Here is a 56432-nt window from a genome sequence, read left to right as displayed (position 1 = left end):
AGCGAGTTAAGCAGGATCACCATGAACATTGCCCCCGGCGTGGTCACCTGGGCTGCCATAAACAGCGTCCCCGCGCCCACCAGATGGCAAAGCATGTACAGCCATTTGGCGCTTAGCCATTTATCCGCCACGATGCCCAGCAGCGTTGGCATGAAGACAGCCGCAATACCGAGCGAGCTGTAGACGGCACCGATTGACGCACCATCAAACTTGAGCGTCACAAACATATAGGAGCCGAGTGTAGTCAGCCAGCTACCCCACAGGCAGAACTGCAGAAACGACAAAATTTTAAGCTGCAGCTTAAGGTTCATGTTACTTTCCTCACAAGTGAGCGGGAGATATGTTGTTTTGGGAACATTCAGGGTTGTTATTTGATGCAATTCTATCAGTTGGCAACGATATGTTTTGTTACCTCCCGCAAAAAAATGCAATCCACATTAATTTGCAGTTTGGATTGTGATGCAAATAACATTTTCGTATGGGTGGTGTTGGACAGGTGCGGCCTGATGCCTCACCCTGACCCTCTCCCACAGGGAGAGGGGAAAAAGAACACCTTCTCCCAGAGGGGAGAAGGTGTGCCGATCACCGGCGACGGTAGTTCTTCTGCGCCGTATTCACCTTATACAAATAGCGACGGGATTCCGCAGACGGGTGGCGGGTGGTGAGGGTAGAGTAGACATCCCCCGGCGCCATGCTGTTGATGATGTTCGCGGCCTGCACTTTGTCATTTGAGAAGACGCGCAGCACGCTGCCCGCGCCGCCGTTATAGGCGGTGATCACCGCATAGCGGCGCGACGTTGGGTTATCAATTCCGCCCAGGTAGACATTGTTCAGCATCGCCAGATAGGCCGTGCCGGTATCAATGTTGCTCTGCGGGTCGAACAGATAGCTGCGGCTCGGCGTGCCGGATTTACCCTGCGCGCGGAAGACGTCTTTACCGGCGCTGTGCTGCACAACCTGCATCAGCCCCAGGGCATCGGAACGGCTTACCGCATACGGGTTAAACGAGGATTCGGTCTGCATAATCGCCAGGATCAGCGACTCATCCACGCCGTATTTACGCGAGGCCTGACGCACCATGCCCAGATACTTATGCGCACGCTTGTCGAGGTGGTTCGGGACGAGGTTGATGGTGACGCTGTAGATAATCTTCAGACCGTTAGAGCGGCTTTTCAGGCGCGTTTGCAGCAGGTAGTCGGCAAATTTCGTGGCGCGACCTTCCCAGCGGATCGGCTGACCGGTCTGATCGACAACCTGGCCGTACAGGAACGGCTCTTTCGAGATCGTGATATCGTCGGCATCGGAGTAGAGATCGATAGATCCCGGATCGTCACCCATCAGCAGGGTTTTGACGATCGCCTGACGCAGTCTTGCCGCAGGGTCGGTGCCTGCGATGGTTTCAACCGTGATCGTACCCTCATCAAAGTTGATGTGGCTTCGGGTCTGATAGGCGTCGGTGTACTTAACGTAGTCCTTAGGTCCGGCAATAAGAACTTCGTTAAATCCCCATATGTTCTCGATGTTGTGGGCAAACTGCCCCATCAAAATGTCAAAACCGTTGGTGTCCTTGATCCAGGCTTCGTTGTAATCTTCGCCTTTTTTTGACGAACACGAGACAAGCAACGGCGCAACAAGGGCTAGCGCTAAAAGTTTTTTCATCATTCCGGGAGTGCGTGTTGTGTTTGCTTTAACGGCGGGGTTTCCCCCGCACGCTGTTATTTTTCCGGTGGCGTATAGCCTTCGATGTGCACGTCTTTACCTTCGAACAGGAAGCTCACCATCTCCTGCTCCAGCAGCTTGCGGTGTTCCGGGTTCATCATGCTGAGTTTTTTCTCGTTGATCAGCATGGTCTGCTTTTTCTGCCACTGTCCCCAGGCTTCTTTGGAAATTTCATTGTAGATGCGTTTACCCAGGTCGCCCGGATAAAGCTGGAAATCCTGGCCTTCAGCGTCACGCTGCAGGAAAGTACAAAAAATCGTTCTGGCCATACTCATTCCTCTTTTTCTTGTCGATGCTAAACCATTGCACCGGCACGTAATTGCTGTAACAGGCGCTCCACGGGAGCCGCCAGTCCGACTGATGGCGGTTGCGCTAAGTTATACCAGAGAGCGGTGCCTTCATCCATGCACGAGGCAAATGACGACACGGGAAGCCACATGGGTACAATATCCAGGTGGAAATGGCTGAACGTATGGCGAAACGCGGTCAACTGCGTCAGGTTATCGGCAGCAATCCCGCGCTGTTTAAGCCATTCACGCAGCAAATCTTCATCTTCAAACTGTGGGAAGCAGTATAGACCACCCCACAGACCGCTCGGTGGACGCTGGGCGAGGAAGACCTCGTCGCCGTGCTGCATCAGCAGCATATAGCCGGTGCGCTCCGGCAGCGTCTGTTTGGGTTTCTTACCCGGATATTGCGCCCATGAATGGTTGGCATACGCCACGCAGAGATTATTCACCGGGCAGAGTTCGCATTTTGGTTTTGAGCGCGTACAGACCATCGCGCCGAGATCCATCATCGCTTGGTTGAAACGCTCGACGCCGTTGGCCGGGGTGACCGCTTCACTTATTTCCCAAAGGCGTTTCTCAACATCCTTCTTCCCCGGCCAGCCGTCGACGGCGTAGCAGCGTGCCAGCACGCGCTTCACGTTGCCGTCGAGGATCGGGAAATGCTTGCCTAAAGACAGGGAGAGAATGGCGCCTGCGGTTGAACGTCCGACGCCGGGGAGATCGGCCACCTCATCGAAGGTTTCCGGAAATTTCCCGTTGTGGTGCATGGCAACCTGCTGTGCGGCCTTGTGAAGGTTACGCGCGCGGGCGTAATAGCCAAGACCGGTCCACAGGTGCAGGACCTCGTCCAGCGGCGCGTTGGCCAGATCGGTCACCGTCGGGAAGCGCGCCATAAAACGCTCGAAGTAAGGTATAACCGTGGCGACCTGCGTTTGTTGCAACATCACCTCGGAGAGCCATACTTTGTAAGGCGTTTTTTCAATTTGCCAGGGCAGGGTTTTACGCCCGTATTTGTCGTACCAGTCCAGCACCTGGGCTGAAAATTGAGAGGCTTGCATGGTCATCGATTCGCATAATCAGGGACGCAGATTGCAGCACAGCGTCAATCTGCTGTAAACCGGATCTTTCCCATGCTTGCATAGAAGCCTTAACTTTGGATAATGCCCGTTTCCCGAACATTCTCACAAGCAGACAACTCTTTTATGAAAAACGACGTCATTTCACCGGAATTTGATGAAAACGGTCGCCCGCTGCGCCGTATTCGCAGCTTTGTCCGCCGTCAGGGTCGCCTGACAAAAGGGCAGCAACATGCGCTGGACAACTACTGGCCGGTGATGGGCGTTGAGTTCAGCGAGCAGCCTCTGGACTTTACTGAACTGTTTGGCCGCGAAGCACCCGTCACGCTGGAGATCGGGTTTGGTATGGGCACCTCGCTGGTGGCCATGGCGAAAGCTCGTCCGGAGCAGAACTTCCTCGGTATCGAAGTCCACTCCCCGGGCGTGGGCGCATGCCTGGCAACGGCCCATGAAGAGGGCGTTGAGAACCTGCGCGTAATGTGTCACGACGCGGTGGAAGTGCTGCATAAAATGATTCCTGACAATTCTTTAACCATGGTTCAGCTCTTTTTCCCTGACCCGTGGCACAAAGCACGTCATAATAAACGCCGTATCGTTCAGGCGCCGTTTGCCGAGCTGGTGAAAAGTAAGCTGAAGCTGGGCGGTGTCTTCCATATGGCGACCGACTGGGAACCGTATGCGGAACATATGCTGGAAGTGATGTCGTCGCTGGACGGGTATAAAAACCAGTCTGAGAGCAACGACTATGTACCGCGTCCGGAATCGCGTCCGGTAACGAAATTTGAACAGCGTGGCCATCGTCTTGGTCACGGTGTATGGGACTTAATGTTCGAGAGGGTGAAATAATGGCAAAGAATCGTAGCCGTCGTCTGCGTAAAAAGATGCACATCGAAGAATTCCAGGAAGTGGGCTTCTCCGTTGCGTGGCGTTTCCCGGAAGGCACCAGTGTAGAGCAGATCGATCGGGACGTTGACGCGTTCATCAATGACGTGATTGAGCCAAACAAGCTGGCCTTCGACGGTAGCGGCTACCTGGCCTGGGAAGGTCTGATCTGCACCCAGGAAGTGGGTAAATGCACTGAAGAACATCAGGCCCTGGTACGTAAATGGCTTGAAGACCATAAGCTCGAAGATGTCCGCGTCAGCGAACTTTTCGACGTTTGGTGGGACTAATAAAGCAGTAAGGGGCCAGCATTAGCTGGCCCATTTTGTCTGAGGGAGTGTTTAAGATGCGCAAAACGTTGCTGGCTGTTGCTTTGATGGCAACCGGATTCACCGCCCATGCGGATTATCAATGTAGTGTCACCCCGCGTGATGACGTGGTGTTAAGCCCGCAAACCGTGCAGGTCAAAGGCGAGAACGGCAATCTGGTGATTACGCCGGATGGTAACGTGACGTTTAACGGCAAGCCGCAAAGCCTGACTGCCGCGCAGCGCGAGCAGGCGAAGGATTACCAGGCTGAGCTGCGTACCGCACTGCCGTGGATCAACGACGGCGCGCTGACCCGCGTTGAGAAAAGCCGCGTCGCGCTGGATAAGATCATTACTAAAGAAGTGGGTGAGAGCAGCAACATGCGCACCCGCCTGACGAAGCTCGATAAGCAGCTTAAAGAGCAGATGAACCGCATTATCGAGACGCGCACCGACGGCCTGACGTTCCACTACAAGGCGATCGATCAGGTCCGCGCTGACGGGCAGCAGCTGGTGAATCAGGCGATGGGCGGCATCCTGCAGGACAGCATCAACGAAATGGGGGCGAAAGCCGTGCTGAAAGGCGGCGGTAACCCGCTGCAGGGCGTGCTGGGCAGCCTGGGCGGCTTGCAGACCTCCATTCAGAACGAGTGGAAGAACCAGGAAGATGATTTCCAGCAGTTCGGCAAAGACGTGTGTAAACGCGTGGTGTCGCTGGAAGATAGCCGGAAGGCGCTGGTGGGGACGCTTAAGTAAGATCTCTGCGCGCTGGGCCCCTCATCCCGGCCCTCTCCCCATGGGAGAGGGTGTAATCGTTCCCTCTCCCTGTGGGAGAGGGTTAGGGTGAGGGCATCAGGCATTGCAGTCGTTGCAGAATAGCTATCAACACCTCCTCCTCATTAGCCCTGAATTCGTTATTCCAGAACCGTAAGACTTCCCATCCGTTCGCATTCAAAAACTCGGTACGTCGTGAATCATACTTCTCTTTGTTCTGATGCTGACCCCCGTCCAGCTCAACGATCAGCTTCGCCTTAAAGCAGGCGAAATCCACGATGTACGGACCAATAGGCATCTGCCGACGAAACTTATACCCAAAGAAGCGACTACCCCTGAGCAAATACCAGAGGCGTAATTCTTCGGGCGTCATTTGTTTGCGGAGTTGTTTTGATTTTTCCATCCCCACACTCTGCCAGCCTTTTCCTCAGCCGGCAGAGCGGGATGCAAAATCCTGAATCAGCCTTCAGGATTCTTCGGCGAGGAACAGCTCAAGAAGGGAGTTTAAGAACAGCTTGCCGTGCTCGGTGATCTGCCAGTATTCCTCACTCTCGGTGAGATACCCCTGGGCCAGCGCTTCGTCGATCTGCGGGCGAATCACCGACTCCGGCAGCCCGGTGTAACGCGCAAATTCCGCGCGCGGCGCGGCTTCCAGCAGACGGAAGCGGTTCATAAAGAACTCAAACGGCTTATCCGCCGCCTCAACGTCGTGCTGACGCTCCAGGTAGCGGCCTTCCATGTATCCGCGCGGGTGGCGGGTTTTGGCGGTGCGCAGAATGCGCCCGTCCGGGAAGGTCACTTTGCCGTGCGCGCCGCAGCCAATTCCCAGATAGTCGCCAAAGCGCCAGTAGTTCAGGTTGTGCTGGCACTGATAGCCCGGCTTCGCATACGCGGACGTTTCATACTGCTGATAGCCCGCAGCGGTTAGAAGCCTGTGTCCCTGCTCGAAGATATCCCACAGCGCGTCGTCGTCCGGCAGCACCGGCGGGCGGGAACCGAACAGCGTGTTTGGCTCGATGGTGAGCTGATACCACGACAGGTGCGGCGGGTTCAGTTCGATCGCCTGGCGCAGGTCGTCCAGCGCCTCTTCCAGCGACTGATCCGGCAGGCCGTGCATCAAATCCAGGTTAAAGCTGCGAAGGCCCAGCCCGCTCGCCAGGTTGGCCGCGCGCTTCGCCTCTTCCGGGCCGTGAATGCGCCCCAGACGTTTTAGCTTCGGTTCGCTAAAGCTCTGCACGCCGATGGAGATGCGGTTCACGCCCGCGCGCTGATACTCGACGAAACGGTCGGCCTCAACGGTGCCGGGGTTGGCTTCCATCGTAATTTCCGCATCCGCCGCCAGGTTCAGGCGCGCACGCACCCCGTCCAGCAGCGTCTGCATTGCCGGGCCGGACAGCAGGCTCGGCGTACCGCCACCAATGAAAATGGTCTTAACTTCACGTCCCTGTGCGTAAGCGACATCGGCGTCCAGGTCGGCCAGCAGATGCGCAACGTAGTCATCGTGCGGCACTTCGCCCTTCAGCGCGTGCGAGTTGAAATCGCAGTACGGGCATTTCTGCACGCACCACGGGATGTGAATATACAGACTCAGAGGCGGCAAATTAGCCATTACGCAGTGCTTCCAGTAACAGTTTCAGCGCGCGTCCACGGTGGGAAATCGCGCTTTTCTCTTCGCGGGTCAGTTCCGCAGCGGTTTTGCCCTCGGTCGGGACAAAGAAAATCGGGTCGTAGCCAAAGCCGCCGTTGCCAGCCGCTTCACGGGTAATCACGCCCGGCCAGCTGCCGTGGCAGACGATCGGCGTCGGGTCTTCCGCGTGGCGTATATAGACCAGCACGCAGTGGAACTGCGCGGTGCGCTGTTCGTCCGGTACGTCTTTCAGGGCGACAAGCAGCTTTTCCAGATTCTGCTGGTCGGTGGCGTCAACGCCGGAATAGCGCGCAGAGTAAATCCCCGGTGCACCGCCGAGAAAATCCACGGCCAGGCCGGAGTCGTCGGCAATCGCGGGCAGGCCGGTAATCTGCGCTGCGTGACGCGCTTTCAGGATCGCGTTTTCGATAAACGTCAGCCCCGTCTCTTCGGCGGACTCCACGCCAAGATCGGTCTGGGCGACCACGTCCAGCCCAAAATCATTTAATAGCGAGGCCAGCTCGCGCACTTTACCGGCGTTGCCGGTCGCGAGAACAACTTTCTGCATGGTTTAGTCCTGTTCTTTCAGAACCGCGACTTCCGTCGGGATAGATTGCGGATTAAGGATTTTTACCTGTTTATGTCGCCCAAGTTCACCTTTTTCAATGATGACCTGGCTTTTGGCGACGCGAAACTGTTTTGCCAGATATTTGGTCAGATGCGCGTTCGCCTGGCCGTCAACCGGCGGGGCGGTGATGGCGATTTTTAACTCGTCGCCATGCAGCCCGACAATACCGTCACGGCTGGCTTTTGGCTGAATGTACAGCCGCAAAACCAGCCCGTCAGCGCAGGTGCTTACGGCACTCATAGCGCCATCCACAGCCCCGGCAGCAGCATATCGCCCGTGGACTGTAACAACTCAGCGATCCCCATATTAACCACGTACAGCAGCAGAACCAGGATCATCGGCGAGAAATCAATACCGCCCATCGAAGGCAGCAGGTTGCGAATCGGACGCAGCAGCGGCTCGGCCAGTTGGATCAGCGCATATTCTACCGGACTACGGCCCTGGCTTACCCAGCTCATGATGGCCATGACCAGCAGCACCCAGAAAATCAGCAGGCCGATGGTTTTGATTAAAATCAGGACCGCAGCAATCCAGATAATCGGCTGGAAGGTGATGACCATAAACAGCACAATCGCTTTGATAACGCTCAGAATAAACGCCACCAGCAGAGACGAACTGTCGATGGGACCCATCGCCGGGATAATACGACGCAGCGGTCCGACAACAGGCTGCGTGATTTTCACGACAAACTGCGAGAACGGATTGTAAAAATCACAGCGGGCCCACTGCATCCAGACGCGCAGCAAAAGCGCCATCGTATACAGCTCAAGCACAGTTGAGAGCAGGAAAGTCAACGTCTTCATGGCGTTCCTCAGGTTTCCTTATTATTTTGAGTAGTCGCGCGCACCGAAAATTGCCGTGCCGATGCGCACCATAGTGCTGCCTGCCGCGATGGCGGCTTCCATATCATCCGACATGCCCAGAGAAAGCGTGTCTACCGTGTTATAGCGCGCTTTAAGCGCCTCAAATGCTACAGCCATTTGCTGTGCCACGGCAAACTGCCTTTCATAACTTGACTCAGGCGCAGGAATTGCCATCAGCCCGCGCAGGGTTAAGCGTGGCAGTTCGGCCACCTCGGCGGCCAGCGCATCCAGCTCGCTCAGCGCAATGCCGGACTTGCTGTTTTCGTCGCTGATGTTGACCTGAATAAGCACATTAAGCGCTGGCATTTCTGCCGGACGCTGGTCATTCAGGCGGGTAGCAATACGCAGGCGATCGATGGTGTGGCACCAGTCGAAGTGTTCTGCCACCAGACGGCTTTTGTTCGACTGCAGGGGGCCAATAAAGTGCCACTGCAGATCCGTATTCCCCTGTTCCTGGAAGTAGCGAATTTTATCCACGCCTTCCTGAACGTAGTTTTCACCAAACGCCCGCTGGCCTGCGTCAATAGCTTCTGCGATGGCGCTCGCAGGCTTGGTTTTGCTGACTGCAAGCAGCGTAATTTCTTCTGAAGCCCGGCCGCAGCGCGCTGCGGCGGCTGAGATTTTGTCCCGGACCTGTGCCAGGTTATGCGCAATGTCGTTCATTTTCCGAGGAGTAGTCTATGGATGTGGAAGAAATTGTGGCCCTTAGTGTAAAGCATAACGTCTCCGATCTACACCTGTGCAGTGATTCGCCACCGCGCTGGCGCAGATTAGGTCGGCTTGAGCCTGCGCCCTTTCCGCCTCCCGATGTCGGGGCGTTATTGAAAGCGTGGCTCAACGATGAGCAGCAGGGGATATGGTGGGCAAAGGGGCAGGTGGATTTTGCCGCGACGGTAACGGGAGGCCAGAGGCTGCGCGGCAGTGCCTTTAAGCAGATGAGAGGTGTCTCTGTGACGCTGCGGCTGCTGCCGCGTAGCTGCCCACAGCTCTCTTCGCTGGGCGCGCCGCGGGCAATCCCGGAACTGTTGTCCAATGACGCCGGGCTGATTCTGGTCACGGGGGCGACCGGCAGCGGCAAATCCACTACGCTGGCGGCGATGGTCGATTTTCTCAACCACCATGCTGACGGCCATATCCTCACGCTTGAAGATCCGGTGGAGTTTATTTACCAGAGCGAACGTTGCCTGATCCAGCAGCGGGAGATAGGCCAGCACAGCCCGTCATTTGCTGAAGCGCTGCGCAGCGCCTTACGCCAGGATCCGGACGTTATTCTGCTGGGGGAGCTGCGCGACAGCGAAACGATCCGCCTGGCGCTGACGGCGGCGGAAACCGGACACCTGGTGCTGGCGACGCTGCATACGCGCGGGGCATCGCAGGCGATTGAACGGCTGGTCGATACGTTCCCGGCGCAGGAGAAAGATCCGGTGCGTAACCAGCTGGCCGGCAGCCTGCGGGCGGTGCTGGCGCAGAGGCTGCTTCCCGATCTACAGGGCGGGCGCGTCGCGTTGTATGAACTGCTGGTGAACACTGCGGCGGCGGCGAATTTGATTCGTGAAGGGAAAACGTGGCAACTGCCCGGGATCATTCAAACCGGTCAGCAGGCAGGCATGCAGAACTTTGACCAGAGCCTGGCGGAGAGACGGGCGCAGGGGCGGCTGTAGACCCCTGTGGTTAAAAGCCCTGTTCGAAATAACTTTCGAGGATGATTACTGCTGAAGCGGAGTCCACGCTGCCTTTGTTGAGCGCACGGAAGCCGCCGTGCTCAAACAGGCCGGCACGCGCTTCGACGGTGCTGAGACGCTCGTCGTGCAGCTTCACGGAGACGCCAAAGCGGCCATGGATTTTATTGGCGAACTTACGCGCCCGGGCGGTAAGCGGCTGTTCTGTGCCGTCCATGTTCAGCGGGAGCCCAACAATCACGTCATCCGGCTGCCACTCTTTGAGCAGACGCTCGATAAGATTCCAGTCTGGCGTGCCGTCATTGGCCTTCAGGGCCGTAAGCGGACGCGCGGTACCGGTGATGCGCTGACCCACGGCGACGCCGATGCTTTTGGTACCAAAATCGAAGGCCAGAAGCGTTCCGCTCATCAGGCGTGCCCCGCTACGCCAGGCATGGTCAGAATATCAATACCAATCAGCTTCGCCGCGTCGCGCCAGCGATCGGCTATCGGCGTTTTAAACAGGATATTCATGTCCGCAGGCGCGGTGAGCCAGGCGTTATCGAGGATCTCCTGCTCAAGCTGGCCTTTCTCCCACGACGAATAGCCCAGCGCCACCAGCACTTCAGAAGGCTGCTCTGCGGTGCCCAGCGTTTCGAGCACGTCACGCGAGGTCGTGATAACGGTGTTGTCGGAGATGCGAATGCTGGAAGAGAATACCGGCGGCGTATGCAGGATAAAACCGCGATCTTCTGCGAGAGGTCCACCCAGCATCACCGGTTTATCAAGCCGGATTTCCGGCAGTCGCGCTTCAGCCGGTATTTTCAGCTTGTCCAGAATTCCTTCAACCTGAAGATTTTCCAGTGGTTTATTGATGATAATACCCATCGCGCCGTCTTCATTGTATTCACAAATATAAACCACGGCGCGGCGAAAAATCGGGTCCTGGAGAGCAGGCATGGCAATAAGAAAGTGATGCTGTAAATTCATTGTCAGAGGTACTGTTTCCTGGTTTAAAAAGCGACAACGCCCAGTATGGGGACAAACACAGGCGCTGTCACTAATAGTATTGTTAGGTTATTTCTGTAAACGTTTTTCGATAGCGTCCATCAGCATTCCGGTGATCGAAATCGGGAATTCCGCTTCAATTTCACGAATGCAGGTCGGGCTGGTGACGTTCACTTCGGTCAGACGATCGCCGATGATATCCAGGCCAACGAAGATCAGGCCTTTGGCTTTCAGCGTCGGGCCAACGCGGCGGGCAATTTCCCAGTCGCTTTCGGTCAGCGGTCGCGGCTCACCGCGGCCACCGGCTGCCAGGTTCCCACGAGTTTCGCCACCCTGCGGGATACGCGCCAGGCAGTAAGGAACCGGTTCGCCATCTACCACCAGAACGCGCTTATCGCCGTCTTTAATCGCCGGAATATAGTTCTGCGCCATGCAGTAACGCGTGCCCAGTTCGGTCAGCGTTTCGGCAATCACGCCAATGTTCGGGTCGCTCTCCTTAACGCGGAAAATCGACGCGCCGCCCATGCCGTCCAGCGGCTTCATGATGATATCGCCGTGCTTCTGCCAGAATTCCTTCAGCTGCGCTTTGCTGCGGGTCACCAGGGTTTCCGGCGTCAGGTCAGAGAACCAGGCGGTGTAGAGCTTCTCGTTGCAGTCGCGCAGGCTCTGCGGCTTGTTGACGATCAGCGTGCCTTTCTCTTCTGCACGCTCAAGGATGTAGGTGCTGTAAATGTATTCGGTGTCGAACGGCGGATCTTTACGCATCAGGATGACGTTGAGATCGGCCAGGGCAATATCCTGCTCGGTGCCGAACTCGTACCATTTGTCGTAGTTCTGCTCGACGTTAACGATGCGGGTGCGGGCGCGAGCTTCACCGTTGATCAGGTAAAGATCGTTCATCTCCATATAGTGGAGTTCATAGCCGCGACGCTGGGCTTCCAGCAGCATGGCGAAGCTGGAATCTTTCTTGATGTTAATGTTTGCGATGGGGTCCATCACGATGCCGAGCTTGATCATGTTCTTCTCCGTTAATGCTTCAACCCAGATCGCCAAACCGTACCTGTAGCGCGGTAATGGCCGTGAGTGCCGTTGTCTCAGTGCGCAGAACGCGAGGTCCCAACAGAATATCAGTAAACTGGTAACGTGCCGTCATCGCAATTTCATCCGCCGACAGGCCGCCTTCGGGGCCAATCAGCAGGCGTACGCGCTCAACGGGCAGGGGCAGCGTATTGATGCTGGCGCTGGCGCGCGGATGAAGATTGAGCTTCAGCCCGCTCTCCTCTTCTGCACACCAGTCCTCCAGATCCATCGCCGGACGGATCTCCGGAATACGGTTGCGGCCACTCTGTTCGCAAGCCGCAATGGCAATTTTCTGCCACTGCTGGATCTTTTTGTTCAGACGTTCCGCATCCAGTTTAACGCCGCAGCGCTCAGAAAAAAGTGGCGTAATGAGGCTTACACCCAGTTCAATGGATTTCTGAATCGTGAATTCCATTTTCTCGCCGCGCGACATCACCTGGCCCAGATGGATGTGCAGCGGTGATTCCCGGTCATCCACTTCGCCACGCAGGATGTTAACGTGTACGCTTTTTTTATCAGACCGCGTGATTTCCGCGTCGAAAACCTGGTTCGAGCCGTCGAACAGCTGTATTGCCTGGCCTGCGCCCATGCGCAGCACGCGGCCAACGTGGTTGGCGGCGTCATCAGACAGGGCGATTTCGCAGCCTGCGGTAATCAGTTCAGGATGGTAAATGCGGGGAATGCGCATAGTCAGAAATTCCATGTGTCATGCGATATAAGCGAATTGCCGTAGTGTAGGTTAGCTCTTTTGCGCCTGGCAAGCCCGCTGGACGTAAGGGTTGTGATTCCCCTGGACTCTGGCGATACGTTCGTCGCGCTGGCATTCCCACTCCGTCACCGGGTACTGCTTGTCCCAGGCGTTGAACAGCTGCGTCTGCTGGCGGGAGAGGTTGAGGTTGTAACGGTCACGCATATAGAAGTAGGTGCGGGCAATGCTGCCGCGCGCTCGGGCAGGGGGCTCGGCGACTTTCTCTTTAAAATCAACCTTCATACCGCACTGGCCGTACTGGCCTTCGCCACCGTTCCACTGGCTGTACATGAAATTACCCCGGTCTCCGTTCACTTCACCTACGGCAGGCTGCAGGTTATGCATATCGCTTTCCATCTGGCGATAAACCGGATCTTTGGCGCAGTTTTTACGTCCGCCATCCTGCCAGCACTGGCGCTGGTGGCCAAACTGCCAGGCCGGAACGACATGTTCCCATTCAATGCGGCTGGCGCGGTTTTCGTTTTTACGCACCTTATAGCCGCAGGACTCAAGGTCAACGACCCCTTTTTTACCCTGCCAGTTAATTTTACAGCCGCAGTAGAAATCCCCCGGCACATCGGCGTTTACCTTCACGCCTGCTGCCTTGGCCTGGGAAAAACTGTTGATACCGTCGGCCAGAGCATGGCCTGAGAGCGCCGTCGTCAGAAAGGCGACCGCGAGAGAAAAATTACGGGACATCTTACACTCCGTGTCAAAACGAGCCCGCAACGTAACGAATGTTGTTCCCGTATGCAATCAGTCAGATCAGGAAAGTTCCTGAAAGTTCAGATGATTATTCCGCAATCAGCGGCTCGCCGCATTTGACGCAGCGGTAGGTCGCCTCGCCGCGCACCACGCGATTGTGGCGGCGGACGGTAAGCTGGTGCAGCTGACACTGGCAGCGGTAGGGGAAGGTATTGCGGCGCACCGATTCCAGCTCGAACTGATGGGTGCGGCGTGCCGGAACGCCGAGCACCGCTTCCATCATCCACTTCCACTCCTTGCCGTGGGGCGCGACGCGTCCGAAGTGTTTCCACACCAGCAGATGCGCCAGCTCGTGCGGTACCACTTCCTCGATAAACGCCTGCTGGTTTTCCATCATAAGCACCGGGTTAAGGCGGATCTCATACGGCTCGAGCCAGGCGGTACCCGCCGCGGTTCCGCGCTGCTGATAAACGATCTTAGGTTCAGGGTAATTGCGACCGAGCTTCAGGTTCGCCTGGGCGAGTTTTTCCCGCAGGCAGCGCATAACGGCTTGCTGAAGGGCGATGGGGAGACGGGGTGCTTTCATAGGGGCAGAGCATAAAGCGCGAAGCGGGGAGGCGCAAGAGGCGCCTCCCGCATGAGGATTAGTCGTGGGCGCCGATTTCGCGCAGCGGACGACCTTTCATCAGGTTACGTTCAATATGTTCCAGAGAAACGTGTTTGGTTTCAGGAACCAGCCAGATTGTCAGCACAATAAAGAAGATGTTCAGACCGGCGTAGACCCAGAAGGTGTTCGCGTTGCCCAGGGTATTGAGCATGGTCAGGAACGTTGCGCCGACGATCATGTTGGCAATCCAGTTGGTTGCGGTAGAGCAGGTGATACCAAAATCACGCCCTTTCAGCGGCTGGATCTCAGAGCACAGCACCCAAATCAGCGGGCCGGCGCTCATCGCAAACCCGACGATAAACATCAGCAGCATGCCGACCGCAAAGTACTGGGCGGTTGGTGAGTGAATGCCTACATGCATCATGGTACCGAGGACACCCATACCGGCAGCCATCACCAGGAAGCCCAGCGTCAGGGTTGGCTTACGTCCCCAGCGGTCCACCAGACCGATGGCGATAAAGGTCGCCAGCACGTTGGTCAGACCCACGATGACGGTCCCCCACATTTGTTCGGTGGTGTTGGTATAGCCCGCCAGCTCAAAAATTTTTGGCGCATAATACATGATGACGTTCATCCCGGTGAACTGCTGCATCACCTGAAGCAGCACGCCGAGGAACACCGCGCGGCGGAAGTTGCTGTTCTCTTTAAACAGCGCCCAACCGGACTGTTTGACCTTCAGGCTTTCGCGGATCTCTTCCAGCTCGTTTTTGGCCTCTGCGCTGGTATCGCGCAGGCGCATTAGTACGCGTTCGGCATCGTGGAATCGACGTTTGGCGGCGAACCAGCGCGGACTGTCCGGCAGGAAGAAGACGCCAATCAGCAGCAGAATGGCCGGGATGATGATCACGCCGAGCATCCAGCGCCATGCGCCGCTGTAGCTAAACGCGGTATCGGAAAGGTACGCGCCCAAAATACCGATGGTGATCATGAGCTGGTACATCGAAATCATACTGCCGCGGATTTTCTCCGGTGCGATTTCAGACAGGTAAAGCGGGGCGGTATAGGACGCCACGCCCACGGCCAGGCCGAGCAGCACGCGGGAAACCAGCAGGACCTCAACGTTAGGCGCAGCGGCAGAGAAGAGTGAACCGGCAACGAACAGGATCGCGCCGATCATCAGGCTCTTTTTACGCCCGAGTTTGAAAGAGAGCCAGCCGCTGCCGACGGCCCCGACGGCCGCGCCAAACATCATAGAGCTGACCACCCACTCCTGGGTGTGAGCGCTGATCTGGAACTCGTCAGTGATGAAAGGTAATGCACCGGCAATGACGCCGATATCCAGGCCAAAAAGTAATCCTGCCAGGGCGGCGAGGAAACAGACGAAGAATGTCATCGCCTTGTTGGACGTACGCCCCTGTTTTTTATTGTCAGGCATTATGCCCTCCAGTTGGGTTATCAGTTTTATTGATGTAAAGGGTAGGTGAGTGACCCGTAAAAATATGTGAGATTAATCACATAGGTGTAATCGGTTACACTAACGTACAACCGTAAAAATAATTAAAGCTTTGAAAATATAGAGGTAAACGAGGTGATATGCATCGCGAAAGTACACATTTCAGACTTAACTGAAAGGAGATGTAACAGCAGAAGAAAGGCGATCATGCAAAGAGAATATTCTGAAAGCGAGACGCATCCGGTGCGGTGTAATCGGTACCATATGTGCACCTTTTCGGCGCCACCCGACAAAAAAAGGCCAGCCCGAAGGCTGGCCTTTTATTACGCAGATGTCAGTCGATTACTTCAGACCGGCAGCTTCACGCAGCAGGGCGGCTTTGTCGGTTTTTTCCCATGGGAAATGTTCACGACCAAAGTGACCGTATGCAGCGGTTTCTTTGTAGATTGGGTGCAGCAGATCCAGCATCTGAATCAGGCCGTATGGACGCAGGTCGAAGAACTCGCGCACCAGCAGCGTCAGCTGTTCTGAAGGCACTTTCTCGGTACCAAAGGTTTCAACCATGATGGAGGTTGGCTCAGCTACGCCGATCGCGTAGGAAACCTGGATCTCACAGCGGTCAGCCAGGCCGGCGGCAACGATGTTTTTCGCCACATAACGCGCCGCGTACGCCGCAGAACGGTCAACTTTAGACGGATCTTTACCTGAGAACGCACCGCCACCGTGGCGCGCCATGCCGCCGTAGGTATCAACGATGATTTTACGACCGGTCAGACCGCAGTCACCCATTGGGCCACCGATAACGAAGCGTCCGGTTGGGTTGATGAAGAATTTGGTCGCAGAGCTCAGCCATTCGGTCGGCAGAACCGGCTTGATGATCTCTTCCATCACTGCTTCCTGCAGGGATTTCTGATCGATATCTTCTGAGTGCTGTGTAGACAGAACCACCGCGTCAATCCCAACGATTTTGCCGTCGTCATACTGGAAGGTGACCTGGCTTTTCGCATCCGGGCGCAGCCATGGCAGGGTGCCATTTTTACGCACTTCAGCCTGACGCTGCACCAGACGGTGTGCGTAGGTGACAGGTGCTGGCATCAGCACGTCGGTTTCGTTGGTTGCATAGCCGAACATCAGGCCCTGGTCGCCCGCGCCCTGTTCCAGCGGATCGGCACGGTCAACGCCCTGGTTGATGTCTGGAGACTGTTTGCCAATCGCGCTCAGAACCGCGCAGGAGTTGGCATCAAAGCCCATATCAGAATGCACATAGCCGATCTCACGCACCGTGTTACGGGTGATCTCTTCGATATCAACCCATGCGCTGGTGGTGATCTCACCGCCAACCAGAACCATGCCGGTTTTGACATAGGTTTCGCACGCTACGCGCGCTTTAGGATCCTGCGCCAGGATCGCATCCAGCACCGCATCGGAGATTTGGTCAGCAATTTTATCAGGATGTCCTTCTGATACGGACTCGGACGTAAACAGGTGTTTTGCCATGTTTTATTTCACCTAAGAGGAATTTGGTTAGCTCAAGCTGCTGTGTGGAATAGCCAAAGGAGATAATTCTACCAAGGCCTGCAGGTTTTTGACACTGGCAGTATGAGTGTTAATCAGTATAGATGGATTAACATCTGGATGGCTATTTTAGGTCACTTCTTCGCCCGATTTCCAGTTTTTTTTGACTAACCTCTCACTCAGTTGAAATTACGGCTGGCAATAATTCCTGACGGCCCCGGCAACACGCACATTTATCTTTTGCTTTTTACCCCTGTTCTCGGTATAAAACGCGGCGCGCGGCTCATATAAAATAAGCGCTCGATGAAATCATCGTGTCGCCACTTCCAGCCGGGTTAAGCAGTGAACTTTTAGCTTTGGCTTGTGGTCCGTTTCAGCAGAGGCGGCCGTGGAGGTGATACGAGATAATGAACCATCGTTTTCCGCACATTCAGCGCAGCCGTTCTGGCGCGTATTTGATTCCCGCAACCCGCATTTCTAGTCTGCAAACCTGCCGATGTTATACCCATCTCGGCGCTTCTCAGGATTCCAGGGCCGGTCACGCTTTGTGAAAACTGAACAAGGGCGCTCTTGTTAATACAAGAGTTTTCTCGTGGTTTCGCCGAACCTTGTCATACAGAGTTCGGATACGTGTTTTACAATGATATGAATAAGAAACCGGTCGCACGGTCTGGTTTTCAGCATACTCTGCTGGGAAACAGAGCCGTTTATGGGTTGTTATCGCCGTATAACGCTGCGATAGTAGTCAACTGTTTTACACTTATTACAAAGAGTTGAGGTTCGCTATGTCTGACGACATGTCTTCTTTTTCGCCTTCGTCAGCGGGCGAACAGGGTGTACTACGTTCTATGCAGGAGGTTGCGATGAGCTCCGAGGAAGCCAGCAAGATGCTGCGCACTTACAATATTGCCTGGTGGGGCAATAACTACTACGACGTTAACGAACTGGGCCACATCAGCGTCTGCCCGGATCCGGACGTCCCTGAAGCGCGCGTGGATCTCGCGAAACTGGTGAAATCCCGTGAGGCTCAGGGCCAGCGTTTGCCTGCACTGTTCTGCTTCCCGCAGATCCTGCAACATCGCCTGCGTTCTATTAACGCCGCCTTCAAGCGCGCGCGTGAGTCCTACGGCTATAAAGGCGACTACTTCCTGGTTTACCCAATCAAGGTAAACCAGCACCGCCGCGTGATTGAATCCCTGATCCACTCCGGCGAGCCGCTGGGCCTGGAAGCAGGCTCCAAAGCGGAGCTGATGGCGGTTCTGGCGCATGCGGGCATGACCCGTTCAGTGATCGTCTGTAACGGCTATAAAGACCGTGAATACATTCGTCTGGCGCTGATTGGCGAAAAGATGGGCCACAAGGTCTATCTGGTCATCGAAAAGATGACCGAAATCGCCATCGTGCTGGAAGAGGCCGAACGTCTGAACGTGGTGCCGCGCCTTGGCGTGCGTGCGCGTCTGGCGTCACAAGGTTCCGGTAAATGGCAGTCCTCCGGCGGCGAGAAATCCAAGTTCGGCCTGGCGGCAAACCAGGTGCTGCAGCTGGTGGAAATCCTGCGCGAGCGCGGTCGTCTGGACAGCATTCAGCTGCTGCACTTCCACCTCGGCTCGCAGATGGCCAATATTCGCGACATCGCCACCGGCGTGCGTGAATCCGCGCGTTTCTACGTTGAGCTGCACAAGCTCGGCGTGAATATTCAGTGCTTCGACGTGGGCGGCGGCCTCGGCGTGGACTATGAAGGGACCCGCTCGCAGTCTGACTGCTCGGTGAACTACGGCCTGAACGAATACGCGAACAACATCATCTGGGCGATCGGCGATGCCTGTGAAGAGAATGGCCTGCCGCACCCAACTGTGATCACCGAATCCGGTCGCGCGGTGACCGCGCACCATACGGTGCTGGTTTCTAACATCATCGGCGTTGAGCGTAGCGAAATCTCAGAGGCAACGCCTCCGGCAGACGATGCCCCGCGTTCCCTGCAAAGCATGTGGGAAACCTGGCAGGAGATGCACGAGCCGGGCACGCGTCGTTCCCTGCGCGAATGGCTGCACGACAGCCAGATGGACCTGCACGATATTCACGTGGGTTATTCTTCAGGCACCTTCAGCCTGCAGGAGCGCGCGTGGGCGGAGCAGCTCTACCTGAACATGTGCCATGAAGTGCAGAAACAGCTCGACCCGAGCAACCGTGCGCACCGTCCGATTATCGACGAGCTGCAGGAGCGTATGGCGGATAAGATTTACGTCAACTTCTCGCTGTTCCAGTCGATGCCGGATGCCTGGGGTATCGACCAGCTGTTCCCGGTTCTGCCGCTGGAAGGGCTGAATCACGCGCCGGAACGCCGTGCGGTGCTGCTGGACATCACCTGTGACTCCGACGGTGCCATCGACCACTACGTCGACGGTGACGGTATCGCAACGACGATGCCAATGCCTGAGTACGACCCGGAGAACCCGCCGATGCTGGGCTTCTTCATGGTCGGCGCGTATCAGGAGATCCTTGGCAACATGCACAACCTGTTCGGTGATACCGAAGCGGTGGACGTATTCGTGTTCCCTGACGGCAATGTAGAAATCGAGCTGTCCGATGAAGGGGACACCGTGGCGGACATGCTGGAATACGTTCAGCTGGATCCGAAAAAACTGCTCACTCAGTTCCGCGACCAGGTCAAAAATACCGGGCTGGACGATGCGCTCCAGCAGCAGTTCCTGGAAGAGTTTGAAGCGGGTCTGTACGGGTATACCTACCTGGAAGACGAGTAGGAAAACCTCCCTCTCCCTGTGGGAGAGGGGCGGGGTGAGGGCATCAGACCGCACAATGCCCTATACTCACTTGAACCCGTATGCATTACCGGCGATAATTCGCCCCAATAAGCGATTTACGAATCAATCCCTTCCTCGTCGGGTTTAACGACGCGGAGGGGATTTTTTTTCATCTGTTTTTAATGTATCGACTTTAAAAGAGGTCAGGACATGAGCACTTTAGGTCATCAGTACGATAACTCTCTGGTATCTAACGCGTTTGGTTTTTTACGCCTTCCGATGAACTTCCAGCCGTACGACAGCGACGCTGACTGGGTGATCACCGGCGTGCCGTTCGATATGGCAACATCTGGCCGCGCGGGTGGTCGTCACGGCCCGGCAGCTATCCGTCAGGTTTCCACTAACCTGGCCTGGGAGCATAACCGCTTCCCGTGGAACTTCGACATGCGCGAGCGCCTGAACGTGGTGGACTGCGGTGACCTGGTGTACGCCTTCGGCGACGCGCGTGAGATGAGCGAGAAGCTGCAGGCGCACGCCGAGAAGCTGCTGGCTGCCGGTAAGCGCATGCTCTCCTTCGGCGGCGACCACTTCGTGACCCTGCCGCTGCTGCGCGCCCATGCGAAGCACTTTGGTAAAATGGCGCTGGTGCACTTCGATGCACATACCGACACCTACGCGAACGGATGCGAGTTTGACCACGGCACCATGTTCTTCACCGCGCCGAACGAAGGTCTGATCGACCCGAACCACTCCGTGCAGATCGGTATTCGCACCGAGTTCGACAAAGACAACGGTTTCACCGTGCTGGATGCGGGCCAGGTCAACGATCGCGGCGTCGACGACATCATCGCTCAGGTGAAGCAGATCGTGGGTGATATGCCCGTGTATCTGACCTTCGACATCGACTGTCTGGATCCGGCATTTGCTCCGGGCACCGGTACGCCGGTCATCGGCGGTTTGACCTCAGATCGTGCCATCAAGCTGGTGCGCGGCCTGAAGGATCTGAACATTGTCGGGATGGACGTGGTGGAAGTGGCGCCTGCATACGACCAGTCCGAGATCACCGCGCTGGCCGCAGCGACTCTGGCGCTGGAAATGCTCTACATTCAGGCAGCCAAAAAAGGCGAATAAGCCTCGCCTTGCGTGAAAAAAAACCTCTCTACTGAGAGGTTTTTTATTGCCTTTAGAAAACGTTAAACGGGTATTCCACGTAAGCGCGGATCTCGTCCCCGCCCACGTTGTACTCGCTGGCGTTGCTGGAGACGCGCAGGACGGAGTAGCGCAGTTTCAGCTTCAGATCCTTCGCCGGACCATCCTGCACCTGGTACTGGATCTGGTTAAACCACTCGTGCTCTTTGCCGTTGCTGGTTTCAGAGGTTTTAATATTATTCCCACGCACGTAGGCAGTGGTCCAGCTCAGGCCCGGTAAGCCAAGGCCGGCAAAGTCCAGACCGTAGGATGCCTGCCAGGAACGCTCATCTTCGCCGTTAAAATCAGACCAGTAGGAGTTCGCCAGCCAGATGGTGTTACCGCCGTCACCCACGCCGCCCTTGTCGCGATAGCCGCCGTAGTTGTAGCCGGTGCTGCCGCTGCTCTGCTGGTAAGCCACTTTGAACGTGTGAATATCCCAGATGTAGCTTGCCGCCAGGCTCCAGATGGTGTTGCTGCGGCCGGTGTTGAGGCTGTCCGCGTAGCCCTGGTCCAGACGGGAGTTATAACCGTTGAAGTCGAGTACCAGCTGCTGCCCGGTGCTGAACGGTTGTTTGAAGTTCATGCCCAGGTACTGCTTGTTCATTACCTCTTCATTATGAGAGGCGTACAGCGCGCCGCTGAACTGGTCGTTAAACTGATAGCTCGCGCCGCCGAAGGAGAGGCTCTTCAGCCCGCTGTCGTGGCGGTCATCGCTTTTACGCTGCTCGTCGGTGAAGTAACCAGCGTTGACTTCCAGACCGTCGATCTCTTTTGAGGTCAACATGGTGCCGGTATAGCTTTCAAACAGCAGGCGAGAGCTGTCGGCATTAATGATAGGCAGCTCTGGACGCTGATTTCCGTAGCTCAGCACGGTGTTTGATATACGCATTTTGGCGGTGGCGCCAAACTTTGCCAGATCGGATTTTGCCCGGCCATCCTCTTCCTGTTTAAAGAAGTCGATGCCGCCTGCGCCGCTTTTGCCACGGCCGCCGTCCAGGCGCACACCGTATTGAGCAATACCGTCCACACCAAAGCCCACCAGCCCTTCGGTATAGCCGGATGCAAACGTGGCGATGATCCCCTGACCCCATTCGGCTTTGTCCTGCTGGCCCTGATGGTAGTCGCGGCTGATATACGCATTGCGTAAAAACAGGTCCAGATGGCTGTCGTCAATAAAACCCTGGCTGTCGGATTGCTGGCTAGCAGCGGCAGGTAATGCGGCAAATAAGCTTAACGCAATTAATGATAATTCTTTTTTCACGGAGGGAACGTCTCTGTCTGGATATATTAATTTAAATAACTGCGGGGGTGATAATTACCGGAAAAAGTGACCTTTGCAATAATTATGTGACCAGACATTTCAATGCGATAGGGCAGATTTGGCGGGGCTTTTAGAGGTGTTATCGATACGTGCTGTTAAGTTAACAATTCATGCGAAATAAAAAGGAGGCAAAATTGCCTCCTTCTGAAATTATTTAATTCCGTCTGCGGCCATACGGTCGCGAATATGCTGTGCGCGCTCTTCTGAGGCCGGGTGATCGTCAAACATGGAGCTTTGGCGTCCCGCTTCAAGCTTGGCCAGCTTTTCGAAGCTGGTGGCTAAACCTGATGGGTTAATGCCGCGTTTGCGCAACAGATCGTAGGAGTAGTCATCCGCCTCGGACTCCTGACGCTGTGAGAACTGAGAGTTAACCAGCTTTTCACCCACGTCCCCAAGCTGTGACTGCGACAGGCTGCCAACGATACCGCCCGCAGAGGCCGCCGCTGCGCGGATGGCATTGGTGCCCAGGGCAACCTGCATCCCTTTCTTCACATGGCCCAGGGCAACGTGGCCCATTTCGTGGCCGATCACCGCTTCCACTTCGTTGTCGGTCATCATGTCCATCAGCCCGCTATAGACGCGGATACAGCCGTTCGCCATCGCGAAGGCGTTCACGTCTTTCGCCATGTACACCTTGTAGTTCACCGGCTGGCCGTTGATGTTGTCGCCCAGCGCGGAAGCAATCTTATTCAGACGCTGCGTGTAGGTACTGTTAGCCGGCGCAAGCGTGGCTTTTCCGTCCATATCTTTACAGGCCTGGTCGCTCAGCGCTTTCACCTGCGCATCGCTCAGGGAATAGGCCTGAAAGGCCTCTGCGCCTGACGTCATCAGACCGTTAGAATCCATATTCTGACAGCCGCTCAGCAGGAGCGTTGTACCCAGGGCCAGCACTATTGCACGCATTTTCATGAGGTTGCTTCCGTACTCGTTAAACTGAATAAAATCCGAAAAGGGCACCGTCAGCGAAGCCGGTGTCGGGCTAAGTATAAGGAATATCTGCAGGGCCGGGCGAGCAGATTGCGCAACATGCGAGCATGATCCAGAGATTTCTTAACAAGCAAAAGAATGCTCCATGTACATGACTTGCGGCTTGGGTTACATTGTTGGCACTTTTTTCCGGCGTAGCCCAAAACGCGCTGTCGTCAAGGGCATGGCCTTTAACAGTCCGATCTGGAGTTAAAATGTCCTCACGTAAAGAGCTTGCTAATGCTATTCGTGCGCTGAGCATGGACGCAGTACAGAAAGCCAAATCCGGCCACCCAGGGGCTCCTATGGGTATGGCTGATATCGCCGAAGTCCTGTGGCGTGATTTCCTGAACCACAACCCGCAGAACCCGTCATGGGCTGACCGCGACCGCTTTGTGCTGTCCAACGGCCACGGCTCAATGCTGATCTATAGCCTGCTGCACCTCACCGGCTACGATCTGCCTATCGAAGAGCTGAAAAACTTCCGTCAGCTGCACTCTAAAACTCCAGGTCACCCGGAAGTGGGTTACACCGCTGGCGTAGAAACCACCACCGGCCCGCTGGGTCAGGGTATTGCTAACGCTGTGGGTATGGCGATTGCTGAGAAGACGCTGGCGGCGCAGTTCAACCGTCCTGGTCACGACATTGTTGACCACTTCACCTACGCGTTCATGGGCGACGGCTGCATGATGGAAGGCATTTCTCACGAAGTGTGCTCCCTGGCAGGTACCCTGAAGCTGGGCAAACTGGTTGCGTTCTATGACGACAACGGTATCTCCATCGACGGTCACGTTGAAGGCTGGTTCACCGACGACACGGCAGCACGTTTCGAAGCCTACGGCTGGCACGTAGTGCGTGGCGTTGATGGTCACGATGCTGACTCGATTAAACGTGCAGTGGAAGAAGCGCGCGCGGTGACGGACAAACCGTCCCTGCTGATGTGCAAAACCATCATCGGCTTCGGCTCCCCGAACAAAGCGGGTACTCACGACTCCCACGGCGCGCCATTGGGTGATGCGGAAATCGCACTGACCCGCGAAGCGCTGGGCTGGAAACACCCTGCATTCGAAATCCCATCTGAGATCTACGCTCAGTGGGATGCAAAAGAAGTAGGCCAGGCGAAAGAAGCGGCCTGGAACGAGAAATTCGCTGCCTATGCGAAAGCGTTCCCGCAGGAAGCGGCTGAATTCACCCGTCGTATGAAAGGTGAAATGCCGTCTGACTTCGACGCGAAAGCGAACGAATTCATCGCTAAGCTGCAGGCGAACCCGTCTAAAATCGCGAGCCGTAAAGCGTCTCAGAATGCGATTGAAGCGTTCGGCCCATGGCTTCCAGAATTCCTGGGCGGCTCCGCTGACCTGGCGCCATCTAACCTGACCCTGTGGTCTGGTTCTAAGCCAATCAACGAAGATACTGCCGGTAACTACATCCATTACGGTGTACGTGAATTCGGTATGACCGCGATTGCCAACGGTATCTCCCTGCACGGCGGTTTCCTGCCGTACACCTCTACCTTCCTGATGTTCGTTGAATACGCACGTAACGCCGTGCGTATGGCCGCGCTGATGAAACAGCGTCAGGTGATGGTCTACACCCACGACTCCATCGGTCTGGGCGAAGATGGTCCAACTCACCAGCCGGTAGAGCAGGTGGCTTCCCTGCGCGTGACCCCGAACATGAGCACATGGCGTCCATGTGACCAGGTGGAATCCGCGGTGGCGTGGAAATACGGCGTTGAGCGTCAGGACGGTCCAACCGCGCTGATCCTCTCCCGTCAGAACCTGGCACAGCAGGAGCGTACGCCAGAGCAGCTGGCGAACATCGCTCGCGGTGGTTACGTGCTGAAAGATTGCGCGGGCCAGCCGGAGCTGATCTTCATCGCCACTGGTTCTGAAGTTGAACTGGCGGTTGCAGCGTGGGAAAAACTGACTGCCGAAGGCGTGAAAGCGCGCGTGGTCTCCATGCCGTCTACCGACGCGTTCGACAAGCAGGATGCCGCTTACCGTGAATCCGTGCTGCCTAAAGCGGTTTCCGCGCGTGTGGCAGTGGAAGCGGGTATCGCTGACTACTGGTTCAAATACGTGGGCCTGAACGGCGCTATCGTCGGTATGACCACCTTCGGTGAGTCTGCCCCTGCAGAACAGCTGTTCGAAGAGTTCGGCTTCACCGTTGAGAACGTTGTCGCGAAAGCGAAAGAACTGCTGTAATTGTTTGTACGGTGCGGGCTGATGCCCTCACCCGAGCCCTCTCCCACGGGAGAGGGTGCAAACACTAAAAAACGGTAACCTCTCGGTTACCGTTTTGCTTTTACCTTGCCGGCATTATTCCACCTAAAATGTGACGCAAGTCATATAGCTCGCTTATTCATCTGGACAGACATTCCTTTTATTCCCCGATTCGCTTATTCTTGCTGAAGCGTTTCAGTCGATTAAATGTTCGACAATTGACCAATCAATCGCAGTTTGTGACAGCAAGGATTCCCCTTCGGGCGTAGCTGGATTACTCTTTCAGCCACCTCAAACTCAGGGATTGCTTTGCAGGAGATCTATGACCGTACGCGTAGCGATTAATGGCTTCGGTCGCATCGGACGTAATGTGGTTCGTGCTTTATATGAATCCGGACGTCGGGCGGAAATAACCGTGGTGGCAATCAATGAACTGGCGGATGCTACGGGCATGGCGCATTTGTTGAAATATGACACCAGCCACGGGCGCTTTGCCTGGGACGTACGCCAGGAAAGAGATCGACTTTTTGTTGGTGACGACGCTATTCGCGTGCTGCATGAGAACAGCATCTCAGGGCTACCCTGGCGTGAATTGGGTGTGGATGTGGTGCTTGACTGTACCGGCGTGTACGGTAACCGCGAACATGGCGAAGCGCATCTTGCTGCAGGCGCGAAAAAAGTCCTCTTTTCTCATCCCGGAAGTAACGACCTCGACGCGACCGTCGTGTTTGGCGTCAACCAGCATGAGCTGCAGGCCGAACACCGCATTGTTTCCAACGCCTCCTGTACCACTAACTGCATTATTCCGGTCATCAAACTGTTAGACGATGCGTATGGCATTGAATCCGGCACCGTGACCACGATTCACTCCGCCATGCACGATCAGCAGGTTATCGACGCCTACCATCCGGATTTACGACGCACTCGCGCAGCGAGCCAGTCAATCATTCCGGTGGACACGAAACTGGCGGCAGGGATCACCCGAATTTTTCCGCAGTTTAATGACCGATTTGAAGCGATTGCCGTGCGTGTTCCGACGATTAACGTCACCGCAATCGATCTTAGCGTGACGGTGAAAAAACCGGTAAAAGCCTATGAAGTCAACCTGTTGCTGCAAAAAGCGGCACAGGGGGCATTTCATGGTATAGTTGACTATACGGAATTACCGTTGGTCTCAGTAGATTTTAACCACGACCCGCACAGCGCCATCGTCGATGGCACGCAAACGAGAGTCAGTGGCGCACACCTTATCAAGACGCTGGTCTGGTGTGATAACGAATGGGGCTTTGCTAACCGAATGCTCGACACCACGTTAGCAATGGCCGCTCAAGGTTTCAGGTAAGACGCATTGTGCGTCTGCAAAACTTTAAGAATCAACGAGAGGATTCACCATGTCTGTAATTAAGATGACCGATCTGGATCTGGCTGGTAAACGCGTTTTCATCCGTGCCGATCTGAACGTGCCGGTTAAAGATGGCAAAGTGACCAGCGACGCGCGTATCCGTGCATCACTGCCAACCATCGAACTGGCTCTGAAGCAGGGCGCGAAAGTGATGGTCACCTCCCACCTGGGTCGTCCAACTGAAGGCGAGTACAACGAAGAGTTCTCTCTGCTGCCAGTGGTTAATTACCTGAAAGACAAACTGTCCAACCCGGTTCGCCTGGTTAAAGATTACCTGGACGGCGTTGAAGTGGCAGCCGGTGAACTGGTTGTTCTGGAAAACGTTCGCTTCAACAAAGGCGAAAAGAAAGACGACGAAACTCTGTCCAAAAAATACGCTGCACTGTGCGACGTATTCGTGATGGATGCATTCGGTACGGCTCACCGTGCTCAGGCGTCAACTCACGGTATCGGTAAATTCGCAGACGTAGCGTGTGCCGGTCCTCTGCTGGCTGACGAACTGGAAGCGCTGGGTAAAGCACTGAAAGAACCTGCTCGTCCAATGGTGGCTATCGTTGGTGGTTCTAAAGTTTCTACCAAACTGACCGTTCTGGATTCCCTGTCTAAAATCGCTGACCAGCTGATCGTTGGCGGTGGTATCGCGAACACCTTCGTTGCCGCTCAGGGCCACAACGTGGGTAAATCCCTGTACGAAGCAGACCTGGTTGACGAAGCCAAACGCCTGCTGAGCACCTGCGATATCCCGGTTCCAACTGACGTTCGCGTAGCGACCGAGTTCTCCGAAACCGCAACCGCGACCCTGAAATCTGTTAACGACATCAAAGATGAAGAGCAGATTCTGGACCTGGGCGACGTTTCTGCACAGAAACTGGCTGAAATCCTCAAAAACGCAAAAACTATCCTGTGGAACGGTCCTGTTGGCGTGTTCGAATTCCCGAACTTCCGCAAAGGTACTGAAATCGTTGCTAACGCTATCGCAGACAGCGAAGCGTTCTCTATCGCAGGCGGTGGTGACACCCTGGCAGCAATCGACCTGTTCGGTATCGCTGACAAGATCTCCTACATCTCCACTGGTGGCGGCGCATTCCTCGAATTCGTGGAAGGCAAAGTACTGCCAGCAGTAGCAATGCTCGAAGAGCGCGCTAAGAAGTAAGCCATTCAAGGGCAGGGAAACCTGCCCAATTTTCAGCGCGCTTTTAAGAGCTCGCACCTTTTCTAACGGCCGAAGATACAGGACTAAGCAACATGTCTAAAATTTTTGATTTCGTAAAACCTGGCGTTATCACTGGTGATGACGTACAGAAAGTGTTCCAGGTAGCTAAAGAAAACAACTTCGCTCTGCCAGCAGTTAACTGCGTGGGTACCGACTCCATCAACGCCGTACTGGAAACTGCCGCTAAAGTTAAAGCGCCAGTTATCGTTCAGTTCTCTAACGGCGGCGCTGCGTTCATCGCAGGTAAAGGCGTGAAGACTGACATTCCTCAGGGTGCTGCAATCCTGGGCGCTATCTCTGGTGCGCACCACGTACACCAGATGGCTGAACACTACGGTGTTCCAGTTATCCTGCACACTGACCACTGCGCGAAGAAACTGCTGCCGTGGATCGACGGTCTGCTGGACGCGGGTGAAAAACACTTCGCGGCTACCGGTAAGCCACTGTTCTCTTCTCACATGATCGACCTGTCTGAAGAGTCACTGCACGAAAACATCGAAATCTGCTCTAAATACCTGGCGCGCATGGCCAAAATGGGCATGACCCTGGAAATCGAACTGGGTTGCACCGGTGGCGAAGAAGACGGCGTGGACAACAGCCACATGGACGCTTCTGCACTGTACACCCAGCCAGAAGACGTTGATTACGCTTACACCGAGCTGAGCAAAATCAGCCCACGCTTCACCATCGCAGCGTCCTTCGGTAACGTACACGGCGTTTACAAACCAGGTAACGTGGTTCTGACCCCGACTATCCTGCGTGATTCTCAGGAATACGTTTCTAAGAAACACAACCTGCCGCACAACAGCCTGAACTTCGTCTTCCACGGCGGTTCCGGTTCTTCTGCTCAGGAAATCAAAGACTCCGTAAGCTACGGCGTAGTGAAAATGAACATCGATACCGACACCCAGTGGGCAACATGGGACGGTATTCTGCAGTACTACAAAACCAACGAAGCTTACCTGCAGGGTCAGCTGGGCAACCCGAAAGGCGAAGACCAGCCGAACAAGAAATACTACGATCCACGCGTATGGCTGCGCGCTGCCCAGACTTCTATGATTACTCGTCTGGAGCAGGCATTCAAAGAACTGAACGCGGTAGACGTTCTGTAATTTGAGCTGCTAACAGCATCAGAAGGCCCGCAAATGCGGGCCTTTTTTTATGCTTTTTCAATACCCTGTCAGGCCGGTTTTTGTGATCTGTTTGGCAATACTTGCGCTTTTTGTTTACCCTTTACGGACCTGCCTGTCTCCATGGGGGATGGATTTTGTGTTTTGGTTTAACAAAAGGAAGAATAAATGGAACAACTCGATGTTGTAGACAGCATCAACAACGCCGGTAACTGGCTGGTGCGCAACCAGGCGCTGCTGCTGAGCTATGCCGTGAACATCGTCGCGGCGATTGCCATCATCATCGTCGGGATGATCGTGGCGCGTATCGTATCGAACGCGGTTAACCGCGTAATGCTGGCCCGTCACATTGACGCCACGGTGGCTGACTTCCTCTCCGCACTGGTGCGCTACGGCATTATCGCCTTTACGCTGATTGCGGCGCTGGGCCGTGTGGGCGTGCAGACTGCCTCCGTCATTGCCGTTCTCGGTGCCGCCGGTCTGGCTATTGGTCTGGCGCTGCAGGGCTCGCTGTCAAACCTGGCGGCAGGCGTTCTGCTGGTCACCTTCCGTCCGTTCCGCTCCGGCGAATACGTTGACCTTGGCGGCATTGCCGGGACCGTGCTGCAGGTGCAGATTTTCTCAACGACCATGCGTACTGTCGATGGCCGCATCGTGGTCGTGCCGAACGGGAAAATCATCGCGGGCAACATCATTAACTTCTCCCGTGAACCGGTGCGTCGTAACGAACTGATTATCAGCGTGGCGTACGACTCCGACATCGATCAGGTGAAGTCGCTGATTAGCAACATCATCGCCTCAGACGATCGCATTCTGAAAGATAAAGAGCAGACGGTTCGCCTGAACGAGCTGGGCGCGTCCTCCATTAACTTCGTGGTGCGTATCTGGAGCAAAAGCAGCGATCTGCAAAACGTGTACTGGGACGTGCTGGAACGCATTAAGCGCGACTTCGATGCCAACGGCATCAGCTTCCCGTACCCTCAGATGGATGTAAACGTCAAAAAAGTCAAAGAAGCCGAATAACTTCTCCCGCGGGCCCGGTAAGCGCTAGCGCCACCGGGCTTTATTTTTATAAGCGCTGCTAATCCCCAATTAATATTATCAATTTCCTCTAATGTAATTCGCGCAGTATAGTCTCCTTCCAGAACAACACTGTGAGAATTTCGTCATGTTATCTTATTATTTTCAAGGGCTTGCCTTGGGCGCGGCCATGATCCTTCCCCTTGGCCCGCAAAATGCATTCGTGATGAACCAGGGCATCCGCCGCCAGTATCATCTGATGATTGCCCTGCTGTGCGCGGTAAGCGATTTACTGCTGATCTGTGCCGGAATTTTTGGCGGCAGCGCATTGCTCATGCAGTCACCGTGGCTGCTGGCGCTGGTCACCTGGGGCGGCGTGGCGTTTCTGCTCTGGTACGGTTTTGGTGCCCTGAAAACCGCGATGAGCAGCAACCTCGAACTGGCGAGCGCGGAAGTCATGAAGCAGGGCCGCTGGAAGATTATCGTCACCATGCTGGCGGTCACCTGGCTTAATCCGCATGTTTATCTGGACACCTTCGTGGTGCTGGGCAGCCTGGGCGGGCAGTTGGACGTTGAGCCGAAACGCTGGTTTGCGCTGGGTACGGTTAGCGCCTCTTTCCTCTGGTTCTTCGGTCTCGCCATTCTGGCTGCATGGCTGGCTCCTCGTCTGCGTACGGCCAAAGCCCAGCGCATCATTAATACGCTGGTGGGGCTGGTGATGTGGTTTATTGCCTTTCAGCTGGCAAAAGAGGGAATTCACCACGTTCAGGAATTGTTCAACTAATCCTTGTCTTATGGACAACTGAACAAGACCCGCTAAGCTTGCTGGCATGCGCCCTGTTAATGGGCACTCTTCGCAACATGGAGGAATAACAGTGAAGTTTAAGGTGATGGCCCTGGCGGCATTAGTAAGTTTTGGTGCGGTGTCGGTGCAGGCAAGTGAACTGCCGGATGGCCCGCACATCGTCACTTCAGGCACCGCAAGCGTGGACGCGGTACCCGATGTCGCAACGCTGGCAATTGAAGTCAATGTGTCTGCGAAAGATGCGGCATCTGCCAAGAAGCAGGCTGACGATCGTGTTGCGCAATACCTCTCTTTCCTTGAGCAGAACGGTGTCGGTAAAAAAGATATCAACTCCGCGAACCTGCGTACTCAGCCCGATTATGACTACCAGAATGGTAAAAGTATCCTGAAAGGCTACCGAGCCGTGCGTACCGTCGAAGTGACTGTGCGTCAGCTGGATAAGCTTAACTCGCTGCTGGATGGCGCGCTGAAGGCGGGACTGAATGAAATTCGGTCCGTGTCGCTGGGCGTTGCGCAACCGGAAAAACACAAAGACGAAGCGCGTAAAGCGGCAATTGATGATGCCATTCACCAGGCGGAACAGCTGGCTTCTGGCTTTAAGAGCAAGCTCGGCCCGGTTTACAGCGTGCGTTACCACGTCTCTAACTACCAGCCAAGCCCGATGGTACGGATGATGAAGGCTGATGCAGCCCCGGTGTCTGCTCAGGAAACATATGAGCAGCCAACCATTCAGTTTGACGATCAGGTGGATGTGGTATTCCAACTGGAGCCAACTCAAACTCAGCAAACTGAGGCGGCTAAGGCGCAGTAATTTGCCCTCACCCTAACCCTCTCCCGCAGGGAGAGGGAATTCAAGCGATTAATCCTGTCTCAACACCTTGTGCCCGTACGCCAGCAGCGCGTCGGTGACGTTGCGCATCATGCGGCTTTCCGGCGCAAAACGGTGCCAGTAGAGCATCCGGCGCTGATACAGCCCCGGCGTCAGGTCAATCAGCTCACCGCTTTTCAACTCTTTCTCAATCTGCAGATGCGGGATCATGCAGCAGGTGGTGCCCTGACGCGCAAGCTGCACAAAGGCTTCAGACGAGTTGACGATATGGCACGGTACGCTGCCCGGCGGCAGATCGAAGTTTTGCTGCAGGAACGCCTGATGCATATCGTCCAGATGGTCGAACGCCACGGCAGGGGCTTTCAGCAGCGCGGCGCGGGTGACGCCGTTCGGGAAGTAGCGCTCGGCAAAGGCTTTTGACCCCACAAACAGGTAGTCCAGCGCGCCCAGCTGATCGACAAGACAGCTTGGCAAGGCCTGAGGCTGGATACTGACCGCCCCAACCACTTCACCGCGACGCAGGCGTTCCTGGGTACGGGTTTCATCCTCAACCTGTAAATTCAGGCGGATAGGGGAGTCCGCTAATACCGGCGCAAGGGCCGGCAGCAGCCAGGTTGCCAGGCTGTCGGCGTTGACCGCCAGAGAGAGCAGCAGCGGCGTAGAGCCCGTTTGTTCGTCACCCAGCCACTCATCTTCCAGCAGTTCAACCTGGCGCAGCAGGGCGAGAAGCTTTTGCCCTTGCTCGGTTGGACGTGGCGGCACGGTACGCACCAGCAGCGGCTGGCCGAACATGTTTTCAAGCTGTTTGATACGCTGTGATACGGCGGACTGGGTGATGCAAAGCTTTTGCGCCGCGCGCTCAAAACCGCGTTCACGAATAACTGCATCAAGTGCCTGTAGTGTTCTGTAGTCCGGACGTTTCATTGCTCTGGCTGGCTCCTTAATTTTGCTTATTCTGCACTATGACACAATTTTCCCTTCGTGGCAGACGAATTCCATTCGACGTGTTCTATAATGCGCCCTGAGTTTTCACACCACAGGCAAAACGATCATGACGCAGGATGAACTGAAAAAAGCAGTAGGATGGGCCGCTCTCCAGTACGTGCAGCCGGGTACCATTGTCGGTGTCGGTACGGGATCAACCGCGGCACACTTTATCGATGCGCTGGGCACGATGAAGGGGCAAATCGAGGGCGCGGTTTCCAGCTCTGATGCTTCCACGGAAAAGCTGAAAAGCCTCGGCATTACCGTTTTCGATCTCAACGAAGTGGATCGTCTGGGGATTTACGTTGATGGTGCGGATGAGATCAACGGCCACATGCAGATGATCAAAGGCGGCGGCGCGGCGCTGACGCGTGAGAAGATCATCGCCTCCGTTGCGGACAAGTTTATCTGCATCGCGGACGCCTCCAAGCAGGTCGACATTCTGGGTAATTTCCCGCTGCCGGTCGAAGTGATCCCAATGGCCCGTAGCGCGGTTGCTCGTCAGCTGGTGAAGCTGGGCGGTCGTCCGGAATATCGTCAGGGCGTAGTCACCGATAACGGTAACGTGATCCTCGACGTGCACGGTCTGGAAATTCTCGACGCGATTGCGCTGGAAAATGCCATCAACGGCATTCCAGGCGTAGTGACCGTAGGGCTATTCGCCAACCGTGGCGCGGACGTGGCGCTGATCGGCACCGCTGAAGGCGTGAAAACCATAGTAAAATGATCTGACGGGGGGAGTCCTCCCCCCGCTAAAATTTTTTTGAAAAGCTAAATTCGGTGACTTGTGTCACGTTTTTCCGCCTCTTTTGCCGATCCTGCCGCGTTTGTAAATTTCCATAGCATTTTCCTCTGACATTTTGCTCTGTATGACTTTTCTTCAGAGTGCTGACGCAAACGTTCATATTGCTGCAATAGTTTTTTTTGATATGTTGGCTACAGCGGATTCATATCCAGCACAACATCAGTTCAGACAAAAACAGGGTCGGGTAAATGGCAAAGGTATCACTGGAGAAAGACAAGATTAAATTCCTGCTGGTCGAGGGCGTGCATCAAAAAGCAATCGATAGCCTTCGTGCGGCAGGTTACACCAACATCGAATTTCACAAAGGCGCGCTCGACACCGAAGAGCTGAAAGCGTCCATCCGTGATGCCCACTTCATTGGCCTGCGATCCCGTACTCACCTGACTGAAGAGGTTATTGCCGCTGCGGAAAAGCTGGTGGCTATCGGCTGCTTCTGCATCGGTACCAACCAGGTTGACCTGAATGCTGCCGCCAAACGCGGTATTCCCGTCTTCAACGCCCCGTTTTCCAACACCCGTTCCGTGGCGGAGCTGGTGATCGGCGAACTGCTGCTGCTGCTGCGCGGCATTCCTGAAGCGAACGCCAAGGCGCACCGCGGCGTGTGGAACAAGCTGGCGTCCGGCTCATATGAAGCGCGTGGTAAAAAACTGGGGATTATCGGCTACGGCCACATCGGTACTCAGCTCGGTATTCTGGCGGAATCCCTGGGCATGCACGTGTTTTTCTACGATATAGAAAGCAAGCTGCCGCTGGGCAATGCGACCCAGGTTCAACACCTGTCTGACCTGCTGAACATGAGCGACGTGGTGAGCCTGCACGTGCCGGAAAATGCGTCCACCAAAAACATGATGGGCGCGGAAGAGCTGGCGCTGATGAAGCCGGGCTCGCTGCTGATTAACGCCGCGCGCGGCACGGTTGTCGATATCCCGGCCCTGGCGGATGCGCTGAAGCGTAAGCACCTGGCGGGCGCGGCCATCGACGTCTTCCCGACGGAGCCAGCGACCAACAGCGATCCGTTTACCTCTCCGCTGTGCGAGTTCGACAACGTGATCCTGACGCCACACATCGGCGGCTCTACCCAGGAAGCGCAGGAGAATATCGGTCTGGAAGTGGCGGGTAAGCTGAGCAAATATTCCGACAACGGTTCTACGCTCTCTGCCGTGAACTTCCCGGAAGTATCTCTGCCGCTGCACGGTGGTCGTCGTCTGCTGCACATCCACGAGAACCGTCCTGGCGTGCTGACCGCGATCAACCAGATCTTTGCCGAGCAGGGCGTCAACATTGCCGCGCAGTATCTGCAGACGAACTCGCAGATGGGCTACGTGGTTATTGATATCGAAGCGGATGACGATGTGGCCGAAAAAGCGCTGCAGAGCATGAAGGCGATTCAGGGAACGATTCGCGCGCGTCTGCTGTACTAATTGTGGCGAGGTAAATGCAAAACGGTAACGATAGTTACCGTTTTTTTATGTTTTCACCCTCTCCCTGTGGGAGAGGGCTGGGGTGAGGGCATCAGGCCGCACGTTTGATTCACCATTCCCACAACTTCGACGGCGTCACCACCGCCGGCAACGGCACATCCCACTTCTCCACCGGCAACGCCTCCACGCCCTGACAATCATGGGCATAGCCCACCGGCTGCAACCCGTACTGCTGCCAGTTTTGCAGCGTTCGGTCATAAAAACCGCCGCCCATCCCTAAACGCTGGCCCTGTTCATCAAACGCCACCAGCGGCGTAATCAGCACATCCAGCTGTGACAGCGGGAGCACGTCGCGCACGTCGAGTTTCGGTTCGGTGATTTTCAGGCGATTTACCACCAGTTCGCTGTGCGGATGGTAGTGCAGAAAAAGCAAATTACCTTCGCTGAACGGGTGCAGCACCGGCAGATAGACCTTCTTCCCGGCGCGCCAGAGCTGTTCTATCAGCGGTTGGGTATCCAGCTCTCCATCAAATGACAGAAACAGCGCAACGGTGTGCGCCATCACGACAGGGGGATACGCCATCATACGGGCGGCGGCCTGCTGGGCAAAATGCGCTTGCTGATCGGCGGTTAACGCACGGCGGCGCTGACGAATTAACTGACGGATGTCCTGGCGTGAAGCAGAAACTTCAGGGAATTGGGTCATGGTAGTCGGTAGAAGAAAAGAGAGGGAATCTCCGAGATGCCGCCGCAGGCTGTAACCCTTGAACCCTTGGTTCAAGGTGAATGTGTCGTCATAGTTTTAAGGCTTCTCGGACGGACCGAGCATGCTCACCAACCATGGAGCGCCACATTCTTGTGGTATGAAATATCGGCTCAGGGGACTGGCCCGCTTGCGAACATCTCAGAGAAATTTTGTCTTCACAGTTACTCTACCATAGTCAACTGAGAAGTGTTATTCAAACTTTGGTCCCGGTCTTTCGGGATTGCGACCTTGATCAAGCAATGCCTGTTCTATGGTCTGCTGGAGCATTTTAATGCGCTGCTCCATGCTTGCCGCGTAGTCGCGGGTCTTCGCTTTTTCCTGAGTCAGTTCATAGCTGATGTTCAACGCGGCGATGAAAACCAGCTGCTCAGTATTTGTGACTCTAGTGCGTTCTTTTAGATCTTGCAACCGCTGATTCAAATCGTCCGCTGCCTGATTCAAAGCATCCCTTTGTTCAGGCGGACAATTCACTCGCAGTGAACGGCCAAAAATCTGGAGATCGACGGGTTGTGCAGACATGCCACCTTCCTGCTGATTGACTGCGCTGCCTTCGCTTACTGCCCCGGGGGCTGCGAAGGGGCGACACTATAGCTACCCTGATGTGAAGATACAAGCCCTTTTCTGGTATCACCAGGGTCCAAAGTGGTAGCATATCATGAAACTTCCCCCCTTTGATGACGAATGCTCATGTCTATACAGAACGAAATGCCTGGTTACAAGGATTTAAACCAGTTACTGAACCAGCAGGGAATCGGTTTAACCCCTGCCGAAATGCACGGTCTGATCAGTGGCATGCTGTGCGGCGGAAACAGCGACAGCTCATGGCAGCCGCTGATCCACGACCTCACGAATGAAGGGCTGGCGTTTGGTCACGAGCTGGCGGAAGCGCTGCGTAAAATGCACGCTGCAACCAGCGATTCGCTGGAAGACGATGGCTTCCTTTTTCAGCTTTATCTGCCTGAAGGCGACGACGTCAGCGTGTTCGATCGCGCCGATGCGCTGGCCGGCTGGGTAAACCACTATCTGCTGGGGCTGGGCGTGACGCAGCCTAAACTGGATAAAGTGACCGGCGAAGCGGGTGAGGCGATCGACGACCTGCGTAACATCGCCCAGCTCGGCTACGATGAAGACGAAGACCAGGAAGAGCTGGAAATGTCTCTTGAAGAGATTATCGAGTACGTGCGCGTGGCGGCTCTGCTGTGCCACGACAACTTCACGCGCTCTCAGCCGACCGCGCCGGAAGTCCGCAAGCCAACCTTACATTAAGAAAAATAACGCACAGGAGGGTGTCATGGTTATGTCGAGTCAAGAGTATTCGCGCCGCCGTCAGGCGCTGCTGGCAACAATGCAGCCGGGCAGCGCCGCGCTGATTTTTGCTGCGCCCGAAGTCACGCGCAGCGCCGACAGCGAATATCCCTATCGCCAGAGCAGCGATTTCTGGTACTTCACCGGCTTTAACGAGCCGGAAGCGGTGCTGGTGCTGATTAAGAGCAATGACACCCACAACCACAGCGTGATTTTCAACCGCGTGCGCGATCTGACAGCCGAAATCTGGTTTGGCCGCCGCTTAGGCCAGGAGGCCGCACCGGCGAAGCTGGGCGTTGACCGCGCGCTGGCGTTTAGCGAAATCAACCAGCAGCTCTATCAGCTGCTTAACGGCCTCGACGTGCTCTATCACGCGCAGGGCGAATATGCCTACGCCGATGAGATTGTTTTCACCGCGCTGGATAAGCTGCGCAAAGGCTCGCGCCAGAATCTGTCCGCGCCGGCCACGCTGACGGACTGGCGTCCGGTGGTGCATGAAATGCGCCTGTTCAAGTCAGAAGAAGAACTAAATTTGATGCGTCGTGCGGGCGAAATAAGCGCCCTGGCGCACACCCGCGCCATAGAAAAGTGCCGTCCCGGGATGTTCGAATACCAGCTGGAAGGCGAAATTCATCACGAATTTAACCGCCACGGCGCGCGTTATCCCTCTTACAACACCATTGTTGGCGGCGGAGAAAACGGCTGCATTCTGCACTACACCGAAAACGAAAGCGCGCTGCGCGACGGCGATCTGGTGCTGATTGACGCCGGCTGCGAATACCAGGGCTACGCGGGGGACATCACTCGTACTTTCCCGGTGAACGGGAAATTCTCACCGGCACAGCGCGCCATTTACGACATTGTCCTGGAATCGCTTGAGACGGCGATCAGGCTGTATCGTCCCGGTACCTCCATGCAGGAAGTGACCGGCGAAGTGGTGCGCATCATGATTACCGGCCTGGTCAGGCTCGGGATCCTGAAAGGAGAGGTCGACACCCTGATCGCTGAAAATGCGCATCGACCGTATTTCATGCACGGCCTGAGCCACTGGCTGGGGCTGGATGTACATGACGTTGGCGCGTACGGCACGGACCGCTCGCGCGTGCTGGAGCCGGGCATGGTGTTAACCGTGGAGCCAGGCCTGTATATCGCGCCGGATGCCGACGTGCCTGAGGAGTACCGCGGGATTGGCATTCGTATTGAAGATGACATCGTCATTACCGAAACCGGTAACGAAAACCTGACCGCGAGCGTCGTGAAAAACGCTGACGATATCGAGGCGCTGATGGCAGCGGCACGCGCATGAGCGTGATTATCGTTGGCGGCGGCATGACCGGGGCCACGCTGGCGCTGGCCATTTCGCATTTGACGCAGGGGCAGCTTGCGGTGCACCTGGTGGAAGCCGTTGCGCCGCAGGCAAAGAATCATCCCGGTTTTGATTCCCGCGCCATTGCCCTGGCGCAGGGTACCTGTCAGCAACTGTCCCGCATTGGCATCTGGCAGGCCATCGCCGATTGCGCGACGGCAATTAAAACCGTTCACGTAAGCGATCGCGGCCATGCTGGCTTTGTCACGCTGGACGCGCAGGATTACCGCATTGACGCGCTGGGTCAGGTTGTTGAGCTGCACGACGTCGGATTGCGTCTGTTCCGCCTGCTCCAGGATGCGCCGGGCGTCACGCTGCATTGTCCGGCGCGCGTGGCCGGCGTGAGCCGCAGCGAGGAGTCGGTCAGCGTAACGCTGGAAAACGGCACCGAGCTTGAAGGCCAGCTTCTGGTCGCCGCGGACGGCTCGCGCTCATCGCTCGGCGCCCAGTGTGGCGTGGAGTGGCGTCAGCAGCCTTACGGGCAGGTTGCGGTCATTGCCAACGTCTCTACCGCAGCTGAACACCGCGGCAGGGCGTTTGAACGCTTTACGCAGCATGGCCCGCTGGCGATGCTGCCGATGTCGGACGGGCGCTGTTCGCTTGTCTGGTGTCATCCGCAGGATAAGGCCGAAGAGGTTAAAGCCTGGTCCGACGAACGTTTTTGTACCGAGCTGCAGAAAGCCTTTGGCTGGCGGCTGGGGCGTATTACCCATGCGGGGAAACGTGCGGTCTATCCGCTGTCGTTAACCACCGCATCGCAATCTGTTTCTCACCGCGTGGCGCTGGTCGGCAACGCCGCGCAGACATTACATCCGATTGCCGGACAAGGGTTCAACCTTGGCCTACGTGATGTCATGAGCCTGGCGGAAACCCTTGCTCAGGCATGGGGTGAGCAAAAAGACTGTGGCGCTTATTCGGTGCTAAGCCATTACCAGAAGCGACGTCAGGCCGATAAAGAGGCGACAATCGGCGTTACCGACGGCTTAGTCCATCTCTTTGCCAATCGCTGGGCGCCGCTGGTAGCAGGTCGCAACCTCGGGCTGATGGCGATGGAATTATTCATTCCGGCACGTGACGTGCTGGCGCAGCGGACTCTTGGTTGGGTCGCGCGTTAAGGAGTTATCACCGTGCAAAATGTTGATGTCGCCATCGTTGGCGGCGGTATGGTCGGACTGGCGCTGGCCTGCGGTTTACAGGGCAGCGGCCTGCGCGTGGCGGTGCTGGAGCAAAAGCAGCCTCAGCCCGTTGCGCCAGATGCTCCGCCGGATCTCCGCGTCTCGGCGATCAATGCCGCCAGCGAGAAATTGCTGACGCACCTTGGCGTCTGGGCAGATATTGTGGCGCAGCGCGCCAGCTGCTATCACGGCATGGAAGTGTGGGATAAAGACAGCTTTGGTCATATTGCTTTTGATGATGAAAGCATGGGCTATAGCCATCTGGGCCATATCATCGAAAACGCGGTGATCCACCACGCGCTGTGGCAGAAAGCACAGCAGTGCAGTGACGTGACCCTGATTGCGCCTGCGCAGGTCCAGCAGGTGGCGTGGGGTGAAAACGAGGCGTTTATCACCTTACAGAGCGGCGACATGCTGACCGCGCGTCTGGTGGTCGGTGCTGACGGTGCGAACTCCTGGCTGCGTAATAAAGCCGACATCCCGCTTACCTTCTGGGACTATCGTCATCACGCGCTGGTCGCGACGATCCGTACCGAAGAGCCGCACGGCGGCGTGGCGCGCCAGATTTTCCACAACGACGGCATTCTGGCATTCCTGCCGCTTGCCGATCCGCACCTGTGCTCGATTGTCTGGTCCCTGGTGCCGGAGAAAGCCCAGCAGATGCACGAGGCGACGCCGGAGGCCTTTAACCAGGCGCTGTGCATGGCGTTTGATAACCGCCTTGGCCTGTGCACCCTTGAAAGCGAGCGGCAGGTGTTCCCGTTAACCGGCCGCTACGCGCGTCAGTTTGCGGCGCACCGTCTGGCACTGGTCGGTGATGCGGCGCATACCATTCATCCGCTGGCCGGGCAGGGCGTCAACCTTGGCTTTATGGACGCGGCGGAGCTGGTTGAGGAACTGCGTCGCCTGCACCGCGAAGGCAAAGATATCGGCCAGCATCTCTACCTGCGTCGCTACGAGCGTAGCCGCAAGCACAGTGCGGCGATGATGCTGGCGGGCATGCAGGGCTTCCGCGAGCTGTTTGCCGGCGCGAATCCGGCGAAAAAACTGCTGCGCGATATTGGTCTTAAACTGGCTGATACGCTTCCTGGCGTCAAACCTCAACTTCTTCGCCAGGCGATGGGTCTTAACGATCTTCCCGACTGGTTACGCTAATCTCGATCCCCGTCACACTTTATTTTCCCGGCCTCTGCGCCGGGGAAATTCCCTCGTTTGAAATATTCTAATTTCACGTCATTTTTCGCATTAGAAAATCTAATCTACGAGATTTTATGTTACGGAAAATCGGCCCGTTTTTCCGCACGAAATATCACCATGTGCTAAATCCTGTTAGAACATTGTTAATTTTGTGCGGGGTTAATCGCATTTTTCCAGTGAATAACTCTGTAGGCTTTTTAGCGTTTTTTGGTCATAAGCTAATGTGATGACCCGTTTTACCTTATGGTTAACCGCCGGTTTCGGTGGTAAGTTCGGGTAAAAGAGAACGTTTGCGTCGGCGCCAGGTCACGGGGCCGACACCGGGTTTCACGGTGAATTTTTCAACGAGGACAAGATGGCTCAACAGACTCCTTTGTACGAACAACACGTGTTATGCGGCGCCCGCATGGTGGACTTCCATGGCTGGATGATGCCGCTGCACTACGGCTCGCAGATTGATGAGCACCACGCGGTGCGCACCGATGCCGGTATGTTCGACGTGTCCCACATGACGATTGTCGATCTGCACGGTAGCCGCACCCGGGAGTTTTTGCGTTATCTGCTGGCAAATGACGTCGCCAAACTGAAGACGCCGGGTAAAGCGCTCTATACCGGCATGCTGAATGCCTCGGGCGGCGTGATTGATGACCTTATCGTCTATTACTTCACTGAAGATTTCTTCCGCCTCGTTGTCAACTCCGCCACCCGCGAAAAAGACCTCTCCTGGATCACCCAACACGCCGAACCTTATGCCATCGACATCACCGTCCGTGACGATCTGTCGCTGATCGCCGTACAGGGGCCGAACGCGCAGGCGAAAGCCGCGTCTCTGTTTAACGACGAGCAGCGCAAAGCAACCGAAGGCATGAAGCCGTTCTTCGGCGTGCAGGCGGGCGATCTGTTTATCGCCACCACCGGCTACACCGGTGAAGCGGGCTACGAAATTGCGATGCCGAACGAGAAGGCCGCTGATTTCTGGCGCGCGCTGGTGGAAGCGGGCGTGAAGCCTGCGGGTCTGGGCGCGCGCGATACGCTGCGTCTGGAAGCGGGAATGAACCTCTACGGTCAGGAGATGGATGAAGGCGTCTCTCCGCTGGCCGCCAACATGGGCTGGACCATCGCATGGGAACCGGCTGACCGTGACTTTATTGGCCGTGAAGCGCTGGAGCTGCAGCGCGAGAAGGGCACTGAACAGCTGGTGGGGCTGGTGATGACCGAGAAGGGCGTGCTGCGCGGTGAACTGCCGGTGCGCTTCACCGATGCCGACGGCAATCCTCGCGAAGGCGTGATCACCAGCGGTACCTTCTCCCCGACGCTGGGCTACAGTATTGCACTGGCACGCGTGCCGGCGGGCATTGGCGAAACGGCGGTGGTGCAAATCCGCAACCGCGAAATGCCGGTCAACGTGACCAAACCGATTTTTGTTCGCGCCGGTAAGCCGGTCGCCTAATCATTTTTATCAGGAGAACTTCAATGAGCAATGTGCCAGCAGAACTGAAATACAGCAAAGAACACGAGTGGCTGCGCAAAGAGGCGGACGGCACTTACACCGTAGGGATCACCGAGCACGCGCAAGAGCTGCTGGGCGACATGGTGTTTGTTGACCTGCCTGACGTGGGCACGACCGTTAGCGCGGGCGACGACTGCGCCGTGGCGGAGTCCGTAAAAGCGGCTTCTGATATCTACGCTCCAGTAAGCGGCGAAATCGTTGCCGTCAACGACGCGCTGAGCGATTCGCCAGAGCTGGTGAACAGCGAGCCTTATGAAGGCGGCTGGATCTTCAAGATCAAAGCCAGCGACGAATCTCAGGTTGCCGCGCTGCTGGATGCGACCGCGTACGAAGCACTGTTAGAAGACGAGTAATCGTTTATCCCCCTCTCCTTTCGGGAGAGGGCAGGGGCGAGGGTGCCCATCTTCCCCTCACCCTAACCCTCTTCTTTCGGGAGAGGGAACTTAAATTCACTGCACGTTTCAGGAACCATCGCTCATGACACAGACTTTAAGCCAGCTTGAAAACCGTGGCGCCTTCATTGAACGTCACATTGGGCCGGATGCTCAGCAACAGCAGGAGATGCTGAAGACAGTTGGCGCGGATTCATTAAACGCACTGATCGGCCAGATTGTGCCAAAAGACATCCAGCTTGCCACGTCGCCTCAGGTGGGGGAAGCCACCACGGAATTCGCCGCGCTGGCGGAGCTGAAGGCTATCGCAGGCCTGAACAAGCGCTATAAGTCTTACATTGGCATGGGCTACACCAACGTGCAGTTGCCGCCGGTTATCCTGCGCAACATGCTGGAAAACCCGGGCTGGTACACCGCTTACACCCCTTATCAGCCAGAAGTCTCCCAGGGCCGTCTGGAAGCGCTTCTGAACTTCCAGCAGGTGACGCTGGATCTGACCGGTATGGATATTGCCTCCGCCTCGCTGCTGGATGAAGCGACCGCCGCCGCCGAAGCAATGGCGATGGCCAAGCGCGTGAGCAAGCTGAAAAATGCCAACCGCTTCTTCGTGGCGGCGGACGTGCATCCCCAGACGCTGGACGTGGTGCGCACTCGCGCTGAAACCTTCGGCTTTGACGTGATCGTCGACGACGCCGACAAAGTGCTGGATCACCAGGACGTCTTCGGCGTGCTGCTGCAGCAGGTGGGGACAACGGGCGAAGTTCACGACTACGGCACACTGATTGCCGAGCTGAAAACCCGCAAAGTGGTTGTCAGCGTTGCCGCCGATTTTATGGCGCTGGTGCTGCTGACGGCGCCGGGTAAACAGGGCGCAGATATCGTCTTCGGTTCAGCGCAACGCTTCGGCGTGCCGATGGGCTACGGCGGCCCGCACGCGGCGTTCTTCGGCGCGAAAGATGAATTCAAACGCTCTATGCCTGGCCGTATTATCGGCGTCTCAAAAGACGCTGCCGGTAACACCGCGCTGCGCATGGCGATGCAAACCCGCGAGCAACACATCCGCCGCGAGAAAGCGAACTCCAACATCTGTACCTCCCAGGTGCTGCTGGCAAACATCGCCAGCCTGTACGCCGTGTTCCACGGCCCGGCTGGTCTGAAACGCATTGCCAGCCGCATTCACCGCCTGGCCGATATTCTGGCCTGCGGTCTGCAGCAGAAAGGCCTTAAGCTGCGCCACGCTCACTACTTCGACACCCTGTGTGTGGAAGTGGCGGACAAAGCGGCCGTGCTGGCGCGCGCGAATGCAGCAGAGATCAACCTGCGCAGCGACATCCACAACGCCGTCGGCATTACGCTGGATGAAAGCACCACCCGCGACGATATCCTGAACCTGTTCAGCGTGCTGCTGGGTGACGCGCACGGTCTGGACATTGACGCACTCGACAAAGAGGTCGCGCTCGACAGCCGCTCCATTCAGGAAAGCATGCTGCGTAACGATGCGATCCTGACGCATCCGGTCTTTAATCGCTATCACAGCGAAACCGAGATGATGCGCTATATGCATTCTCTGGAGCGCAAGGATCTGGCGCTGAACCAGGCGATGATCCCGCTGGGCTCCTGCACCATGAAGCTGAATGCCGCGGCAGAGATGATCCCGATCACCTGGCCTGAATTCTCCGAGCTGCACCCGTTCTGCCCGCCAGAGCAGGCGGAAGGTTATCATATGATGATCAACCAGCTTTCCGACTGGCTGGTGAAACTGACCGGTTATGACGCGCTCTGCATGCAGCCGAACTCCGGCGCGCAGGGCGAATACGCGGGCCTGCTGGCGATCCGTCACTATCACGAAAGCCGCAACGAAGGACACCGCGATATCTGCCTGATCCCAAGCTCTGCCCACGGTACCAACCCGGCCTCTGCCCAGATGGCGGGCATGGAAGTGGTGGTGGTTGCGTGCGATAAAAATGGCAACATCGATCTGGCCGACCTGCGCGCGAAAGCCGAGCAGGCGGGCGACAAGCTCTCCTGCATCATGGTGACCTACCCGTCTACCCACGGCGTGTACGAAGAGACTATCCGTGAAGTGTGCGAAGTGGTGCACCAGTTCGGCGGTCAGGTTTACCTCGACGGCGCGAACATGAACGCCCAGGTGGGCATTACCTCTCCGGGCTTTATCGGCGCGGACGTATCGCACCTGAACCTGCACAAAACCTTCTGCATCCCGCACGGCGGTGGCGGCCCGGGCATGGGTCCAATCGGCGTGAAAGCGCATCTGGCCCCGTTTGTCCCAGGCCACAGCGTTGTGCAGATTGAAGGCATGCTGACCCGTCAGGGCGCGGTCTCTGCGGCACCGTTCGGCAGTGCCTCTATCCTGCCAATCAGCTGGATGTACATCCGCATGATGGGCGCGGAAGGACTGAAGCAGGCGAGCCAGGTAGCCATTCTGAACGCCAACTATATTGCGACGCGCCTGAAGTCCGCCTTCCCGGTGCTCTATACCGGCCGCGACGGTCGCGTGGCGCACGAGTGTATCCTCGATATTCGTCCTCTGAAAGAAGCGACGGGCATCAGCGAGCTGGATATCGCCAAGCGTCTGATCGACTACGGCTTCCACGCGCCAACCATGTCGTTCCCGGTTGCGGGTACGCTGATGGTTGAGCCGACCGAGTCTGAAAGCAAGGCCGAGCTGGACCGCTTTATCGACGCAATGCTGGCGATCCGCATGGAGATCGACCGCGTGCAGGACGGCGAGTGGACGCTGGAAGATAACCCGCTGGTCAACGCTCCGCATACCCAGCATGAGATGGTATCCGAGTGGAACCACGGCTATTCCCGCGAGCTGGCTGTCTTCCCGGCAGGCGTGGCAAACAAATACTGGCCGACCGTGAAGCGTCTTGATGACGTCTACGGCGACCGTAACCTGTTCTGCTCCTGCGTGCCGATGAGCGAATACCAGTAATATTGCTGATGTAGTAACGTAGGCCGGGTAAGGCGAAGCCGCCACCCGGCTTTTTTATTGGGAGAAGAAAATGGCAATAGCACTGGTCACCGGCGCCAGCCGGGGCATTGGGAAAGCCACCGCGCTGCAGCTGGCGCGCGAAGGCTACACCGTGGCGGTGAACTATCATCACAACATTAAAGCCGCGACGGACGTGATCAACCAGATCGTTGAAGCGGGCGGTAAAGCCTTTGCCGTCCGCGCAGATATCAGTGATGAAGCCCAGGTGCTAGCGATGTTTGACGGCCTCGATCGTGAAGGCGAGCCGCTTCGTGCGCTGGTCAATAATGCGGGGATTCTGTTTGAGCAATCCACTATCGAGAACCTCTCCGCTGAGCGCATTAACCGCGTCCTGGCGACCAACGTCACGGGCTACTTTCTCTGCTGCCGGGAAGCGGTAAAACGCATGTCCTTCAGGCATGGCGGCAAGGGCGGGGCGATAGTGAACGTCTCTTCCGCCGCGTCGCGCCTGGGCGCGCCGGGTGAATATGTGGATTATGCCGCGTCGAAGGGCGCAGTGGATTCTCTGACAACCGGTTTAGCTCTGGAGGTTGCGGCGCAGGGTATTCGCGTCAACTGCGTACGTCCGGGGCTGATTTATACCGATATTCATGCGTCCGGCGGAGAGCCGGGGCGAGTGGATCGCGTGAAATCGTTGCTGCCGATGCAGCGCGGCGGCCAGCCGGAAGAGGTGGCGCAGGCGATTGTCTGGCTGCTGAGCGAGAAGGCGTCGTACGTGACGGGCAGTTTTATTGAGCTAGCGGGCGGGAAGTAGACCCCTCAACCTAACCCTCTCCCAAAGGGAGAGGGGATCAAGCGTAGCGCCGCCCGGCGCTACAGTTTCTCGCCGTTGCTGGCAATCACGCCCTTATACCACTCGAAGCTTTTCTTGCGCGAACGCGACATGTCGCCCGTGCCGTCGTCGTGCTTGTTCACGTAGATAAAGCCGTAGCGCTTGCTGTACTGGCCGGTGGTGAACGACACGCAGTCGATGCAGCCCCATGGCGTATAGCCCATCAGATCCACGCCGTCGTGCGTCACGGCTTTGATCATCTCTTCCACGTGGGCACGCAGGTAGTCGATGCGATAGTCGTCGTTGATGCTGCCGTCTTCTTCTACCTTATCGTAGGCGCCGAACCCGTTTTCCACGATAAACAGCGGCTTCTGATAACGCTCGTACAGTTCGCACAGGGAATAACGCAGGCCTACCGGATCGATCTGCCAGCCCCAGTCAGAAGCCTTAACGTGCGGGTTCGGCACGCTGCCTTCGAAACCGGAAATCGCATCGCCGGTACCGCCTTCCGCTTTCACCGCGTTGGTCATGTAGTAGCTGAAACCTAAGTAGTCGCAGGTACCTTCACGCAGGATCTGCTCGTCGCCTGCCTCCATTTTTATGGAGAAGCCGCGGCGCTCCCACTCGTTCAGCACGTAGGACGGGTAGTATCCGCGCAGCTGGACGTCGGTAAAGACATAACGCTCGCGCATGGATTCCTGGGCGAACATCACGTCTTCCGGTTTGCAGGAGAACGGATAGAGCGCCACCATGGCCAGCATGCAGCCAACTTTCATCTCAGGGTTGATGCGGCGCGCGGCTTTCACCGCCAGGGCGCTGGCCACAAACTGGTGGTGCAGGACCTGGTACATGGTCTCTTCCGGATTGTCATGTTCGGTATAGACCACGCCCGAGCAGCAGTACCCGAACAGCGGCGCGCGCCAGTTACGCTGGTTATTGATTTCGTTGAAGGTCATCCAGTATTTGACCTTGTTTTTGTAGCGCTCAAAAACCACTTCCGCGAAGCGCACAAAGAAATCGACCACTTTACGGTTGGTCCAGCTACCGTACTCCTGCACCAGGTGCAGCGGCATTTCGAAGTGGGAGAGGGTGATCACCGGTTCGATGTTGTATTTCAGCAGCTCGTCGAACATGTCGTCGTAGAACTTCAGCCCCTCTTCGTTTGGCTGCGTTTCGTCACCTTTCGGGAAGATGCGCGTCCAGGCGATAGAGGTGCGGAAGCACTTGAAACCCATCTCGGCAAACAGCTTGATGTCTTCTTTATAGCGGCCGTGGAAGTCGATGGCCTCGTGGTTTGGATAGTATTTACCCGGCACTACTTCCTGGGTGATTTCGCGCGGGACACCGTGCGCGCCGCCGGTCAATACGTCACAAATGCTTGGCCCTTTGCCGCCTTTGTTCCAGCCGCCTTCAACCTGGTGAGCGGCAACCGCGCCGCCCCATAAAAAATCTTTTGGTAAGGTTAATTTTTTCATCGCTGCTCTTCTCAATAAATGGCTTATTGGCATCGAGTCTAGCAAAGCGAAATTGAATGTCACGATATAACAATTCACAGTAAATGTGATTTGTCACATCAAAAAAACAGGGTGTTTTATTCTGTGAGTTTCTTCGCCAGTTTACGTCCGAGAGATTCCAGAATATAAATGACGGGAATTTGCGTGGTGATGTCGTAGACGCCTGCAATACGCGTCTGAGGAACATGCCAGGAGAGATTAAAGTCCGCCAGTTTTGCGAGACGCGAGTGCTCGTGGCTGGTAATAGAGAGCACCTTGCAGTGATGCAGGCTGAACTGGCTGGCGAAGCGCAGGATCTCCTCGGTCTCGCCCGAGACGGAAAGCACAATCGCCAGCGCATTTTTCGCCATATCATTGGTGACCGGGAAATAAGGATCATCAATATGATTACTGAATTTCCCGATATTAGAAAAGAAGCGTGCGCCATATTTTGCCAGCGAACCCGATGTTCCGGCACCGACAAATATAATTCGCTCTGACGATAAAATAATATCAACCGCCTTATCTAATAACGCATCGAACTCTTCATTATTCACGCTTTTAAAAAAGCTGATAATTTCGCTGGCACCGAAGTTTGCCTGCTGGGGCTCGTTCTGTTCAAGATAAAGCTTAAAGCGCACGCGGAATTCAGAATAGCCTTCGCAGTTAAGCTTGCGACAAAAGCGCAGGATAGTCGTGGTTGAGACGTCTGCCGCATCCGCCAGCTCGCGGATGGTCATGTACATCACTTTGTCACGATTTTTTATGACATAGTTGTAGACCATCATCTCCAGGTTATTGAGACTGGCAATGGCGGAATGGGAGAACATGCTCACAATGGCTACACTCACTCATCAGACTTTTCTTCAGGGAATAATAACATGCAGCCAAACGACATCACTTTTTTTCAGCGCTTTCAGGACGACATTCTGGCCGGACGTAAAACCATCACTATCCGGGATAAAAGTGAATCCCATTTCAAAACCGGCGATATCCTGCGGGTGGGGCGTTATGAGGATGATGGTTATTTTTGCACCATCGAAGTAACAGGAACGTCAACCGTTACGTTCGATACATTGACGCTAAAACACGCTGAACAGGAGAACATGACCCTGGATGCATTGAAAAGCGTGATCGCAGAGATCTACCCCAGACAGAACCAGTTTTATGTGATTGATTTTAAATGTTTATAATCAAAATCGAAACGCACGTTCGCTGAAATCAAAGTGTAACTGTCTGATTGTAATTTAGAAACGTCATGTTTAACTTTATTTTAGCTAACAGGTGTTCACTGGAATCATTCTCAGTTAGCATAGTTATGCGATGAATAATCATCTTTTGTTTTCCCGGAGTTTTGTATGGTGAGTAGACCATTAATCGCACAGGGATATTCGCTGGCTGAGGAAGTAGCCAACAGCATCAGCCACGGCATTGGCCTGGTGTTTGGGATTGTCGGTTTAGTGTTATTGCTGGTGCAGGCGGTGGACGCCAATGCCAGCGCGATGGCCATTACCAGCTACAGCCTGTATGGCGGGAGTATGATCCTGCTGTTCCTGGCCTCGACGCTGTATCACGCGATCCCGCATCAGCGGGCCAAAATGTGGCTCAAGAAGTTTGACCACTGCGCTATCTATCTTCTGATTGCAGGCACCTACACGCCGTTTTTGCTGGTGGGGCTCAACTCACCGCTGTCGCGTGGCCTGATGATTGTTATCTGGAGCCTGGCACTGCTGGGGATCCTGTTTAAGCTGACCATCGCGCACCGGTTTAAGGTGCTGTCACTGGTCACCTATCTGACAATGGGCTGGCTGTCGCTGATTGTGGTGTATCAACTGGCGGTCAAACTGTCGGTAGGGGGCGTGACGCTTCTGGCCTTAGGCGGCGTGGTGTACTCGCTCGGCGTGATTTTCTACGTCTGCAAGCGCATCCCATACAACCATGCCATCTGGCACGGCTTTGTGCTGGGCGGCAGCGTATGCCATTTTTTGGCGATCTATTTGTACGTGGGGCAGGTGTAGTTTTTTCCACCGTGCTGGCGGTTGCCCTCACTCCGGCCCTCTCCCACAGGGAGAGGGAGGGCACCTGGATACGATTACTCTTCTAACGAATATGGCAACGGCTCGATGCTCAGCGTGTTCGCATCGTCACGCACGCGGAACACGCTGTCGGCTTCCATGTCGTTGTTCATGACGGCCTGAACCAAAAGACGTCCATCATCCAGCTGTACGGCGGCTAACACGGTGCCGGTGCGGCGCCAGTTATCACCCATCTTCAGCTCTAAGTCTTCACCCGCTTCAGGTACACGGCTGGCATGGCCCGCCAGCGTCCACAGCGCTCGTTTGTTTGCGCCGCGGAATTTTGCACGCGCCACCATCTCCTGGCCGGTGTAACAGCCCTTTTTAAAGCTGATACCTCCCAGTGCCTGCAGGTTCGTTGCCTGAGGAATAAACTGCGCGCTGTTTGCTGCGTCAATCACCGGCAGACCCGCTTCGATGTTCAGCGCCAGCCACTGCTGACTATTGTTGAGCTGCGCTTCGCCGCGCAGCGCTTCGGTCACGCGTTCGGCCGTTGCCGCATCCGTGACTAACAGGAAACGCTCCGCCGGGTGTTCAAACCACAGGATGGAGGTTGCGCCTTCGCTGACCACCTGCTTTTCTGCATCCGGCAGTTCGCTGAAGAGATTTTTCAGGGCCGCACGCGCCTGGAAACCGGCCACTCCCAACAGGACATGTTCGTCGTCCGGGGCGATAGTGACTTTGGAGAAGACCGCGTACTTCTTCAGCTCTTTGAGCTGGGCCTCTTGCAGGCTGCGGCGCTCAATAAAGGCAAAGCCGTCCTGACGGCGGAAGATACGCAGGTTGCTCCACATTTTGCCTTTTGGGTCGCAATGCGCGGCCAGCAGGTGCTGATGCTCGGTCATCTGGCTGACGTCGGCGGTCACCTGGCCCTGCAGATATTTTTCGGCGTCGGCACCGGTGAGCGTTGCCAGCGCCCAGTCATCAAGAGAAATAAGCGTCAGCGGCAGACGCGCAGAGGCGGCGGGCTGGCGAGGAGAAAATGGTGTAAATGCCATAACGATATCCTGAATTGCTTAACGCTTTGATAATGCCTAATGGTAAAAGAGCCTGCAGGCAATGCAAGCGCTTTCAACAGACCATTTGTGCCCTAAACTGGTTATGCGTAGCGCTACGCAAAATAATGTAATCCGCTGTCTTTGTAGGGATTATTCTGGAAGCCTGCTCGGCGATCGCAATATTCCAGTAATGAAACGGTCAAAAACACGTTACACTAGCTGGTGTCCCCGTAGAGAAATAAAGAAGACTGAACGGGGTACCGACTGTGCCAAACGTAATGCAGGAAACTGAACATGGATATTAACAACAAGGCCCGTATTCACTGGGCGTGCCGTCGCGGCATGCGTGAACTTGATATTTCCATCATGCCTTTCTTCGAATATGAGTATGACAGCTTAAGCGATGATGATAAGCGTCTGTTTGTTCGCCTGCTTGAGTCTGACGATCCGGATTTATTCAACTGGCTGATGAACCACGGCAAACCCGCCGACACCGAGTTGCAACGGATGGTGCAATTAATTCAAACACGGAATCGGGAACGTGGTCCTGTGGCAATCTGATCTTCGCGTCTCGTGGCGCTCGCAGTGGATGTCTTTATTGCTCCACGGCCTGGTTGCGGCCTTTGTTTTACTGATGCCGTGGCCGCTGAGCTATACGCCGCTGTGGTTGCTGTTACTGTCGTTTGTCGTTTTTGACAGCGTACGCAGCCAGCGCCGCATTAATGCCCGTCAGGGAGAGATTAAATTACTGATGGATTCCCGCCTGCGCTGGCAGGGTAAAGAGTGGGATATTCTCGGTATGCCCTGGATGCTCAACTGCGGCATGATGTTACGGTTACGCAAGGTGGACGGCGGGCGTTGCCAGCATCTGTGGCTGGCGGCTGACAGTATGGATGCTGCCGAGTGGCGGGACCTGCGCCGGATGCTGTTGCAACAAACGACGCAGGGGTAATGCGCGTTAGCTAAACTTTTCAGCCATTTCGCCCAGAATCTGCTCGCACCAGCTTTGCAGGCGCTCATCGCTGAGATCGTACTGGTTGGTTTCATCCAGCGCGAGTCCTACAAACAATTCGCCGTCGGCGATAATCGGTTTTTTACTGGTGAACTCATAACCTTCGGTTGGCCAGTAGCCGATAAACGACACGCCTTTCGGCGCCAGCTTGTCATGCAGCATGCCGAGCGCGTCCAGGAACCATTCCCCGTAGCCCAGCTGATCCCCCATGCCGTACATGGCAATGATTTTGCCGTCGAGGTTGAGCGTATCGAGCTGGTTCCAGATAGCTTCCCAGTCTTCCTGTATCTCGCCGAAATCCCATGTCGGGATGCCGAGGATCAGCACGTCATACTGCTCCATCAGCGTAAGCGCGTCATCTTTCAGGTTATGCAACGTCACCAGTTCCGGGCCAATGATGTCGCGAATTTTCTCTGCCGCCATTTCGGTGTAGCAGGTGCTGGAACCATAGAACAGACCAATATTCATCGCGTAACTATCTCAATACTTGCTTTGACTTTGCGCGTAGTGTACCAGAAACCGGTCGCAATCAGGCATAATGGCCTGACTGCAGAATCAAAGGGGCTGATGTGGAAAAGGATCTCGCACTGATCGAACAGTTTCTCGACGCGCTGTGGCTGGAGAAAAATCTGGCCGAGAATACCCTCAGCGCCTACCGTCGCGATCTCACCATGCTGGTGGAATGGCTTGCGCACCGGGGGTTATCCCTTGCGAGCGCGCAGCGTGACGACCTGCAGGCGCTGCTGGGGGAACGTATCGCAGGGGGCTACAAAGCTACCAGTTCCGCGCGTTTGCTCAGCGCCATGCGTCGGCTGTTCCAGCATCTCTACCGTGAGAAGATTCGTGAAGACGATCCCAGCGCGCTGCTGGCATCCCCTAAGCTTCCGCAGCGGCTGCCGAAAGATCTCAGCGAAGCACAAGTTGAGAGATTATTACAGTCACCGGCTGTTGACCTGCCGCTGGAGTTACGCGATAAAGCCATGCTTGAGCTATTGTATGCTACCGGCTTGCGCGTTTCGGAACTGGTTGGCCTGACGATGAGCGACATCAGCCTGCGTCAGGGCGTGGTGCGCGTCATTGGTAAAGGAAACAAGGAAAGGCTGGTTCCGCTGGGTGAAGAGGCGGTTTACTGGCTGGAAACGTACCTTGAGCATGGTCGTCCGTGGCTGCTCAATGGTACGTCTATCGACGTCCTGTTTCCGAGCCAGCGCGCCCAGCAGATGACGCGGCAAACGTTCTGGCATCGCATCAAGCATTACGCCACACTGGCGGGTATCGACAGTGAAAAGCTTTCGCCGCACGTATTGCGTCACGCCTTCGCGACGCATCTGTTAAACCACGGCGCTGATTTACGCGTGGTGCAGATGCTGCTGGGGCACAGCGATCTTTCCACAACGCAAATTTACACCCATGTCGCGACGGAACGCCTGCGGCAGCTACACCAACAGCACCACCCTCGTGCGTGAGTGCCGACGAATTGTAACAGGATCACATATGAAAAAGTCTTTCGCGCTGTTCACCCTGCTGGCAGCCTCATTTACCGGTTTCGCCCATGCGGACGACGCCGCCATCAAACAGTCGCTGGCTAAGCTTGGCGTCACTGGTAGCGATATTCAGCCAGCACCGGTTGCCGGCATGAAAACGGTACTCACCAACAGCGGCGTGCTGTACGTCACCGAAGACGGCAAACACATTATTCAGGGGCCAATGTACGACGTGAGCGGCGCGCAGCCGGTGAACGTCACCAACCAGCTGCTGATGAAAAACCTGAACGCGCTCGAAAAAGAGATGATCGTCTATAAAGCAGCGCAGGAAAAACACGTCATTACCGTCTTCACCGACATCACCTGTGGATACTGCCACAAGCTGCATGAAGAGATGAAAGACTACAACGCGCTGGGCATTACCGTGCGTTACCTGGCCTTCCCGCGCGCGGGCGTGCAAAGCCAGCCAGAGCAGGACATGAAGGCGATCTGGTGTGCGAAAGACCGTAACAAAGCGTTTGACGACGCGATGAACGGCAAAGGCGTTAAGCCGGCCTCCTGCGACATTGATATCGCTAACCACTACGCGCTCGGCGTGCAGTTTGGCGTGAGCGGTACGCCTGCGATTGTCCTGAGCAACGGCTATGTCGTTCCGGGCTATCAGGGACCAAAAGAGATGAAAGAGTTCCTCGACGCGCACCAGAAACAGTTTGGTGGTAAATAATCCGCGTGAAAGCCCCAATAAAATTGCGCCGCCGCGAGGCGGTTGAACCCGTTGATTTACCGCACGATCTCCCGGCGCTGCTTAAGCGCCTCTACGCCAGCCGCGGCGTGCGTAGCGCTGAGGATCTTGAACGCAGCGTGAAAGGGATGCTGCCGTGGCAGCAGCTGAGCGGTATCGAAAAAGCCGCTGAAATGCTCTACAACGCGCTTCGTGAGGGAACGCGGATTGTGGTGGTGGGCGATTTCGACGCCGACGGCGCAACCAGCACCGCGCTGAGCGTGCTCAGCCTGCGCGCGCTGGGCTGCGATAACGTCACGTATCTGGTACCGAACCGTTTTGAAGACGGCTATGGCCTCAGCCCGGAAGTGGTCGATCAGGCCCACGCCCTTGGCGCACAGATGATCATGACCGTCGATAACGGGATCTCTTCCCATGCGGGGGTCGATCATGCTCACGCGTTGGGGATCCCGGTGCTGGTCACCGATCACCACCTGCCGGGCGAAACGCTGCCGGATGCGGAAGCGATTATTAACCCCAACCTGCGCGACTGCGATTTCCCATCGAAATCACTTGCAGGCGTGGGCGTAGCGTTTTATCTGATGCTGGCGTTGCGTACCCTGCTGCGCGATAAGGGCTGGTTCGACTCCCGCGGTATTGCCGTACCTAACTTGGCCGAATATCTCGATCTGGTGGCGCTGGGTACCGTCGCGGACGTGGTGCCGCTTGATACTAATAACCGCATTTTGACCTGGCAGGGTCTAAGCCGCATTCGGGCGGGCAAGTGCCGTCCGGGGATCAAGGCGCTGCTGGAGATTGCCAACCGCGATCCGCTCAAGCTGGCGGCAAGCGACCTGGGCTTTGCTCTCGGGCCGCGTCTTAACGCAGCCGGAAGGTTGGACGATATGTCCGTCGGCGTGGCGCTGCTGCTGTGCGACAACATCGGTGAAGCGCGCGTGCTGGCCAACGAGCTGGACGCGCTGAACCAGACCCGCAAAGAGATTGAGCAGGGGATGCAGGCCGAAGCGCTGACCCTGTGCGAAAAGCTTGAACGCAGCGGCGATACGCTGCCGGGCGGCCTGGCGATGTACCATCCCGAGTGGCATCAGGGCGTGGTGGGCATTCTGGCGTCGCGTATTAAAGAACGTTTCCACCGGCCGGTGATCGCGTTCGCTCCCGCGGGTGACGGCACGCTGAAAGGCTCTGGCCGCTCAATCCAGGGGCTGCACATGCGCGATGCGCTGGAGCGTCTCGATACGCTGTATCCGGGTCTGATGATCAAGTTCGGCGGCCATGCGATGGCGGCTGGCCTGTCTCTGGAAGAGGCGAAATTCGACGAGTTTCAGCGTCTGTTTGGTGAGCTTGTCACCGACTGGATTGACCCGGCCCTGCTGCAGGGGGAAGTGGTGTCAGATGGCGAGCTTTCACCGCTTGAGATGACGATGGACGTGGCGCAAATGCTCCGCGATGCCGGTCCGTGGGGGCAGATGTTCCCGGAACCGCTGTTTGACGGTCGTTTCCGTCTGCTGCAGCAGCGTATCGTCGGCGAACGTCATCTGAAAGTGATGGTCGAGCCCGTGGGCGGCGGACCGCTGCTGGACGGCATTGCCTTCAACGTCGATACCTCCATCTGGCCGGACAACGGCGTGCGCGAGGTCGAGCTGGCGTACAAACTGGACATCAACGAGTTTCGCGGTAACCGCACCCTGCAGATCATCATCGACAATATCTGGCCAATTTAGCGGCAGTAATCTCTATAAAAAAGGGCGTGGATTCGGTACAATCCCGCTCTTATCACCGCATTTTGACAAGTCCATAAAAGAAAACAGACCATGTTTGAAATTAATCCGGTAAAAAACCGTATTCAGGACCTCACGGAGCGCTCTGACGTTCTTAGGGGGTATCTTTGACTACGATGCCAAGAAAGAGCGTCTTGAAGAAGTAAACGCCGAGCTGGAACAGCCGGACGTCTGGAACGAACCTGAACGCGCACAGGCGCTGGGTAAAGAGCGTTCCTCTCTCGAAGCTATCGTAGATACGCTGGATCAAATGGCCCAGGGGCTGGAAGATGTTTCCGGTTTACTGGAGCTGGCCGTCGAAGCCGACGACGAAGAAACCTTTAACGAAGCCGTG

General features: G+C 56.0%; 59 protein-coding genes and 1 other RNA gene (2 of these 60 running past the window's edge). 32 read left to right on the top strand and 28 right to left on the bottom strand.

Translation table 11 applies throughout. The annotated features are described in order from the left end of the window. The 4 genes from INF68_RS02855 to mutY form a co-directional block, all read right to left on the bottom strand. Positions 1-311 carry the start of a nucleoside permease gene (locus tag INF68_RS02855; RefSeq protein ID WP_059347691.1) on the bottom strand. It extends 946 nt beyond the left edge of the window, so 311 of the gene's 1257 nt are visible here — the first part of the coding sequence; it begins with the start codon at positions 309-311; the stop codon falls past the left edge of the window. Between the two features lie 271 nt (positions 312-582). Beyond that, on the bottom strand, positions 583-1659 hold the full coding sequence (gene mltC / locus INF68_RS02850; protein ID WP_109844588.1) for a membrane-bound lytic murein transglycosylase MltC: 1077 nt from the start codon (positions 1657-1659) through the stop codon (positions 583-585). Positions 1660-1715: 56 nt separating this feature from the next. Next, complete coding sequence (locus INF68_RS02845; RefSeq protein WP_023309138.1) at positions 1716-1988, bottom strand: oxidative damage protection protein; 273 nt, start codon at positions 1986-1988, stop codon at positions 1716-1718. A 26-nt stretch (positions 1989-2014) separates the two neighbouring features. Beyond that, entirely contained in the window at positions 2015-3067 is a 1053-nt protein-coding gene (gene mutY / locus INF68_RS02840) for an A/G-specific adenine glycosylase (RefSeq protein WP_185874176.1), read from the bottom strand. Between the two features lie 144 nt (positions 3068-3211). Here mutY and trmB point away from each other — a divergent pair, with 144 nt between their 5' ends. Genes trmB through INF68_RS02825 form a run of 3 tightly spaced genes read left to right on the top strand, consistent with a single transcriptional unit; the run spans position 3212 to position 5030 of the window. Continuing rightward, the gene (gene trmB, locus INF68_RS02835; RefSeq protein ID WP_033146613.1) at positions 3212-3931 is read left to right on the top strand and encodes a tRNA (guanosine(46)-N7)-methyltransferase TrmB; all 720 of its coding nucleotides are present in this window, start codon (positions 3212-3214) and stop codon (positions 3929-3931) included. Continuing rightward, positions 3931-4257, top strand: a complete 327-nt coding sequence (locus INF68_RS02830) for a YggL family protein (protein WP_023333354.1) — start codon at positions 3931-3933, stop codon at positions 4255-4257. Before trmB ends, INF68_RS02830 begins: the two co-directional genes overlap by 1 nt. A 56-nt stretch (positions 4258-4313) precedes the next feature. Then, positions 4314-5030 carry a DUF2884 domain-containing protein gene (locus INF68_RS02825; RefSeq protein WP_126785800.1) on the top strand — a complete coding sequence of 239 codons (717 nt, stop codon included), beginning with the start codon at positions 4314-4316 and terminating at the stop codon, positions 5028-5030. Positions 5031-5112: 82 nt separating this feature from the next. On the opposite strand, the gene INF68_RS02820 is transcribed toward INF68_RS02825, so the two are convergent. From INF68_RS02820 to INF68_RS02795, 6 genes are all read right to left on the bottom strand, one after another. Beyond that, complete coding sequence (locus INF68_RS02820) at positions 5113-5451, bottom strand: endonuclease domain-containing protein (RefSeq protein WP_109844590.1); 339 nt, start codon at positions 5449-5451, stop codon at positions 5113-5115. 63 nt (positions 5452-5514) lie between these two features. Continuing rightward, positions 5515-6657, bottom strand: coding sequence for a radical SAM family heme chaperone HemW (hemW, locus tag INF68_RS02815; protein WP_126785801.1), 1143 nt, complete (start codon positions 6655-6657; stop codon positions 5515-5517). Beyond that, the gene (locus INF68_RS02810) at positions 6650-7243 is read right to left on the bottom strand and encodes an XTP/dITP diphosphatase (protein ID WP_193525253.1); all 594 of its coding nucleotides are present in this window, start codon (positions 7241-7243) and stop codon (positions 6650-6652) included. The genes hemW and INF68_RS02810 overlap by 8 nt, the downstream gene beginning before the upstream one ends. A 3-nt stretch (positions 7244-7246) precedes the next feature. Beyond that, positions 7247-7543, bottom strand: a complete 297-nt coding sequence (gene yggU, locus INF68_RS02805; protein WP_126785803.1) for a DUF167 family protein YggU — start codon at positions 7541-7543, stop codon at positions 7247-7249. Next, positions 7540-8106, bottom strand: a complete 567-nt coding sequence (locus tag INF68_RS02800) for a YggT family protein (protein WP_023309130.1) — start codon at positions 8104-8106, stop codon at positions 7540-7542. The genes yggU and INF68_RS02800 overlap by 4 nt, the downstream gene beginning before the upstream one ends. 21 nt (positions 8107-8127) lie before the next feature. Next, positions 8128-8829, bottom strand: a complete 702-nt coding sequence (locus INF68_RS02795) for a YggS family pyridoxal phosphate-dependent enzyme (RefSeq protein ID WP_045403918.1) — start codon at positions 8827-8829, stop codon at positions 8128-8130. 17 nt (positions 8830-8846) lie between these two features. Between INF68_RS02795 and INF68_RS02790 the strand changes: the two genes are divergently transcribed. After that, on the top strand, positions 8847-9827 hold the full coding sequence (locus tag INF68_RS02790; protein ID WP_047743817.1) for a type IV pilus twitching motility protein PilT: 981 nt from the start codon (positions 8847-8849) through the stop codon (positions 9825-9827). A 10-nt stretch (positions 9828-9837) separates the two neighbouring features. Here INF68_RS02790 and ruvX read toward each other — a convergent pair whose 3' ends face one another. The 8 genes from ruvX to metK form a co-directional block, all read right to left on the bottom strand. Continuing rightward, complete coding sequence (gene ruvX / locus INF68_RS02785; protein WP_021242076.1) at positions 9838-10254, bottom strand: Holliday junction resolvase RuvX; 417 nt, start codon at positions 10252-10254, stop codon at positions 9838-9840. Continuing rightward, a complete protein-coding gene (locus INF68_RS02780; protein ID WP_008499752.1) occupies positions 10254-10814 on the bottom strand; it encodes a YqgE/AlgH family protein in 561 nt (186 codons plus the stop codon). Before INF68_RS02780 ends, ruvX begins: the two co-directional genes overlap by 1 nt. An 87-nt stretch (positions 10815-10901) precedes the next feature. Continuing rightward, positions 10902-11849 (bottom strand): glutathione synthase, encoded by a 948-nt coding sequence (gene gshB, locus INF68_RS02775; RefSeq protein WP_029739222.1) that lies wholly within the window; start codon positions 11847-11849, stop codon positions 10902-10904. 19 nt (positions 11850-11868) lie between these two features. Beyond that, positions 11869-12600, bottom strand: coding sequence for a 16S rRNA (uracil(1498)-N(3))-methyltransferase (rsmE, locus tag INF68_RS02770; RefSeq protein WP_126785804.1), 732 nt, complete (start codon positions 12598-12600; stop codon positions 11869-11871). 51 nt (positions 12601-12651) lie between these two features. Then, positions 12652-13359, bottom strand: a complete 708-nt coding sequence (endA, locus tag INF68_RS02765) for a deoxyribonuclease I (protein ID WP_109844596.1) — start codon at positions 13357-13359, stop codon at positions 12652-12654. 94 nt (positions 13360-13453) lie between these two features. After that, complete coding sequence (locus tag INF68_RS02760; RefSeq protein WP_109844597.1) at positions 13454-13951, bottom strand: SprT family zinc-dependent metalloprotease; 498 nt, start codon at positions 13949-13951, stop codon at positions 13454-13456. Between the two features lie 58 nt (positions 13952-14009). Continuing rightward, positions 14010-15407 (bottom strand): galactose/proton symporter, encoded by a 1398-nt coding sequence (galP, locus tag INF68_RS02755; RefSeq protein ID WP_023309123.1) that lies wholly within the window; start codon positions 15405-15407, stop codon positions 14010-14012. Between the two features lie 360 nt (positions 15408-15767). Next, positions 15768-16922, bottom strand: coding sequence for a methionine adenosyltransferase (gene metK, locus INF68_RS02750; protein ID WP_010435443.1), 1155 nt, complete (start codon positions 16920-16922; stop codon positions 15768-15770). A 663-nt stretch (positions 16923-17585) separates the two neighbouring features. Here metK and yqgB point away from each other — a divergent pair. The 3 genes from yqgB (at position 17586) to speB (ending at position 20833) form a co-directional block, all read left to right on the top strand. Beyond that, positions 17586-17717 carry an acid stress response protein YqgB gene (yqgB, locus tag INF68_RS23460; RefSeq protein ID WP_148110268.1) on the top strand — a complete coding sequence of 44 codons (132 nt, stop codon included), beginning with the start codon at positions 17586-17588 and terminating at the stop codon, positions 17715-17717. 8 nt (positions 17718-17725) lie between these two features. Continuing rightward, positions 17726-19702 (top strand): biosynthetic arginine decarboxylase, encoded by a 1977-nt coding sequence (gene speA / locus INF68_RS02735; protein WP_126785805.1) that lies wholly within the window; start codon positions 17726-17728, stop codon positions 19700-19702. A 210-nt stretch (positions 19703-19912) separates the two neighbouring features. Further along, positions 19913-20833, top strand: a complete 921-nt coding sequence (gene speB / locus INF68_RS02730) for an agmatinase (RefSeq protein WP_014071686.1) — start codon at positions 19913-19915, stop codon at positions 20831-20833. A 52-nt stretch (positions 20834-20885) separates the two neighbouring features. Here the strand turns inward: speB and INF68_RS02725 are convergent, their stop codons facing one another. Together INF68_RS02725 and INF68_RS02720 are read right to left on the bottom strand one after the other, a co-directional pair. Further along, on the bottom strand, positions 20886-22154 hold the full coding sequence (locus tag INF68_RS02725; RefSeq protein ID WP_126785806.1) for an OprD family outer membrane porin: 1269 nt from the start codon (positions 22152-22154) through the stop codon (positions 20886-20888). 210 nt (positions 22155-22364) lie between these two features. Beyond that, the gene (locus INF68_RS02720; protein ID WP_021242066.1) at positions 22365-23123 is read right to left on the bottom strand and encodes a M48 family metallopeptidase; all 759 of its coding nucleotides are present in this window, start codon (positions 23121-23123) and stop codon (positions 22365-22367) included. Positions 23124-23395: 272 nt separating this feature from the next. Between INF68_RS02720 and tkt the strand changes: the two genes are divergently transcribed. From tkt to INF68_RS02685, 7 genes are all read left to right on the top strand, one after another. Next, entirely contained in the window at positions 23396-25387 is a 1992-nt protein-coding gene (tkt, locus tag INF68_RS02715) for a transketolase (protein WP_023309118.1), read from the top strand. 340 nt (positions 25388-25727) lie between these two features. Beyond that, positions 25728-26747: an erythrose-4-phosphate dehydrogenase gene (gene epd / locus INF68_RS02710; RefSeq protein WP_126785807.1), complete on the top strand. Its 1020-nt coding sequence runs from the start codon at positions 25728-25730 to the stop codon at positions 26745-26747. Positions 26748-26796: 49 nt separating this feature from the next. Next, positions 26797-27960 carry a phosphoglycerate kinase gene (pgk, locus tag INF68_RS02705; RefSeq protein ID WP_023333323.1) on the top strand — a complete coding sequence of 388 codons (1164 nt, stop codon included), beginning with the start codon at positions 26797-26799 and terminating at the stop codon, positions 27958-27960. A 92-nt stretch (positions 27961-28052) separates the two neighbouring features. Beyond that, positions 28053-29132 (top strand): class II fructose-bisphosphate aldolase, encoded by a 1080-nt coding sequence (gene fbaA / locus INF68_RS02700; RefSeq protein WP_029739216.1) that lies wholly within the window; start codon positions 28053-28055, stop codon positions 29130-29132. A gap of 186 nt (positions 29133-29318) precedes the next feature. Beyond that, positions 29319-30173 carry a small-conductance mechanosensitive channel MscS gene (gene mscS, locus INF68_RS02695; protein ID WP_024906566.1) on the top strand — a complete coding sequence of 285 codons (855 nt, stop codon included), beginning with the start codon at positions 29319-29321 and terminating at the stop codon, positions 30171-30173. 145 nt (positions 30174-30318) lie between these two features. Beyond that, positions 30319-30954, top strand: coding sequence for an arginine exporter ArgO (argO, locus tag INF68_RS02690; RefSeq protein ID WP_021242063.1), 636 nt, complete (start codon positions 30319-30321; stop codon positions 30952-30954). A 91-nt stretch (positions 30955-31045) separates the two neighbouring features. Then, the gene (locus INF68_RS02685) at positions 31046-31786 is read left to right on the top strand and encodes an oxidative stress defense protein (protein ID WP_126785808.1); all 741 of its coding nucleotides are present in this window, start codon (positions 31046-31048) and stop codon (positions 31784-31786) included. A gap of 48 nt (positions 31787-31834) precedes the next feature. On the opposite strand, the gene argP is transcribed toward INF68_RS02685, so the two are convergent. Then, on the bottom strand, positions 31835-32728 hold the full coding sequence (gene argP, locus INF68_RS02680; RefSeq protein ID WP_008499727.1) for a DNA-binding transcriptional regulator ArgP: 894 nt from the start codon (positions 32726-32728) through the stop codon (positions 31835-31837). 127 nt (positions 32729-32855) lie between these two features. Between argP and rpiA the strand changes: the two genes are divergently transcribed. Further along, positions 32856-33515, top strand: a complete 660-nt coding sequence (gene rpiA / locus INF68_RS02675) for a ribose-5-phosphate isomerase RpiA (protein WP_045351717.1) — start codon at positions 32856-32858, stop codon at positions 33513-33515. Between the two features lie 266 nt (positions 33516-33781). Then, positions 33782-35014: a phosphoglycerate dehydrogenase gene (gene serA / locus INF68_RS02670; protein ID WP_023309113.1), complete on the top strand. Its 1233-nt coding sequence runs from the start codon at positions 33782-33784 to the stop codon at positions 35012-35014. Positions 35015-35123: 109 nt separating this feature from the next. Here the strand turns inward: serA and INF68_RS02665 are convergent, their stop codons facing one another. The 3 genes from INF68_RS02665 to zapA form a co-directional block, all read right to left on the bottom strand. After that, positions 35124-35720: a 5-formyltetrahydrofolate cyclo-ligase gene (locus INF68_RS02665; RefSeq protein WP_032660084.1), complete on the bottom strand. Its 597-nt coding sequence runs from the start codon at positions 35718-35720 to the stop codon at positions 35124-35126. 24 nt (positions 35721-35744) lie between these two features. Beyond that, a non-coding RNA gene (ssrS, locus tag INF68_RS02660) (6S RNA) lies at positions 35745-35928 on the bottom strand. A 41-nt stretch (positions 35929-35969) separates the two neighbouring features. Then, positions 35970-36299, bottom strand: coding sequence for a cell division protein ZapA (gene zapA / locus INF68_RS02655; RefSeq protein ID WP_006811891.1), 330 nt, complete (start codon positions 36297-36299; stop codon positions 35970-35972). 168 nt (positions 36300-36467) lie between these two features. On the opposite strand from zapA, the gene INF68_RS02650 reads away from it, so the two are divergent. The 8 genes from INF68_RS02650 (at position 36468) to INF68_RS02615 (ending at position 46498) form a co-directional block, all read left to right on the top strand. Next, positions 36468-37046 (top strand): YecA family protein, encoded by a 579-nt coding sequence (locus tag INF68_RS02650; protein WP_023333316.1) that lies wholly within the window; start codon positions 36468-36470, stop codon positions 37044-37046. 31 nt (positions 37047-37077) lie between these two features. Then, positions 37078-38391 (top strand): Xaa-Pro aminopeptidase, encoded by a 1314-nt coding sequence (pepP, locus tag INF68_RS02645; protein ID WP_126785924.1) that lies wholly within the window; start codon positions 37078-37080, stop codon positions 38389-38391. Next, the gene (ubiH, locus tag INF68_RS02640) at positions 38388-39566 is read left to right on the top strand and encodes a 2-octaprenyl-6-methoxyphenyl hydroxylase (RefSeq protein WP_126785809.1); all 1179 of its coding nucleotides are present in this window, start codon (positions 38388-38390) and stop codon (positions 39564-39566) included. The genes pepP and ubiH overlap by 4 nt, the downstream gene beginning before the upstream one ends. 12 nt (positions 39567-39578) lie before the next feature. Next, complete coding sequence (gene ubiI, locus INF68_RS02635) at positions 39579-40781, top strand: FAD-dependent 2-octaprenylphenol hydroxylase (RefSeq protein WP_126785810.1); 1203 nt, start codon at positions 39579-39581, stop codon at positions 40779-40781. Positions 40782-41178: 397 nt separating this feature from the next. Continuing rightward, positions 41179-42273 (top strand): glycine cleavage system aminomethyltransferase GcvT, encoded by a 1095-nt coding sequence (gcvT, locus tag INF68_RS02630; RefSeq protein WP_126785811.1) that lies wholly within the window; start codon positions 41179-41181, stop codon positions 42271-42273. A 23-nt stretch (positions 42274-42296) separates the two neighbouring features. Next, complete coding sequence (gene gcvH / locus INF68_RS02625; RefSeq protein WP_008499718.1) at positions 42297-42686, top strand: glycine cleavage system protein GcvH; 390 nt, start codon at positions 42297-42299, stop codon at positions 42684-42686. A gap of 124 nt (positions 42687-42810) precedes the next feature. Next, on the top strand, positions 42811-45684 hold the full coding sequence (gene gcvP, locus INF68_RS02620) for an aminomethyl-transferring glycine dehydrogenase (RefSeq protein ID WP_193525252.1): 2874 nt from the start codon (positions 42811-42813) through the stop codon (positions 45682-45684). Between the two features lie 70 nt (positions 45685-45754). Continuing rightward, positions 45755-46498: an SDR family oxidoreductase gene (locus INF68_RS02615; protein WP_109844604.1), complete on the top strand. Its 744-nt coding sequence runs from the start codon at positions 45755-45757 to the stop codon at positions 46496-46498. Positions 46499-46557: 59 nt separating this feature from the next. Here the strand turns inward: INF68_RS02615 and bglA are convergent, their stop codons facing one another. Next, positions 46558-47991, bottom strand: coding sequence for a 6-phospho-beta-glucosidase BglA (bglA, locus tag INF68_RS02610; RefSeq protein WP_109844605.1), 1434 nt, complete (start codon positions 47989-47991; stop codon positions 46558-46560). A 116-nt stretch (positions 47992-48107) separates the two neighbouring features. After that, positions 48108-48839: a MurR/RpiR family transcriptional regulator gene (locus tag INF68_RS02605; protein ID WP_032660101.1), complete on the bottom strand. Its 732-nt coding sequence runs from the start codon at positions 48837-48839 to the stop codon at positions 48108-48110. 51 nt (positions 48840-48890) lie between these two features. On the opposite strand from INF68_RS02605, the gene yqfB reads away from it, so the two are divergent. Continuing rightward, positions 48891-49202, top strand: a complete 312-nt coding sequence (gene yqfB, locus INF68_RS02600; protein ID WP_126785813.1) for a N(4)-acetylcytidine aminohydrolase — start codon at positions 48891-48893, stop codon at positions 49200-49202. Between the two features lie 165 nt (positions 49203-49367). After that, complete coding sequence (locus INF68_RS02595) at positions 49368-50027, top strand: hemolysin III family protein (protein WP_023309101.1); 660 nt, start codon at positions 49368-49370, stop codon at positions 50025-50027. Between the two features lie 74 nt (positions 50028-50101). Here INF68_RS02595 and ygfZ read toward each other — a convergent pair whose 3' ends face one another. Further along, positions 50102-51082 carry a tRNA-modifying protein YgfZ gene (gene ygfZ / locus INF68_RS02590; protein WP_063144937.1) on the bottom strand — a complete coding sequence of 327 codons (981 nt, stop codon included), beginning with the start codon at positions 51080-51082 and terminating at the stop codon, positions 50102-50104. Positions 51083-51376: 294 nt separating this feature from the next. Between ygfZ and sdhE the strand changes: the two genes are divergently transcribed. Beyond that, positions 51377-51643 carry an FAD assembly factor SdhE gene (gene sdhE, locus INF68_RS02585; RefSeq protein WP_010435322.1) on the top strand — a complete coding sequence of 89 codons (267 nt, stop codon included), beginning with the start codon at positions 51377-51379 and terminating at the stop codon, positions 51641-51643. Next, a complete protein-coding gene (locus INF68_RS02580; RefSeq protein WP_021242050.1) occupies positions 51624-52034 on the top strand; it encodes a protein YgfX in 411 nt (136 codons plus the stop codon). The genes sdhE and INF68_RS02580 overlap by 20 nt, the downstream gene beginning before the upstream one ends. 6 nt (positions 52035-52040) lie before the next feature. On the opposite strand, the gene fldB is transcribed toward INF68_RS02580, so the two are convergent. Continuing rightward, positions 52041-52562, bottom strand: coding sequence for a flavodoxin FldB (gene fldB / locus INF68_RS02575; protein WP_126785814.1), 522 nt, complete (start codon positions 52560-52562; stop codon positions 52041-52043). 101 nt (positions 52563-52663) lie between these two features. Between fldB and xerD the strand changes: the two genes are divergently transcribed. The 4 genes from xerD to prfB all read left to right on the top strand — a co-directional run. After that, entirely contained in the window at positions 52664-53560 is an 897-nt protein-coding gene (xerD, locus tag INF68_RS02570; protein ID WP_023309098.1) for a site-specific tyrosine recombinase XerD, read from the top strand. A 28-nt stretch (positions 53561-53588) separates the two neighbouring features. After that, the gene (gene dsbC / locus INF68_RS02565) at positions 53589-54302 is read left to right on the top strand and encodes a bifunctional protein-disulfide isomerase/oxidoreductase DsbC (RefSeq protein WP_029740340.1); all 714 of its coding nucleotides are present in this window, start codon (positions 53589-53591) and stop codon (positions 54300-54302) included. A 5-nt stretch (positions 54303-54307) separates the two neighbouring features. Continuing rightward, positions 54308-56041, top strand: coding sequence for a single-stranded-DNA-specific exonuclease RecJ (recJ, locus tag INF68_RS02560; protein WP_126785815.1), 1734 nt, complete (start codon positions 54308-54310; stop codon positions 56039-56041). 90 nt (positions 56042-56131) lie between these two features. Continuing rightward, a protein-coding gene (gene prfB / locus INF68_RS02555) for a peptide chain release factor 2 (RefSeq protein ID WP_096151315.1) occupies positions 56132-56432 on the top strand; the annotation gives its coding sequence in 2 pieces (ribosomal slippage) (positions 56132-56206 and positions 56208-56432; 1098 coding nt in all) (it continues 798 nt past the right edge of the window).

Origin of the sequence: Enterobacter cloacae complex sp. P16RS2 (genome assembly GCF_014982155.1) — a bacterium.
GTDB classification, from domain to species: Bacteria; Pseudomonadota; Gammaproteobacteria; order Enterobacterales; family Enterobacteriaceae; genus Enterobacter; species Enterobacter cloacae_M.
This window is presented reverse-complemented; position numbering and strand designations above follow the sequence as displayed.

Coding starts and splice junctions, on each gene's coding strand:
- fldB (WP_126785814.1), bottom strand. CDS start 52,562: ATGAATATTGGTCTGTTCTATGGTTCCAGCACCTGCTACACCGAAATG.
- epd (WP_126785807.1), top strand. CDS start 25,728: ATGACCGTACGCGTAGCGATTAATGGCTTCGGTCGCATCGGACGTAAT.
- INF68_RS02595 (WP_023309101.1), top strand. CDS start 49,368: ATGGTGAGTAGACCATTAATCGCACAGGGATATTCGCTGGCTGAGGAA.
- pgk (WP_023333323.1), top strand. CDS start 26,797: ATGTCTGTAATTAAGATGACCGATCTGGATCTGGCTGGTAAACGCGTT.
- speB (WP_014071686.1), top strand. CDS start 19,913: ATGAGCACTTTAGGTCATCAGTACGATAACTCTCTGGTATCTAACGCG.
- pepP (WP_126785924.1), top strand. CDS start 37,078: ATGTCGAGTCAAGAGTATTCGCGCCGCCGTCAGGCGCTGCTGGCAACA.
- INF68_RS02790 (WP_047743817.1), top strand. CDS start 8,847: ATGGATGTGGAAGAAATTGTGGCCCTTAGTGTAAAGCATAACGTCTCC.
- argP (WP_008499727.1), bottom strand. CDS start 32,728: ATGAAACGTCCGGACTACAGAACACTACAGGCACTTGATGCAGTTATT.
- ygfZ (WP_063144937.1), bottom strand. CDS start 51,082: ATGGCATTTACACCATTTTCTCCTCGCCAGCCCGCCGCCTCTGCGCGT.
- INF68_RS02760 (WP_109844597.1), bottom strand. CDS start 13,951: ATGAAAGCACCCCGTCTCCCCATCGCCCTTCAGCAAGCCGTTATGCGC.
- fbaA (WP_029739216.1), top strand. CDS start 28,053: ATGTCTAAAATTTTTGATTTCGTAAAACCTGGCGTTATCACTGGTGAT.
- galP (WP_023309123.1), bottom strand. CDS start 15,407: ATGCCTGACAATAAAAAACAGGGGCGTACGTCCAACAAGGCGATGACA.
- INF68_RS02605 (WP_032660101.1), bottom strand. CDS start 48,839: ATGTTCTCCCATTCCGCCATTGCCAGTCTCAATAACCTGGAGATGATG.
- gcvP (WP_193525252.1), top strand. CDS start 42,811: ATGACACAGACTTTAAGCCAGCTTGAAAACCGTGGCGCCTTCATTGAA.
- sdhE (WP_010435322.1), top strand. CDS start 51,377: ATGGATATTAACAACAAGGCCCGTATTCACTGGGCGTGCCGTCGCGGC.
- INF68_RS02830 (WP_023333354.1), top strand. CDS start 3,931: ATGGCAAAGAATCGTAGCCGTCGTCTGCGTAAAAAGATGCACATCGAA.
- INF68_RS02845 (WP_023309138.1), bottom strand. CDS start 1,988: ATGGCCAGAACGATTTTTTGTACTTTCCTGCAGCGTGACGCTGAAGGC.
- argO (WP_021242063.1), top strand. CDS start 30,319: ATGTTATCTTATTATTTTCAAGGGCTTGCCTTGGGCGCGGCCATGATC.
- rpiA (WP_045351717.1), top strand. CDS start 32,856: ATGACGCAGGATGAACTGAAAAAAGCAGTAGGATGGGCCGCTCTCCAG.
- INF68_RS02810 (WP_193525253.1), bottom strand. CDS start 7,243: ATGCAGAAAGTTGTTCTCGCGACCGGCAACGCCGGTAAAGTGCGCGAG.
- mscS (WP_024906566.1), top strand. CDS start 29,319: ATGGAACAACTCGATGTTGTAGACAGCATCAACAACGCCGGTAACTGG.
- dsbC (WP_029740340.1), top strand. CDS start 53,589: ATGAAAAAGTCTTTCGCGCTGTTCACCCTGCTGGCAGCCTCATTTACC.
- yggU (WP_126785803.1), bottom strand. CDS start 7,543: ATGAGTGCCGTAAGCACCTGCGCTGACGGGCTGGTTTTGCGGCTGTAC.
- INF68_RS02780 (WP_008499752.1), bottom strand. CDS start 10,814: ATGAATTTACAGCATCACTTTCTTATTGCCATGCCTGCTCTCCAGGAC.
- gshB (WP_029739222.1), bottom strand. CDS start 11,849: ATGATCAAGCTCGGCATCGTGATGGACCCCATCGCAAACATTAACATC.
- INF68_RS02615 (WP_109844604.1), top strand. CDS start 45,755: ATGGCAATAGCACTGGTCACCGGCGCCAGCCGGGGCATTGGGAAAGCC.
- INF68_RS02820 (WP_109844590.1), bottom strand. CDS start 5,451: ATGGAAAAATCAAAACAACTCCGCAAACAAATGACGCCCGAAGAATTA.
- ubiH (WP_126785809.1), top strand. CDS start 38,388: ATGAGCGTGATTATCGTTGGCGGCGGCATGACCGGGGCCACGCTGGCG.
- gcvT (WP_126785811.1), top strand. CDS start 41,179: ATGGCTCAACAGACTCCTTTGTACGAACAACACGTGTTATGCGGCGCC.
- mutY (WP_185874176.1), bottom strand. CDS start 3,067: ATGCAAGCCTCTCAATTTTCAGCCCAGGTGCTGGACTGGTACGACAAA.
- INF68_RS02665 (WP_032660084.1), bottom strand. CDS start 35,720: ATGACCCAATTCCCTGAAGTTTCTGCTTCACGCCAGGACATCCGTCAG.
- INF68_RS02795 (WP_045403918.1), bottom strand. CDS start 8,829: ATGAACGACATTGCGCATAACCTGGCACAGGTCCGGGACAAAATCTCA.
- zapA (WP_006811891.1), bottom strand. CDS start 36,299: ATGTCTGCACAACCCGTCGATCTCCAGATTTTTGGCCGTTCACTGCGA.
- INF68_RS02720 (WP_021242066.1), bottom strand. CDS start 23,123: ATGAAAATGCGTGCAATAGTGCTGGCCCTGGGTACAACGCTCCTGCTG.
- yqfB (WP_126785813.1), top strand. CDS start 48,891: ATGCAGCCAAACGACATCACTTTTTTTCAGCGCTTTCAGGACGACATT.
- serA (WP_023309113.1), top strand. CDS start 33,782: ATGGCAAAGGTATCACTGGAGAAAGACAAGATTAAATTCCTGCTGGTC.
- INF68_RS02800 (WP_023309130.1), bottom strand. CDS start 8,106: ATGAAGACGTTGACTTTCCTGCTCTCAACTGTGCTTGAGCTGTATACG.
- endA (WP_109844596.1), bottom strand. CDS start 13,359: ATGTCCCGTAATTTTTCTCTCGCGGTCGCCTTTCTGACGACGGCGCTC.
- rsmE (WP_126785804.1), bottom strand. CDS start 12,600: ATGCGCATTCCCCGCATTTACCATCCTGAACTGATTACCGCAGGCTGC.
- speA (WP_126785805.1), top strand. CDS start 17,726: ATGTCTGACGACATGTCTTCTTTTTCGCCTTCGTCAGCGGGCGAACAG.
- mltC (WP_109844588.1), bottom strand. CDS start 1,659: ATGAAAAAACTTTTAGCGCTAGCCCTTGTTGCGCCGTTGCTTGTCTCG.
- tkt (WP_023309118.1), top strand. CDS start 23,396: ATGTCCTCACGTAAAGAGCTTGCTAATGCTATTCGTGCGCTGAGCATG.
- bglA (WP_109844605.1), bottom strand. CDS start 47,991: ATGAAAAAATTAACCTTACCAAAAGATTTTTTATGGGGCGGCGCGGTT.
- metK (WP_010435443.1), bottom strand. CDS start 16,922: ATGGCAAAACACCTGTTTACGTCCGAGTCCGTATCAGAAGGACATCCT.
- INF68_RS02825 (WP_126785800.1), top strand. CDS start 4,314: ATGCGCAAAACGTTGCTGGCTGTTGCTTTGATGGCAACCGGATTCACC.
- ruvX (WP_021242076.1), bottom strand. CDS start 10,254: ATGAGCGGAACGCTTCTGGCCTTCGATTTTGGTACCAAAAGCATCGGC.
- yqgB (WP_148110268.1), top strand. CDS start 17,586: ATGAATAAGAAACCGGTCGCACGGTCTGGTTTTCAGCATACTCTGCTG.
- hemW (WP_126785801.1), bottom strand. CDS start 6,657: ATGGCTAATTTGCCGCCTCTGAGTCTGTATATTCACATCCCGTGGTGC.
- trmB (WP_033146613.1), top strand. CDS start 3,212: ATGAAAAACGACGTCATTTCACCGGAATTTGATGAAAACGGTCGCCCG.
- INF68_RS02650 (WP_023333316.1), top strand. CDS start 36,468: ATGTCTATACAGAACGAAATGCCTGGTTACAAGGATTTAAACCAGTTA.
- gcvH (WP_008499718.1), top strand. CDS start 42,297: ATGAGCAATGTGCCAGCAGAACTGAAATACAGCAAAGAACACGAGTGG.